Below are 50,936 nucleotides of genomic sequence, written 5' to 3' on the forward strand. Positions count from 1 at the left end.
CGGGCGGCGGCCTGGGCCTGGCGCTCGGCACGGGTGCCGGCGACCTCGCCCTTGTAGATCCAGACCTTCACGCCGATGCGGCCGAAGGTCGTGCGGGCCTCGTAGAAGCCGTAGTCGATGTCGGCGCGGAGGGTGTGCAGCGGCACGCGGCCCTCGCGGTAGAACTCGGTGCGCGACATCTCGGCGCCGTTGAGGCGGCCGGAGCACTGGATCCGGATGCCCTTGGCACCGGAGCGCATCGAGGTCTGCATCGCCTTGCGCATCGCGCGACGGAACTGCACGCGGCCCGACAGCTGCTCGGCCACGCCCTGGGCGACCAGCTGCGCGTCGATCTCGGGGTTCTTGACCTCGAGGATGTTCAGCTGGACCTGCTTGCCGGTGAGCTTCTCGAGCTCGCCGCGGATGCGGTCGGCCTCGGCGCCGCGGCGGCCGATGACGATGCCCGGACGCGCGGTGTGGATGTCCACGCGGACGCGGTCACGGGTGCGCTCGATCTCGACCTTGGCGATGCCGGCCCGCTCCATGCCCTTGGAGAGCAGCTTGCGGATGGCGACGTCCTCGCCGACGTACGACTTGTAGAGCTTGTCGGCGTACCAACGGCTCTTGTGGTCCGTCGAGATGCCCAGACGGAAACCGTTCGGGTTGATCTTCTGGCCCATCAGGCACTCTTCCTCTTCTTGGCGGTCGCCTTCTTCTCCACCGCGTCGGCCGGCTGGACGACGAGCGTGATGTGGCTGGTGCGCTTGTTGATGCGGGTCGCACGACCCTGCGCACGCGGACGCCAACGCTTCATGGTCGGGCCCTCGTCGACCTGGGCGACGGAGATGACCAGGTCGTTCGTGTCGAGGCCCTCAGTGGTCTCGGCGTTCGCGACTGCGCTCTCCAGCACCTTCAGGACGGTCTCGGAGGCGGCCTGCGGCGCGAACTGCAGCAGGGCCGAGGCCTCCTCGACGGGCAGACCGCGCACCATGTCGACGACACGGCGGGCCTTCATCGGGGTGATCCGCGTGTAGCGGGCGCTGGCGAACGCGCCCGGCTGGTCGCCGAGCAGCGACTCGCGGCGCGCGCTGACGCGCTGGCGGTCGGTGGTCATCGACGGCGCCCCTTCCGGTCTTCCTTGACGTGCCCGCGGTAGGTGCGGGTGGGAGCGAACTCCCCGAGCTTGTGGCCGACCATCGCGTCGGTCACGAAGACCGGCACGTGCTTGCGACCGTCGTGGACCGCGATCGTGTGACCGATCATGTCCGGGACGATCATCGAGCGGCGCGACCAGGTCTTGATGACGTTGTGGGAGCCCTTCTCGTTCTCCGCGTCCACCTTCTTCTGCAGGTGGCCGTCGACGAAGGGACCCTTCTTCAGACTGCGAGGCATCTCAGTTACTTCCTACCCTTGCCGGACTTGCGACGGCGGATGATCTGGGAGTCGGAGGCCTTGCGCTTGCGCGTACGGCCCTCGGGCTTGCCCCAGGGCGAGACCGGGTGGCGACCACCGGAGGTCTTGCCCTCACCACCACCGTGCGGGTGGTCGACCGGGTTCATGACGACACCACGGACGGTCGGGCGCTTGCCCTTCCACCGCATGCGGCCGGCCTTGCCCCAGTTGATGTTCGACTGCTCGGCGTTGCCGACCTCGCCGACGGTCGCGCGGCAGCGCACGTCGACGAACCGCATCTCGCCGGAGGGCATGCGCAGCGTGGCGCGCGAGCCCTCACGGGCGACGAGCTGGGCCGAGTTGCCGGCCGAGCGGGCGATCTTCGCGCCGCCGCCCGGACGCAGCTCCACGCAGTGGATGGTGGTACCGACCGGGATGTTGCGCAGCGGCAGGTTGTTGCCGGGCTTGATGTCGGCGTTCGGGCCGGACTCCACGCGGGTGCCCTGCGACAGGTCCTTCGGCGCGATGATGTAGCGCTTCTCGCCGTCGGCGTAGTGCAGCAGCGCGATGCGCGCGGTGCGGTTGGGGTCGTACTCGATGTGAGCGACCTTGGCCGGCACGCCGTCCTTGTCGTAGCGACGGAAGTCGATGATGCGGTAGGCCCGCTTGTGGCCACCACCCTGGTGCCGGGTGGTGATCCGGCCCTGGTTGTTGCGGCCGCCCTTCTTGGGCAGCGGACGCGTCAGCGACTTCTCCGGCGTGGTCCGGGTGATCTCGACGAAGTCAGCGACCGACGAGCCACGACGGCCCGGGGTGGTCGGCTTGTACTTGCGGATTGCCATGTGTCTTCAGTCCTCGTTCCAGCGCCCGGTCAGGAGACCGGACCTCCGAAGATGTCGATGCGGTGGCCCTCGGCCAGGCTGACGATCGCGCGCTTGGTGTCCTTGCGCTTGCCGAGGCCGTTGCGGGTCCGGCGCGTCTTGCCCGGGCGGTTGATCGTGTTGACCGACGTCACCTTGACGTTGAACACCTTCTCGACCGCGATCTTGATCTCGGTCTTGTTCGCGTCGGGGTGCACCAGGAAGGTGTACTTGTTCGCGTCGAGCAGGCCGTAGCTCTTCTCGGACACGACCGGCGCGAGCAGGATGTCGCGGTGGTCCTTGTGCAGGGTGCTCACTTGGCAGCCTCCTCGGTCTTGTTCACGAAGGCGTCGAACGCACCCTGGGTGAAGACCACGTCGTCGGCGGCCAGCACGTCGTACGTGTTGAGCTGGTCGACGGCCACGATGTGCACCTCGGGGGCGTTGCGCAGCGACAGCCAGGTGACGGAGTCGGTGCGCTCCAGCACGACGAGGAAGTTGCTGCGCTCCGAGAGCGTCGACAGCGCGGCCAGGGCGGCCTTGGTCGACGGGGCCTCGGCGCTGATCAGCGACTCGACGACATGGATGCGGTCGTTGCGGGCCCGGTCGGAGAGGGCGCCACGGAGCGCGGCGGCCTTCATCTTCTTGGGCGTGCGCTGGTCGTACTTGCGCGGCTGCGGGCCGTGGACGGTGCCACCGCCGGCGAACTGCGGCGCGCGGGTCGAGCCCTGGCGGGCGCGGCCGGTGCCCTTCTGCTTGTAGGGCTTGCGGCCACCGCCGCGGACCTCGCCGCGGGTCTTGGTGGCGTGGGTGCCCTGACGCGCGGCGGCCTGCTGGGCCACGACGACCTGGTGGATCAGCGGGACGTTGACCTCGACGTCGAAGATCTCGGCGGGAAGGTCGACCTTGGCCTTCTTCGGCGCAGCAGCCTTCTTGGTGGTAGCCATGCTCAGACCTCCTTGCCAGCAGTGATGGAGCTCTTGGCGGCCGAGCGGAGGACCACGAGACCACCCTTGGGGCCGGGAACGGCGCCCTTGAGGAGGATCAGGCCCTTCTCCACGTCGACGGCGTGGACGGTGACGTTCTGGGTGGTGACCGTGTCGGAACCCATCCGGCCGGCCATGCGCACACCCTTGAACACGCGGCCGGGGGTGGCGCAGGCGCCGATCGAGCCCGGCTTGCGGTGGTTGCGGTGGGCACCGTGCGAGGCCGAGACACCGGCGAAGCCGTGGCGCTTCATCGTGCCGGCGAATCCCTTGCCCTTGCTGGTGCCGGTCACGTCGATGTCGTCGCCCGCGGCGAAGGTGTCGACGGGCAGCTCCTGGCCGACCGTGAACTCAGCGGCGATGGCGGTGCGGATCTCGACCAGGTGGCGACGCGGGGTGGTGCCGGCCTTGGTGAACTGGCCGGCGAGCGGCTTGGTCACCTTGCGGCCGTCGATCTCGCCGTACCCGACCTGGATGGCGTTGTAGCCGTCGGTGTCGGGGGTGCGGACCAGGGTCACGACGTTGGCGCCGGCGTCGATGACGGTCACGGGGACGACGCGGTTGTTCTCGTCCCAGACCTGGGTCATGCCGAGCTTGGTGCCCAGCAGGCCCTTCACGTTGCGTTCGAAAGTGCTCATAGTCAGTAGAACCTCAGAGCTTGATCTCGATGTCGACGCCGGCAGGGAGGTCGAGGCGCATCAGCGAGTCGACGGTCTTCGGCGTGGGGTCGATGATGTCGATGAGGCGCTTGTGGGTGCGCATCTCGAAGTGCTCGCGGGAGTCCTTGTACTTGTGGGGCGAGCGGATGACGCAGTACACGTTCTTCTCGGTCGGCAGCGGCACCGGGCCGGCGACCTTGGCACCCGTGCGGGTGACCGTGTCCACGATCTTGCGCGCCGAGGTGTCGATCACCTCGTGGTCATAGGCCTTGAGCCTGATGCGGATCTTCTGTCCCGCCATAGGTCTCTCTGTCCTCACTCGTTCTGTACCGCGTGCGTTTTCCGGGGCGTCCTCGGGCTTGAGTCGGTCCCGCCCGTGCTTCCCACCGCTCCGGCTCCGACCCCCGCGGTCGGGCGTGTCGCGCTGTTGGGGCGCAACACGAGACCGGGATCTCGCCTTTGCTTGTTGGTGGCGCCCGACGGTCGTCGAGCAGATCGGGTCTCCAGGTTCGGTGCTGCCGCACGCGCAGACGACTGAGGCTGTCCAGGAGACGCGATTCAGAAGTCAAGATGTGCGGTGCACCCCGGCAACCCGCCGAAGCAACCGGACTATCTTGGCAGAGATCGGGCGCGACACCAAATCCACTCCGGCGGGATCCGCGCGGGTGGGCTAAAGTCGCTGCATGCCGGACGAGAACACGTTCTACTTCGCGTCCTCGGACGGTGCGTCGAGCGTACCCGTGATCGTCTGGGGGACGGGGAACATGGGGCGCGCGGCGATTCGCGCCGTCACCGCCCACCCGGACCTGGTGCTGGCCGGCGTCGTCGTCTCCTCCCCCGCCAAGGCCGGCCGCGACGCCGGCGAGCTCGCGGGCCTGGACCACGCGCTCGGCGTACCCGCCACCACGGACGTCGAGGCGGCGCTGGCCACGCTCGGTGGCGCGGGCGCCGTCGCGTACATGGCCTCGGGCGACGTCCGTCCGGACGCGGCGCTCGCCGACGTCGCCCGGTGCCTGCGGGCGGGCGCGACCGTGGTCACCCCGGCGCTGTACGCGCTCTACGACCCGCGCCACGCTCCCGCGGAGGTCACCGCTCCCCTGCTGGCGGCGACCGAGGAGGGGGCGAGCGCACTGTTCGCCAGCGGGGTCGACCCGGGCTGGGGCAACGACGTGCTGCCGGTGCTGGTGAGCGCGATGGCCGGCACCGTCGACGAGGTGCGCTGCCAGGAGATCTTCGACTACTCCACCTACGACCAGCCGGACTCGGTGCGCCTCCTCGTCGGCATGGGCCAGCCGATGGGCTACGAGCCGCCGATGGTGGCCGCCGGAGTGCCGACGATGGTGTGGGGCGGGCAGGTCCGGATGATCGCGCGGGCGCTCGGCGTCGAGCTCGACGAGATCCGGGAGACGCTCGAGCGACTCCCGCTGGACGCCGACGTGACCAACGCGATGGGGCTGTTCGAGGCGGGCAGCCAGGGTGCGCTGCGGTTCGAGGTGCAGGGCGTCGTCGACGGCGTCCCCAGGATCGTCGTCGAGCACGTCACCCGGATCGATCCCGGCTGTGCCCCGGACTGGCCGACGCCGCCCGACGGCGGAGCGGGCGCGCACCGGGTCGTGATCGAGGGACGCCCGCGCATCGAGGTCAGCCTCGAGGCCACCGACGAGGGCGGCAACCGCGCCGCCGGCGGCAACGCGACAGCCGCGAACCGCCTGGTCAACGCGATCCCCTGGTTGACCGCAGCACCGCCCGGTCTGTACGACGGGCTCGACGTACCGCTCGTCCCCGCGAGCGGGCGCATCCCGAGGAGGAGCACATCGTGATCATCGACCTGCCCGAGGACAAGGACCCCATCCTCTACGTGTGGGGCGAGATGGTGCCCGCGATCGGGATCCCGGCCTCGACGTACTCCACGAGCGTCTACGAGCACACCACGCTCGGGCTGCGGGAGTTCGAGGCCGCGCGGCTGCGGATCGCGCAGATCAACGGCTGCCTCTTCTGCCAGGACTGGCGCACCGAGCGCGACGGCGTGACGGTCGAGGACACCTTCGCCGACGCCGTGACGAGCTGGCGCACGACGCGGGACTTCGACGAGCGGACCCGGCTCGCCGCGGAGTACGCCGAGCGGTACGCCCTCGACCACCAGGGTCTCGACGCGGGGTTCTGGACGCGGATGAAGGCCTGCTACACCGACAAGGAGATCGTCGAGATCTCGATGTGCCTGGGCGCCTGGCTGGCCTTCGGCCGCCTCAACCACGTGCTCGGCCTCGACACGGCGTGCGTGCTGCCGAGTCATGCCGTCCCGCAGCAGGCACAGCACTGACAGGATGTGCCCATGTCGGGCACCCAGTCGTTCCCGCCGCCAGGGCACGACCCCGCCGGCCGACCACCGCCGCCACCCGGATGGCAGGCGCCGCCGCCCGGGTGGCCAGCACCGCCGCCGACCGGCGGGCCACCACCTCCGCCCGGCTGGGCGCCCGGGATGCTCGGCGCCGCGCACAAGCCCGGCGCGATGCCGCTGCGGCCGCTCGGGCTCGGTGACATCTACGACGCGGCGTTCCGGATCATCCGGTTCAACCCGAAGGCGACGGTCGGCTCGGCCGTGCTGGTCGCCGCGATCGCGATGGTGCTCCCGGTCCTCGGCACCGCGGTGCTCACCCTGGCCGTCGACTTCTCCGGCTCCACCTCCGAGGACACCGCCGACGCGATCGGCGGGGTGACCGCGCTCGCGGCGATCGGGCTCGGGTCCGTGCTGCAGTACGTCGGCCTGATCTTCGTGACCGGGATGATCGCCCACGTGACCGCGGCGGCGGCGATCGGGCGGCGGCTGAGCCTCGGCGAGGCGTGGGCCGCCACCCGCGGCAGCCGGTGGCGGCTGGTCGGGCTCACCACGATGATCGGGCTGATGTGGCTCGGCCTGCTGGGCGGCTACGTGCTCGCCTCGATCTTCGTGGTGCTGGCCTCGCCCTCCTGGGAGGTGCCCGCCGTGTGGTTCGTCGTGACCGTGCCGGTGGCCCTGGCCCTCGGGTGCTGGCTCTGGATCCGGCTCACCTACCTCGCCGTGCCGGCCCTGATGATCGAGCGGACCGGCATCTCCCGCGGGTTCGGCCGCGCGGTGTCGCTGACCCGCCGGCAGTTCTGGCGCACGTTCGGCATCGGGCTGCTGACCCTCGTCGTCACCTCGGTCGCGGCCCAGATCCTCACCGTGCCGTTCGCGATCCTCGGGCCCGTGCTCAGCCTCCTCACGGACGACGCCGGCATCGCGCTCCTCCTGATGGTCGTCGTCAACGCGCTCGGCACGGTCGTGTCGACCGCCTTCGTCGCTCCGTTCACGGCCGCCGTGACCTCGCTCCAGTACCTCGACCAGCGCATCCGCAAGGAGGCGTACGACGTCGAGCTGATGACCCAGGCGGGGATCACCGCCCCGTGACCCCGCTGTCGGCGTACGCCGTGGAGCCGCCGCTCGACCCCTCCGGGGACGAGGCGCGGTCGCTGCTCGGGCGGGAGCTCGTCCACCCGGAGTACCACGAGCGCAACGTCATCGAGCAGCTCCTGGACTGGCTCGACCGCCTCGTCGGCGGCACGATCGACGCCGCGGCCGACGCGCCACCGCTGTCGACGTTCCTCGCGATCGTGGCGTTCCTGCTGCTCGGGCTGGCGCTGGCGTGGCTGGTCTCGCGCGTCCGGCGAACGCCGCGCGTGGCCGGCGCCCCGGGCCCCGTGGTGGAGGACCGGCGGGCGACCGCCGCGGATCTGCGCGCCGCCGCCGAGCAGGCCCTGGCTGAGGGCCGGCCGGCCGTCGCGGTGGTCGAGGGCTTCCGCGCCCTGACCGTCCGCCAGGTCGAGCGCGGCTGGCTCGACGACCGGCCCGGGGCCACCGCCCGCGAGGTCGCCGACCTCCTCGGCAGCCTGCACCCCGACCTGAGGTCCCGGGTCGCCGGCAGCGCCGCCCTCTTCGACGCCGTGCTGTACGGCGGGCGCCCGGCCACCCGCGACCAGGCCGTCGACGTGCTCGCGCTCGACGACGCCCTGGCAGGAGCTCGCCGATGACGACCGCCGCCCCCGAGCGGGCCCCGGGGCGACTTCGCCGGCACCGCTCCACCCTGGTCGTGGTGCTCGGACTGCTCGCCGCGCTCGCCGTCGTGCTGCTGACCGCCACCGACGACCGCGGCCAGGGATACCTCGACCCGGACTCCCCCGACCTCGACGGGGCGCGCGCCGTCGCGCAGGTGCTCGCCGACCAGGGCGTGGACGTCGACGTCGTGCGCAGCGCCGACGACCTCGACCGCACCGAGGTCGGCCCCGGCACGACGGTCGTGGTCACCTCGACCACGCAGCTCGGGCGCAGCACCACCCGCCGGCTGCTCGACCACGCCGGCGACGCCCGCCTCGTGCTGGTCGAGGCCGCGCCCGGCCTGGCCGAGGTGCTCGACGTGCCGGTCCCGACCATGGTCGCGCCCGACGAGGCGGTCGCGGCCGACTGCGCCGACCCGACGTACGCCGACCTGTCGGTCGCGGTCGACCGGGCCGTCGGCTACCCGGGGGCGGGGTGCTTCCCGACCGACGAGGGGGCGCTGCTGGCCGAGCCGCGTCCGGGGCTGGTGCTCCTCGGCGCGGGCGAGGCGCTGACCAACGACCAGGTCCTGCGGGCCGACAACGCGGCGGTCGCGCTGCGACTGCTGGGTCAGTCGGAGCGGCTCGTCTGGTACGTGCCGACGCTGGACGACCTGCAGGCGGGCGACGGCGTGAGCCTGTCGTCGCTGCTGCCCGACTGGCTGCGGCCCGGCCTCGTGCTGGCCGGGGTGGCGACGCTCGCCCTGCTGCTGTGGCGGTCCCGCAGGCTCGGTCCCCTGGCGGTCGAGCCGCTGCCGGTGGCCGTGAAGGCGATCGAGACGACCCGGAGCCGTGGGCGGCTCTACCGCAGGGCCGGCGACCGGGCGCACGCGGCCGAGGTGCTGCGGGCCGCCGCACGTCGCCGCGTCGCCGACCGGCTCCGGCTCGGGTCGCGGCCCGATCCGGCCGCGCTCGTACGTGACCTGGCCCGCCACACCGGCCGGCCCGAGGCCGAGATCGACGCGCTCCTCGGGCCGCACGCTCCCCCGCCGACCACCGACCACGACCTGATCACGCTGGCCGAACACCTGGCCGAGCTCGAGAGAGAGGCACACCGTTGAGCGAGACGACCACCCCGTCGAGCGGCGACGAGGCGCGCGAGCGGCTCCACGCCGTACGCACCGAGGTCGCCAAGGCCGTCGTCGGACAGGACGCCGCCGTCTCGGGGCTCCTGGTGGCACTGCTGTGCGGTGGACACGTGCTGATGGAGGGCGTTCCGGGCGTCGCGAAGACGCTGCTGGTGCGCACGCTCTCCGGCGCGCTGTCGGTGGAGACGCGGCGCGTGCAGTTCACGCCGGACCTGATGCCCGGCGACATCACGGGCTCGATGGTGATCGACAGCCGCCAGGGCGAGCTGTCCTTCCGCGAGGGCCCGATCTTCACCAACCTGCTGCTCGCCGACGAGGTCAACCGCACTCCCCCGAAGACCCAGTCGGCGCTGCTCGAGGCGATGGAGGAGGGCCAGGTCTCGGTCGACGGCGTCTCGCGACCGCTGCCGAGGCCGTTCCTGGTCGCGGCGACGCAGAACCCCGTGGAGTACGAGGGCACCTACCCGCTCCCCGAGGCCCAGCTCGACCGGTTCCTGCTCAAGGTCGTGCTGCCGGTGCCCGACCGGGCGGCGGAGCTCGAGATCCTGCGCCGACACGCGAGCGGGTTCGACCCGCGCGACGTCGCCGCAGCCGGCGTACGACCGGTGGCCGGGCCCGGCGACATCGAGGCCGGACGGGCGGCGGTGGGCACCGTGCAGGTCAGCCCCGAGGTGGCGGGGTACGTCGTCGACATCGCCCGCGCGACCCGCGAGTCGCCGTCGCTCAGCCTCGGCGTCAGCCCGCGCGGCGCCACCGCGCTGCTGAAGTCGGCGCGCGCCTGGGCGTGGCTGAACGGCCGCGACTTCGTGACGCCCGACGACGTGAAGTCGCTCGCCCACGCGACGCTCGTGCACCGGCTCGGGCTGCGGCCCGAGGCCGAGCTCGAGGGCGTCGAGGTCGCCCAGGTGCTGGCGTCCGCGCTCGGCTCGGTGCCGGTCCCGAGGTAGCCATGGCGATCTCCGGACGGGTCCCGCTGCTGCTCCTGCTGGGAGTGGTGGCGGTGCTGCTGCGCCCGGAGGCGAGCACGACGTGGCTGTGGGTGCTCGCCGTCGGCCTGCTCGTCGCCGTCGACGTGCTGCTCGCGCCCGCACCGAGGTCGTTGTCCCTGGAGCGGCGACCGACCGGCTCGGTCCGGCTCGGTGACCCGACGTCGAGCGTCCTCGTCGCCACGAACTCCTCCCGCCGCCGGCTCGCAGGGGTCGTCCGCGACGCGTGGCAGCCGACGGCCGGGGCAAAGGGCAACCGCCACCGCGTCGTCCTCCCTCCCGGTGACCGGGTGCTGCTCGAGACCCCGCTGCTGCCCCGTCGCCGCGGCGACCTGCGCGCCGTCGGCGTCACCGTCCGGCTGCGTGGCCCGCTCGGGCTCGCGTCGCGCCAGGCCACCCGCCGGGTCGAGGGCGCGGTGCGCGCGCTGCCGCCCTTCGAGTCCCGCAAGCACCTGCCGAGCCGGTTGGCCCGGTTGCGTGACCTCGACGGACGGGCCGCCGTCCGGGTGCGCGGCCAGGGCACGGAGTTCGACTCCCTGCGCGAGTACGTCCGCGGCGACGACGTGCGCTCGATCGACTGGCGGGCCAGCGCCCGCAGCCGCAACGTCGTCGTACGCACCTGGCAGCCGGAGCGCGACCGCCGGGTGGTGCTGGTGCTCGACACGTCGCGTACGTCGGCCGGCCGGATCGGCGACGTACCCCGGCTCGACTCGGCGATGGACGCCGCGTTGCTGCTCGCCTCGCTGGCGTCGCGGGCCGGCGACCGGGTGGACTTCGTCGCCGGCGACCGGCGGGTGCGCAGCCGGCTCCGCTTCGCCGGCGCCCGCGACATCGCGGCCCGCCTCCAGGACGCGATGGCCGACCTCGAGCCGGTGATCGCGGAGGCCGACTGGGACGGGCTGGCGGGTGCGGTCACCCGGTTCGGACGGCAGCGGGCGCTCGTCGTGCTGCTGACTCCGCTCGAGCCCGCGGCGATCGAGGAGGGCCTGCTGCCGGCGCTGGCCACGCTGACCCGGCACCACCGCGTCGTGCTGGCATCGGTGCGCGACCCGGAGCTCGACCAGCTGGCGACCGCCCGCGACGGGCTCGACGAGGTCTACGACGCCGCGGCCGCTGAGCAGGTCGTCGGCCGGCGCCGGCACACCGCCGGGCTGCTCCGCGCGCTCGGTGTCGACGTGCTCGACGCCGACGACCTGCCGCCGGTGCTCGCCGACCACTACCTGTCGCTCAAGGCGCGGGGGTTGCTGTAGGGCGGGTGCCGGTCGGCGGCCCGGCGTCGGTTTCCCCGGCCCACCGGGGAAACCGGAACTTCTCGGCCGAAGTTTCGCCCCACAACATCAGGTTTCCCCGGCCCACCGGGGAAACCTGCGGCGACCCGATCGGCTACGCCTGGGTGGCGACCCGGTCCTCGAGCAATACGGCGTCGAGGTCGCCGGTCTGGCCGCGCAGGAACGCCTGGCGACCGAGCACGAAGACGTAGGCGAAGAACACCGCCTCGGCCAGGACGCCGATGCCGACGCGTGCCCACGTGGGGAGGCCGGACGGGGTCACGAACGCCTCGATGACGCCACTGACCAGCAGCACGGCGACGAGGCCGAGGGCGACGGTCCCTGCGGTGCGGCCCTCGCGCGCGAGCGACTGCGTGCGGGTGAGCTCGCCGGGCTCGACCCACGACCAGAAGAGCCGCAGCCCGACGCCGCCGGCGACGAAGACGGCCGTGAGCTCGAGCAGCCCGTGCGGGAGGATCAGGCCGAAGAAGTGGCCCCCGTGGTCGTGGCGGATCATGATCGACCCGATGATCGCCAGGTTGGCGATGTTCTGGAACAGCAGCCAGATCACCGGCAGCCCCAGCACCCCGAGCGCGATGCAGAGCGCGGCCACCCAGGCGTTGTTGACCCAGACCTGCGCGGCGAAGTGGCTCGCGGCGTACTCGCTGTAGTAGTCCTCGAAGTCGTGCGAGACCAGCTGCTCGACGTCCCGGGGTGACAGCAGCGTCTGCTCCACGTCGGGGTGGCCGAGCAGCCAGGCGATCATCACCCCGGTGACGACGACGTTGGCGACGAGCGTGCCGATCCACCACCAGCGCAGCCTGTACAGAGCCGCGGGGAAGCGGTCGACGAAGAACCGTCGTACGCCGGCCCAGGTGCTGGTGCGGGTGCCGGTCGCGCGGTTGCGGGCCCGGGACAGGAGCGACGAGAGGTAGGCGACCAGCGTCGCGTCCGGTGCGGACGTGCGCACCACCGACAGGTGCGTCGCCACCCGCTGGTAGAGCTCGACCAGCTCGTCGGCCTCGGGCCCCGAGTGCCGGCGACGCCGGGTCAGCTCCTCGAGGCGGCGCCACTCGGCGAGGTGCGCCGCGACGTACGCGTCGAGGTCCATGAGCGGAGCCTAGACTCACGGCCGATGGCCGCTCCCGAGTTCGCGACGCTCACGACCGACGACCTCGTCACCGGCGAGGCGGTCGCCCTCGACCTGCCCCCCGCGAGTCTCGGCGCCCGGATCGTGTCGGGCCTCATCGACGTCGTCGCCTCGTCGGTGTTGCTGGTCGCGCTCGTCCTCGGCCTGACCATCGCGGCGCTCCAGGCCGACGACGCGCTGCTGCAGGTGGCGATGCTCGCGTCGATCATCGTGTCCTGGATCGTCTTCCCGACGGCCATCGAGACGCTCACCCGCGGCAAGTCCCTCGGCAAGCTCGCGATGGGGCTCCGCGCGGTGCGCGACGACGCGGGCCCGATCTCCTTCCACCACGCGTTCGTCCGGGCGCTCGTCGGCGTGGTCGAGATCTACATGTTCTTCGGCAGCCCGGCGTTCTTCTCGGCGCTGCTCAGCCCGCGCGGGAAGCGGCTCGGCGACTACGCCGCAGGCACGTACGTCGTGCGCGACCGCGTCCGGCTGGCGCTCCCCCAGCCCGTGCCGATGCCGCCCCCGCTGGCCGGCTGGGCCGCCGGCGCCGACATGACCGCGCTGCCGACCGGGCTCGCGCTCGCGGTGCGGCAGTACCTCGGGCGGGCGCACCAGATCGACCCGCAGGCGAGCGCGGACCTCGGCCGGCGACTCGCGGCCGCGGTCAGCGAGCACGTGTCGCCGCCTCCACCGCCGGGCACCCCGCCGGAGGCACTGCTCGCCGCCGTCGTGGCCGAGCGCCGCGACCGCGACGCGCGTCGGCTGGCCCGCGAGGCGGAGCTGCGACGCCGGCTGGCGGGCCGGTGACCACCCTCCGAGCACCCGGCGACGTGCTGGTCCACCTGCGGCGGGCGCGCGACCACGCCGACCGCCACTACACCGAGCCGCTCGACCTCGACACGCTCGCGGGCATCGCCGGGCTGAGCAAGTTCCACTTCCAGCGGCTCTTCAAGGCCACCTACGGCCGCACGCCCGCGACGTACCTCACCGAACGCCGCGTCGAGCGCGCCCAGGACCTGCTGCGCGCCACGAACCTCACCGTCACCGAGGTGTGCCACGCAGTGGGCTTCTCGAGCCTCGGGTCGTTCAGCAGCCGGTTCCGCGCGCTGGTCGGCGAGACGCCGAGCGAGTTCCAGCGGAGGTACGCCGAGGCCGGGGCGCCACGCATCCCGGGTTGCTACATCTTCCAGTGGGGACTGGCCGAACGGTCCGCAAGCCAGGAGAAGCAGGACGACGCTGATCGCTCCTAGCGTGGTCGCATGATCACCAACATCGCCATCGCATCGGTCTTCGTCGACGACGTCGACGCCTCTCGCGACTTCTACGTCGACGTCCTCGGCTTCGAGCTCAAGGACGACATCACCCTCGGTGACGGCTACCGCTGGTGCACCGTCAACCACCCGAGCCAGCCGGAGCTCGCCGTCCACCTCACGACGCCGGGCCCGCCGTTCTCCGACGAGTTCGTCGCCGCCATGCAGCGCGAGCGCGCGAGCGGCGGTCTCCACGGCCTCGGCATGAACGTCGACGACTGCCAGAAGACCTACGAGGAGCTGAGCGCCAAGGGCGTGGAGTTCCTCCAGAAGCCCGAGGAGCGGCCGTACGGCGTCGAGGCGCTGTGTCGCGACAACTCCGGCAACTGGATCGTGCTCGTCGAGCCGCGCGAGTTCAGCGCGCAGGACTTCGCCTGACGGTCCGCGACGGTCACCATGGGTAGGTGACCGACCTGCGCGCCCTCTGGGACTTCGACGACCCGGCCGGCTCGGAGCAGCGGCTCCGAGCCGCCGCCGAGGTCGCCGAGGGCCGGGATCGCCTGGTGCTGTTGACCCAGGTGGTCCGCGCGCTCGGCCTCCAGGAGCGGTACGACGAGGGGCACGCGCTGCTCGACGACCTGGCCACCGGCGACGACGAGGTCGCGACGCGCGTCTCGCTCGAGCGCGGCCGGCTGCTCCGCTCGGCCGGTGAGCCTGAGCAGGCCGGACCGCACTTCGACGCCGCCGAGCAGACCGCCGCCCGGGCGGGGCTCGACGCGCTGCGCGTCGACGCGCTGCACATGCAGGCGCTGGTGGCCGACCCCGGCGACCGGCTGGCGATCAACGAGCGGGCGCTGGAGCTCGCCGCACGGTCCGACGACCAGCAGGCCCGCGACTGGGACGCCTCGATCCTCAACAACATCGGCATGGTCCACGCCGACGCCGGGGACTTCGGAGCGGCCCTGGCACCCTTCGAGCAGGCCCTGGCCGCCCGTGAGCGCATCGGCGGAGCCGGCGAGATCCGCGTCGCCCGCTGGATGGTCGCGTGGGCGCTGCGCAACCTCGGCCGCACCACCGAGGCGCTCGCGATGCAGCGCTCCCTGAAGGCCGAGCTCGACGCCGCCGGACAGGTCGACCCGTACGTCGACGAGGAGCTCCGCCTCCTGGAGGACTGAACCTCAGAACCCTGTGTTCGAGAGCAGGTCGGACGACCCGTTGGTGCCCGAGAGCACGCCCGAGGTGGCGGCACCGAGCAGGCCGTCGGTGACGCCGTACGTCGTACCGCCGATCGTGCCCGCGACGTGCGAGCCGTGCCCGTGGCAGTCCTCGGTCCCGTTGCCGTCGCCGTCGCCGTCGCCGACCGCGTCGTACCCGCTCGCGAGTCGTTCGGCGTAGTCGCCGTGCGCCGGTGTCGATGACGTAGGCCGTCACGCCCTGCCGACGACCACTGGTCTAGACCAAGGGGGATCACCCTTGATGTGGTCGAATTCCCCCGGATCGCCGCAAGTCCTCCCGAGATCGGGGCGCGACGCCGGACAGAGCGAGCGCGCGGAACTGGTTCAGACCACCTCACCAGCGGCTTTGCACGAAGGTTGAGATCCTGCGGCGCCGCTAGCGGTGCTGGGGCTATCCTCCGGCGATGGGAGCGTTCCCATTGAAATGTGACCCACGTTACTGAATCGTGACCGAGGTCCCTTGACGGGCACGCGCGTAAACGTTTGCATCGTTCCTCGACGGAGCGGGTTTCAAAGGCGCGCGGACCTATGCGGACCTGCTGACAACCCAGAGAGGAATCCACGAATGCGATCACGCAACACGCGCAGGGGGATGGCAGCTGCCGCCGCCCTCGTGACTGCGGGGCTCGTTCTCGCCGGCTGTGGCGGCGACGACGAAGACGGTGGCGGTACCGCCTCCGGCACGTCCCCGGGCGAGGGCAAGGCCGAGTGCGCAGATCTCACCGAGTTCGGTGACCTCAGCGGCAAGGAGGTCAGCCTCTACACCTCGATCGTCGCGCCCGAAGACCAGCCCTACATCGACTCGTTCAAGCTCTTCGAGGAGTGCACCGGCGCCACGGTGGCGTACGAGGGCTCCAAGGAGTTCGAGACCCAGCTCGTCGTCCGCGTCCAGAGCGGCAACCCGCCGGACATCGCGTTCATCCCGCAGCCCGGCCTGCTCAAGACCCTGGTCGAGGACACGGGCAAGGTCGTCGAGGCACCGCAGGGCGTGTCCGACAACGTCGACGAGTTCTACGGCGAGGACTGGAAGGCCTACGGCACCGTCGACGACGTGTTCTACGCGCCGCCGCTGACCGCCAACGTGAAGTCCTTCGTCTGGTACTCCCCGAAGATGTTCGAGGAGAACGGCTGGGAGATCCCGGAGACCTGGGACGACATGCTCGCCCTCTCCGACGACATCGCCGCCAGCGGCATCAAGCCCTGGTGCGCCGGCATCGGCTCGGGCGAGGCGACCGGCTGGCCGGCCACCGACTGGGTCGAGGACGTGCTCCTTCGCTCCGCCGGTCCGGACGTCTACGACCAGTGGGTCAGCCACGAGATCCCGTTCAACGACCCGGCCGTGGTCGAGGCCGTGGACGCCGTCGGCGGCATCCTGAAGAACGACGACTACGTCAACGGCGGCTTCGGTGACTTCAAGTCGATCGCGAGCACCGAGTTCACCGACGGCGGCCTGCCGATCGTCGACGGCAAGTGCGCCATGCACCGCCAGGCGAGCTTCTACGCCGCCAACTGGCCCGAGGGCACCGAGGTGGGCGAGGACGGCGACGTCTTCGCGTTCTACCTGCCCCCGATGGGCGACGAGTTCGGCAGCCCGGTCCTCGGCGGTGGCGAGTTCGTGACCGCGTTCTCCGACGCGATCGAGGTCGAGGCGCTCATGACCTACATCTCCGGCGGCGAGTGGGTCAACGAGAAGGGCAAGGCCACCCCGAACGGTGGCTTCGTCAGCGCCAACTCCAACCTGGACATCGCCAACGTGGCCAGCCCGATCGACAAGACGTCGGTCGAGATCCTCCAGGACCCCGACGCGGTCTTCCGCTTCGACGGCTCCGACCTGATGCCGGGTGCTGTCGGCGCCGGGTCGTTCTGGAAGGAGATGACCGCCTGGATCGGCGAGGACCAGAGCACGCAGGACACCCTCGACAACATCGAGAGTTCCTGGCCGTGATCAACCGCCCGCCGGCCGGTCTCCTGACCGGCCGGCGGGCCCTTGTCTGAACGGGAGTGCCCGGTATGTCCACTGGTGAGAAGTTCACCCAGATGCTGATCGCGGTCGCGCTGTTCTTCGCCGTGGTCGCCGTGATCCTGCTCGCGACCCAGCGCCTGCGCTCGCGCAAGGGCGAGCTGGCCCAGTCCGCCGCATTCGTGCTGCCGGCGGTCGCGCTGATCTGTGTCGGCCTCGTCTACCCGGCGATCGTCACGATCTACAACTCCTTCAGGGGCCCGAACCTGCAGGAGTCCGTCGGCTTCGACAACTACGTCACGATCTTCACCGACGACGACCAGATCCAGGTGCTCATCAACACCGTCCTGTGGGTCTTCCTCGTCCCGATCTTCGCGACCGGCATCGGGCTCATCTACGCCGTCCTCATCGACCGCGCCAGGTTCGAGAAGTTCGCCAAGGCACTGATCTTCCTGCCGATGGCCATCTCCCTGGTCGGCGCGTCGATCATCTGGCGGTTCGTCTACGACTACCGCGACTCCGCCAACGAGCAGATCGGCATCCTCAACGCGATGCTGAAGGCGCTCGGCTTCGAGACCTACCGCTTCCTCCAGGATCCGCCCTGGAACACCTTCTTCCTGATCATCATCATGATCTGGGTCCAGGCCGGCTTCGCGATGACGATCCTCTCGGCCTCGATCAAGGCGATCCCCGACGACATCGTCGAGGCCGCCCGCCTCGACGGCGTCAGCGGGTTCAAGATGTTCCGCTTCATCACGGTGCCGAGCATCCGGCCGTCGCTGATCGTCGTGCTCACCACGATCAGCATCACGACACTCAAGGCCTTCGACATCGTGCGGACCACGGTCGGCGGCAACTTCGACACCAGCGTGCTGGCCTACGAGTTCTACCGCCAGAGCTTCACCGCCTTCAACCAGGGGCTCGGGTCCGCGCTCGGCGTCATCATCTTCCTGCTGGTGATCCCGATCGTCGTCTACAACGTCCGTCAGATGCGCAAGCTGGAGGCACGATGACCACCGCAGTCACCGACGTCGAGGCCGTCGTCGCCCGCGAGACGGCCGCCGGCAGTGCGCACAAGGCGCTCACCTCACCGTGGGCGTCGCTCGCAGCGATCGTGATCGCGATCCTCTGGACGATCCCCACCATCGGCCTGTTCATCACGTCGTTCCGCCCCGAGCAGGACGTCACGTCCAGCGGGTGGTGGACCGTCTTCACCGACCCGTCGTTCACGCTCGACAACTACGACACCGTGCTGAACGACCCCGGCACCGACTTCGCGACGTACTTCATCAACTCGATCGTGATCACGATCCCGGCGGTGCTGATCCCGGTGTCCATCGCGACGATGGCGGCGTACGCCTTCGCGTGGATGCGGTTCCCGGGCCGCAGCATCCTGTTCGTCGCGGTCTTCGCGCTCCAGATCGTGCCGATCCAGGTGACGATGATCCCGCTGCTCTCCCTGTACGTCGACCTCGGCCTCGCCGGTTCCGACGCTCCGGGCGGCGGCTTCTACACGATCTGGCTGTCGCACTCGATGTTCGCGCTGCCGCTGGCGATCTACCTGCTGCACAACTTCATGAGCCAGATCCCGGGCGAGCTCATCGAGTCCGCACGGGTCGACGGCGCGGGCCACGTGCAGATCTTCAGCCGGATCATGCTGCCGCTCATGGCGCCCGCCATCGCGGCGTTCGGCATCTTCCAGTTCCTGTGGGTCTGGAACGACCTGCTGGTGGCGCTCGTGTTCAGCGGCGGCAGCCTGCAGACCTCACCGCTCACGGTGCGTCTCGCCGAGCTGTCCGGCACCCGCGGCCAGGACTGGTTCCTGCTCTCGGCCGGTGCGTTCGTCGCGCTGGTGGTGCCGCTGATCGTGTTCCTGTCGCTCCAGCGCTACTTCGTGCGGGGGCTGCTGGCCGGAAGCGTCAAGGGCTGACCGGCCAACAGCACCGCATCAGCCCGTCACGAGGAGGCGGAACCGATGTGCTCGGCCAGCCAGTGATAGGACGCCTTGGGCGTACGAGCGAGGGTCTCGGGATCGATGTGCACGACACCGAAGGTCTTCGTGTATCCCTCTGCCCACTCGAAGTTGTCGAGCAGCGTCCACACGATGTAGCCGCGCACGTCGGCCCCGGCCTTGCGGGCGGACTCGGTGGCGTCGATGTGGTCGCGGAGGTAGCCGAGGCGGTCCTGGTCGTCGACCATCGGCCGGCCGTCGGGTCCGGTCACGACCTTGTCGTCGGCGCAGGCCGCGCCGTTCTCGGTGACCAGGATCGGAAGGCCGGTGCGCTCGTGGGTCTGCACGAGGATCGCCTCGAGCCCGGACGCGTCGGTCTCCCAGCCGATGTCGGTCCGGGGCTCGCGGACCACGAACGAGACCGGCGTGACGCCCGGGTAGGCCTCGACCTCCGGGTGCACGGTCAGGCTCGGGTCGGCGAGCGTCGGCCGGAACGGCGTGTAGTAGTTGACGCCGATCCAGTCGGCCGAGCCGTGCACCAGCGCCAGATCGCCGTCGCGGACCAGCGTCGGGTCGGCGAGCTCCGGGGCGACGCGCAGCAGGCCCTCGTCGTACGCACCCTCGGCGAGCGGCCCGGTCCAGATCCGGTTGCGCACCGCGTCGAGCTCGTCGGCCGCCTGCGCGGCCTCCGGTGTCTCGGGCCAGAACGGCGCCAGGTTGTGCACGATGCCGAGGTCGGTGACGCCCGCCTCGTGGAGGCGGGCCGCCGCGAGGCCGTGGCCGAGGTTGAGGTGGTGGGCCGCCCGGTGGCCGGCGCCGCCCTCCTTGCGACCGGGCGCGTGGATGCCGGCGGAGTAGCCGAGGTACGCCGCGCACCACGGCTCGTTGTGCGTCGCCCAGACCTTCACCCGGTCGCCGAGCCGGTCGTGCACGACCATCGCGTAGTCGGCGAACGCCTCGGCGGTGCTCCGCTCGAGCCAGCCGCCGCGGTCCTCGAGGGCCTGCGGCAGGTCCCAGTGGTAGAGCGTCGCGGTCGGCTGCACGCCCCGCGCCAGCGCCGCGTCGACGAGTCGCTCGTAGTAGTCGAGGCCGCGCTGCTCGACGGCACCGGTCCCGGCCGGGATGATGCGCGGCCAGGCGATCGAGAAGCGGTACCAGCCGGCGTTCAGGCCGGCGACGAGGTCGAGGTCCTCCTCGAAGCGGTGGTAGGAGTTGCAGGCGGTCGATCCGTCCTTGCCGTCGCGGGTCGCGCCCGGACGCGCCGCGAACGTGTCCCACACCGAGGGCCCGCGACCGTCCTCGGTCGTGGCGCCCTCGATCTGGTACGCCGCGGTCGCAGCGCCGAAGGCCAGGGTGGATCCGTCAGGGAGGTACTGGGTCATGGGCAGCAGCCTAGACTCTTTACCGCGAAAGTGGGAGCGTTCCCACCGTGACCAGCATCAAGGACGTCGCCCGCGACGTGGAGATGTCCACGGCGACGGTCTCACGCGCGCTGCGCGGCCTCGCCGGCGTCTCCGACGAGACTCGCGAGAGGGTCATGGAGTCCGCCAAGCGGCTGGGCTACGTGCCCTCCCCCAGCGCCGCCGGCCTCGCCAGCGGGCAGACCCGGACCGTCGCCGTCGTCGTGCCCCGGGTCACCCAGTGGTTCTTCGCAGCCGTGGTCCAGGGCGCCGAGGAGGTGCTCCGCAAGAGCGGCTACGACCTGCTCCTCTACAACCTCGCCGGCGACGCCTCCGCCCGGCACCGCGTCTTCGACACCAGCCTGCTGATGAAGCGCGCCGACGCCGTGCTGGTGCTCAGCCTCAAGCCCAGCCCCGACGAGCGCGGTCGGCTGAGCCGCCTCGGGCTTCCGGTGACGATCGTCGGCGCCGACCTGCCCGGGTGGGCGACCGTGCGGATCGACGACGAAGAGGCCGCGGCCACCGCGACCCGGCACCTGCTCGACCTCGGCCACGAGCGCATCGGCTACATCGGCGGCGCCACCGAGGGCGTGCTCGACTTCACCGCCCCGTCCGCCCGGCTGACGGGCTTCCTCGGCACGCTCGAGAAGGCCGCCGTGCAGCGGTGCACCGACCTGGAGGAGGACGGTGCGTTCACGGTCGTCGGCGGACAGGAGGCCGGGCGCAGGCTGCTCTCTCGCCCCGACCGGCCCACGGCGATCTTCGCGGCGTCCGACGAGATGGCGATCGGGGCCCTCCGCGCCGCCCGCGAGCTCGGGATCCACGTGCCCGAGGACCTCTCGGTGGTCGGCATCGACGACCACGAGATGGCGAAGTACTTCGACCTCACGACCGTCGCCCAGCCCGTCTACGAGCAGGGCAGGGTCGCGGCCACGCAGGTGCTCGCGGCCCTCGCGGGCGGCGACTGGGCACCGGAGCAGGTGATCCTGCCGACCGAGCTCGTCGTACGTCGTACGACCGCGGCGGTGCCTCGCTAGCCGGACTGCGCGGGGGCGTCGACCCTCGCCGGCGCGGCGTCGAGGAGCTCCTCGAGGAGGTCCTGGTCGCCGGTGATGGTGACGAGGTCCGTGCACCGGTCCACGAACAGCGAGTAGATGCCCTGCGGGTCGCCCACGACGACCACGTCGGGATCCTCGATCGGCGTGTTGACGACCTCGCCGTCGACCAGCGAGGCGATCTCCGGGCCGGCGTGGAACTCGAAGCGGCCGCTCGGCGCACGCTCCGCCATCACGATGTCCAGCGCGTTGCCGAGCCAGCCCTCGAAGAGCTCGGCCTCGTCGGTGGGCGGTCCGAGGGATCGGGCGCCCCAGAGCGCCAGCTCGCGCATGGCCGGGCGCAGCGCACGGCCGTACTCGGTGAGCTCGTAGACCTTGGACGCCGCCGGCGGCGGGAGCACGCGGCGGCCGACGATGCCGTTGCCCTCGAGGTCGCGCAGCCGCGCGGCGAGGATGTTGGTCCCGATGCCCGGGAGCCGGTCGACGAGGTCCGTGTAGCGCTTCGGACCGTGCATCAGCTCGCGGAGCACGAGGAGGGTCCAGCGATCGCCCACGAGATCGAGCGCGTGCGCCATCGGACAGTACTGGTCATAGCGCTTGGCCACGTCGGAATCATAGCACTCGATTTCAGTCCGCAAGAATTCACTTGCGTTTTTAAAGTGACTGCCTCTACCGTCGATGGCATGACTTCAGAATTGCAAGCAACGCAGGCGGTCGACGACCGCCGCAGATGGCTGGCGCTCGCACTGCTGTGCGTCGTGCAGTTCATGGTCGTGCTCGACATCGCGATCGTGAACGTCGCGCTCCCCTCGATCCAGGTCGACCTCGGGTTCTCCCAGGAAGACCTGCAGTGGGTGATCAGCGCCTATGCCCTGGTGTTCGGCGGCTTCCTCCTGCTCGGCGGCCGCATCGCCGACATGTTCGGCCGGCGCCGGGTCTTCCTCGTCGGACTGGTGGTGTTCTCGGCCGCATCGCTCCTGGCGGGCCTCGCCTGGTCCGACTCCTCCCTCATCGGCGCCCGCGCGCTCCAGGGCCTCGGCGCCGCGATCATCACGCCCGCGGCGCTGTCGATCCTTTCGACGACCTTCGCCGAGGGCCGGGAGCGCAACATCGCGCTCGGAGCCTGGGGCGCCGTCGGCGGCTTCGGCGCCGTGGCCGGCGTGCTGCTCGGCGGGATCCTCACCGACGCCCTCAGCTGGGAGTGGATCTTCTTCGTCAACGTCCCGGTCGGCGTGATCGGCCTCGTGCTCGCACCCATCCTCCTCACGGAGAGCCGGGACGCGCACGTGAAGAGGTTCGACCTCCCGGGGGCGGTGCTCGTGACCGGTGGACTGTCGTCCGTCGTCTACGCGATCACCAAGGCCGGGGAGGACGGCTGGCTCGCCCCCCAGACGGTCGCCATCTTCGGTGGCGCACTGGTGCTGCTGGCCGGCTTCGTCCTCTGGGAGCTGCGCCACCCGGAGCCGCTGATGCGCTTCGGGCTGCTGCGGACCCGCACGGTGAGCGGCGCGAACGTCGCCGGCTTCATCATGGGCACCGCGATGTTCTCGATGTTCCTGATGCTGACCCTCTACATGCAGCAGGTGCTTGGCTACTCGGCGATGAAGACCGGCGTCGCGTACCTCTCCGTCGCCGGTACGGCGATCGTCTGGTCGGCCGTCGCCGGTCAGCTGGTCACCCGGGTCGGCGTGAAGCCGGTGCTGGTGGTCGGCATGGGCGCGCTGACGGCGGGTCTCGTGTACTTCACGCAGGTGTCGGTCGACGGCAGCTACGTCAGCGACCTGCTGCCGGGCTTCCTCGTGCTCGGCGTCGGCATCGGGTTCTCCTTCGTGCCGATCTCGATCGCGGCGCTGGCCGGCGTGCGGCCGGCCGAGGCCGGGCTGGCCTCGGGACTGATCAACACCTCGCAGCAGATCGGCGGGGCGCTGGGCATCGCCGCACTCTCGACGATCGCCACGTCCAGCACCGAGGACGCGATCGCGAGCGGGTCGGCCCTGCCGGTGGCCCTGGTCGACGGGTTCCAGACGGCGTTCCTGGTCGGAGCGGGCATCGCCGCCCTCGGCGTGGTCGCCGCACTGACCCTGATCCGTCGCGACGAGCTCGAGGTGGACGTCCCCGACGAGCTCGGGATGGAGCCCGCGCTCGACGCGGCCTGAGCTCCCGTTGGTACGACGCGTGGGTGTCGGCCCGAGTGGGCCGGCACCCGCGCTGCGTGCTACCGAGTCCGCACGTAGCGCAGGTCGGTGATCGCACGGCCGGCCGCCAGCCCCTTGCGCTCGAACTTCGTGACCGGCCGCTCCGCCCAGCGCTCGACGACGCCGCCCTCGAGCAGCGGCTCGGCGTCGAGCACCTCGACCATCTGCTCGGCGTAGTCTCCCCAGTCGGTCGCCAGTCGCCACTCGGCGCCGACCGCCAGCCGGGTGGCGGCGAGGGCGGCGAAGGCGGGGGTCACGAGCCGGCGCTTGTGGTGCCGCGTCTTGTGCCAGGGGTCGGGGAAGAACACCCACAGGCCGGCGAGGGTGTCGGGGCCGACGAGGTGCTCCATCGACCAGACGGCGTCGACGCTCAGCAGCCGCACGTTCGACAGCTCGGCCTCGCCGATGCGGCCGAGGGTGTCGGCCACGCCGGGGCGCCACACCTCGAACGCCAGCACGTCGTGGTCGGGCCGGGTCCGCGCGAGCTCGACGGTGGACTCGCCGATGCCTGAGCCAATCTCGACGATCAGCGGGGCCTCCCGGCCGAAGAGGCCGGCCAGCGAGAAGCCGGGCTCGTCCACCGTCTCGTCGGGCACCCACCAGCGCTCGGCGTACGCGTCCCAGGCCTCCCGCTGGCGCGGGGTGAACCGGTTGCCGCGGCGGGAGTAGGTCAGGACCTCGCGCATCCGGCGACCGTCCTCGGTCAGCTTGTGGTGCGGGCGCGCCGGTCGCACTGGCTCGTCGGGCATGAGCACTATCTTCACCTGCATGATCGATCGCGCCCGAATCGCGTCCCTGCGTGCCCAGGAGGAGGAGCGCTTCGCGGCTTCCCACCCTCGTTCGGCCGAGCTCGCCGAGGCCGCGCGCGGCCCGCTGCTCGCCGGAGTACCGATGCCCTGGATGACCCGGTGGCCGGGCCGGTTCCCGCTGTTCTTCGAGTCCGCGGCCGGCGCGCGGCTCGTCGACGTCGACGGGGTCGAGTACGTCGACCTGTGCCTCGGCGACACCGGGGCGATGACCGGGCACGCCCTCCCCCAGGTCACCGCGGCGCTGACCGAGCGGGCCAGCCGCGGCATCACCACGATGCTGCCGTCGGCGGACGCGATCTGGGTCGGCGAGGAGCTGGCGCGCCGCTTCGGGCTGCCGTCCTGGCAGCTGGCGATGTCGGCGACCGACGCCAACCGGTTCGTGCTCCGCTTCGCGCGGCACCTGGCCGGGCGGCCGCGGATCGCGGTGATGGACTGGTGCTACCACGGCACCGTCGACGAGACGCTCGCCGTGCTCGAGGGCGACGCCGTCGTGCCGCGGTCCGGTGCGCTTGGTCCGCAGGTCCCGGTCTCGGAGACCACGGCGGTCGTGCCGTTCAACGACCTCGACGCCCTCAACCGCCGGCTCGCGGCCGGCGACGTCGCGTGCCTGCTCATGGAGCCGGCGCTGACCAACATCGGGATCGTGCTGCCGGAGCCCGGCTACCTCGAGGGCGTTCGCGAGGTCACCCGCCGGCACGGCGTGCTGCTCGTCAACGACGAGACCCACACGCTGTGCGCCGGCCCCGGCGGCGCGACCGCGGCCTGGGGGCTCGACCCCGACCTCGTCGTGGTCGGCAAGCCGATCGGCGGAGGCATCCCCTGCGCGGCGTACGGCATGAGCGCCGAGGTCGCCGAGCGGCTCTCCGGCCCGATGCTCGGCCACGAGATCGACGTCGCCGGTGTCGGCGGCACGCTCACCGGCAACGCGCTCGCCCTGGCGGCGATCCGCGCGACGCTGTCGACCTGCCTGCGGGACGAGGACTTCGCGGTGGCGGTGCCGCTCGCCGAGCGGTTCGCCGAGGGCGTCGCCGGAGTGATCGCGGGCGCCGGGATGCCGTGGCACGTGCAGCGGCTCGGGTGCCGTGCGGAGTACTGGTTCTGCCCGCCGCCCCGCGACGGCGCGGCCGCCGCCGCGGCGGTGGACGAGGAGCTCGAGGGCCTGCTGCACCTGTGGTGCCTCAACCGAGGCGTGCTGCTGACGCCCTTCCACAACATGGCGCTGTTCTCGCCTGCGCACACGGAGGCGGACGTCGACCGGCACACGGAGGTGTTCGCCGAGGCGGTCGCCGCCCTCACATCAGGAACGTGAACAGCGGCGAGCCCGGCGGCACGCGCTCGATGGTGAGCGGGCTGGCCTCCATCCGGCCGAGGAGCCCCTCGAGGGCCGGCGCGCTCTCGAGCTCGATGCCGACCAGCGCCGGCCCGGTCTCGCGGTTGTTCTTCTTGACGTACTCGAACACCACGATGTCGTCGCCCTCGCCGAGCACGTCGGCGAGGAAGTGCCGCAGGGCGCCCGGCTCCTGGGGGAACGACACCAGGAAGTAGTGCCGCAGCCCCTGGTGGACCAGCGACCGCTCGACGATCTCGCCGTACCGGCTGACGTCGTTGTTGCCGCCGGAGACGATGCACGCGACCGCAGCGTCGGCCGGGAACGTTCCGGCGAGCTCGCGAACGGCGGTGCTGGCGAGCGCCCCGGCGGGCTCGGCGATGATGCCCTCCACCTGGTAGAGGTCCAGCATCTCGGTGCATACGGCGCCGGCGTCGACCGTGAGCATGTCGTCGACCAGGTCGCGTACGAGTGGGAACGTCACGTCGCCGACCCGGCCGACGGCCGCGCCGTCCACGAACGTGTCGACGTCGGCGAGGGCGACCGGAGCGCCGGCGGCGAGGGCCGCCGTCATGCTGGCCGCGCCGGACGGCTCGACACCGATGACGCGCACCTGGGGGTGCCGCTCGCGCAGCCAGACGGCGAGCCCCGCGACCAGTCCGCCACCGCCCACCGGCACGAGCACGGCGTGCAGCGGCGCCGGCGCCTGCTCGACGAGCTCGAGCGCGATCGTGCCCTGCCCGGCGATCGTCCGCGGGTCGTCGAACGGCGGGACGTAGACCGCGCCCGTGCGCTCCGAGTCGGCGTGCGCGGCCGCGCCGGCCGCGTCGTACGTGCTGCCCTCGACGACGAGCTCGACGAGCCCCTGCCCGAGCGCGAGGATCCGCTGCCGCTTCTGGCGGGGCGTGTTGCCGGGCACGTAGACGCGGCCCTTCACGCCGAGGCGGGCGCAGCTCCAGGCCAGGCCCTGCCCGTGGTTGCCGGCGCTGGCGCACACGACACCGCGAGCCCGCTCCGCGTCGGTGAGGCCGCCGATCAGGTGGAAGGCGCCGCGCACCTTGTAGGACCGGGTGATCTGCCGGTTCTCGCGCTTGAGCAGCACGGTCGCGCCGACGATGTCGCTGAGCCGCTCGCTGTGCTCGAGCTCGGTGCGACGGACTACCGGCCGCAGGATCTCGGCCGCGGCCTCGACCGCGGCGGCGTCGATGTGTGCGTGATCCACGTTTCCCGACCCTAGCCGGAGGAGCTTCACGCGGCCCGGCATGCAACGCGGCCACCCGAGGGCGGCCGCAAAACGCCGAGGGCCCCGAACCTTGCGGTTCGAGGCCCTCGGTGAGAGCTACTGGCTCAGGTCAGATCACTTGGTGATCTTGGTGACCCGGCCGGCGCCGACGGTGCGGCCGCCCTCGCGGATCGCGAAGCGCAGACCCTCGTCCATCGCGATGGGCTGGATGAGCTCGACCGACATCTCGGTGTTGTCACCCGGCATGACCATCTCGGTGCCCTCGGGCAGGGTCACGACACCGGTCACGTCCGTGGTCCGGAAGTAGAACTGCGGACGGTAGTTGTTGAAGAACGGCGTATGACGGCCGCCCTCCTCCTTCGAGAGGATGTAGACCGAGGCCTCGAAGTTGGTGTGCGGGGTCGTGGTGCCCGGCTTGATGACGACCATGCCGCGCTCGACGTCCTCGCGCTTGGTGCCGCGGAGGAGCAGACCGACGTTCTCACCGGCCTGGCCCTCGTCGAGCAGCTTGCGGAACATCTCGACACCGGTGACGGTGGTCTTCTGCGAGGTGTCGCGGATGCCGACGATCTCGACCTCCTCACCCACCTTGACGATGCCGCGCTCGATACGACCGGTGATGACGGTGCCACGACCGGTGATCGTGAAGACGTCCTCGACCGGCATCAGGAACGGCTTGTCGGTCTCGCGCTCCGGGGTCGGGATGTACTCGTCGACCGCGTTCATGAGCTCGAGGACGGACTCGCCCCACTTGGCGTCGCCGTTGAGGGCCGGGAAGGCCGCCACGCGCACGACCGGGATGTCGTCGCCCGGGAACTCGTACTCGGAGAGGAGCTCGCGCACCTCCATCTCGACGAGCTCGATGAGCTCCTCGTCGTCGACCATGTCGCACTTGTTGAGCGCGACGACCAGGGCGGGGACGCCGACCTGGCGGGCGAGCAGCACGTGCTCACGGGTCTGCGGCATCGGGCCGTCGGTCGCCGCGACCACGAGGATCGCGCCGTCCATCTGAGCGGCACCGGTGATCATGTTCTTGATGTAGTCCGCGTGACCCGGGCAGTCGACGTGCGCGTAGTGGCGCGCCTCGGTCTGGTACTCGACGTGCGCGATGGAGATGGTGATACCGCGCTGGCGCTCCTCGGGAGCCTTGTCGATCTCGTCGAACGGCGTGAACGGGTTCAGGTCCGGGTACTTGTCGTGCAGGACCTTGGTGATCGCGGCAGTCAGGGTCGTCTTGCCGTGGTCGATGTGACCGATCGTGCCGATGTTGACGTGCGGCTTGGTCCGCTCGAACTTCGCCTTAGCCACTGTGGGCTCCTCCTGGTTGGTGTGTTACTTGACTCGTACTTGCTGGTTGTACTGCCGAGGGTCCGACGCGATTACTCGCCGCGAACCTTCTTGATGATCTCGTCGGCGATGTTCGTGGGAACCTCGGCGTACGAGTCGAACTCCATCGAGTACGAAGCCTGGCCCGAGGTCTTGGACCGCAGGTCGCCAACGTACCCGAACATCTCGGACAGCGGCACGAGGGCGTTGATGACCATGTCACCGTGACGCTCCTCCTGCGCCTGGATCTGGCCGCGCCGGCTGTTGATGTCGCCGATGACCGTGCCGAGGAAGCCCTCGGGGGTGGTCACCTCCACGGCGAACATCGGCTCGAGCAGCACGGGCTTCGCCTGGCGGGCGGCCTCCTTGAAGGCCTGGTTGCCGGCGATCTTGAACGCGAGCTCGGACGAGTCGACGTCGTGGTAGGCGCCGTCCTCGAGCGTGAACTTCACGTCGACCATCGGGTAGCCGGCGAGGACACCGAACTCCATGGCCTCCTGGCCACCCTGGTCGACCGACGGGATGTACTCGCGCGGCACGCGGCCACCCGACACGTTGTTCACGAACTCGTAGCCCGCACCGGTGCCCGTCTCGGGGTCGATGTTGGGGCCGAGCGAGACGACGACCTTCGCGAACTGACCCGAACCACCGGTCTGCTTCTTGTGGGTGTAGCTGTGGTTCGAGACCTCCTTGCGGAGGGTCTCGCGGTAGGCGACCTGCGGCTTGCCGACGGTGGCCTCGACGCGGAACTCGCGCTTCATCCGGTCGACGAGGATCTCCAGGTGGAGCTCGCCCATGCCGGCGATGATCGTCTGGCCGGTCTCCTCGTCGGTCTTGACCGTGAAGGTCGGGTCCTCGTCGGAGAGGCGCTGGATCGCGATGCCCAGCTTCTCCTGGTCACCCTTGGTCTTGGGCTCGATCGCGACCTCGATCACCGGGGCCGGGAACGTCATCGACTCGAGGACGACCTGGTTCTGCGGGTCGCACAGCGTGTGACCGGTCTTGGTGTCCTTCAGGCCCATGACGGCGACGATCTGGCCGGCGCCGACCGACGCGATCTCCTCACGCTTGTTCGCGTGCATCTGGTAGACCTTGCCGATCCGCTCCTTCTTGCCGTTGACCGAGTTGACCACGGTCGAGCCGGCCTCGAGCTTGCCCGAGTAGACCCGGACGTAGATCAGCTTGCCGAGGTGCGGGTCGGAGGCGATCTTGTAGGCCAGGCCGGAGAACGGCTCGTCGTCGGCGGGCTTGCGGGAGATCTCGGTCTCCTCGTCGCCCGGCTTGTGACCGATGATCGCGTCGATGTCGAGCGGCGACGGCAGGTACTTCACGACCGCGTCGAGCAGGGGCTGGACGCCCTTGTTCTTGAACGCGGTGCCGCACAGCACCGGGTTGAGCTTGTCGGCCAGGGTCGCGCGACGGATCGCCGCCTCGAGCTCCTCGACGGAGAGGTCCTCGCCCTCGAGGTACTTCTCCATGACGGCGTCGTCGGCCTCGGCGAGGGTCTCGAGGAACTTCTCGCGGTACTCGGCGGCCTGCTCGGCCATCTCCGCGGGGATCTCCTCGACCTCGTAGTCCTCGCCCATCTTGGTCTCGCCGCGCCACGTGAGCGCGCGCATGCCGACCAGGTCGACGACACCGAGGAAGTCGGACTCGGCGCCGATCGGGAGCTGGAGGATCAGCGGGGTGGAGTTGAGGCGCTCGACCATCATGTCGACGCAGCGGAAGAAGTCCGCGCCGGTGCGGTCGAGCTTGTTGACGAAGCACATGCGCGGCACGGCGTACTTGTTCGCCTGGCGCCACACGGTCATGGTCTGCGGCTCGACGCCGGCGACACCGTCGAACACCGCGACGGCACCGTCGAGGACGCGCAGCGAGCGCTCGACCTCGGCCGTGAAGTCCACGTGGCCCGGGGTGTCGATGATGTTGATCTGGTGCTGCTTCCACCAGCAGGTCGTCGCGGCGGACGTGATGGTGATGCCGCGCTCCTGCTCCTGCTCCATCCAGTCCATCGTGGCCGCGCCCTCGTGGACCTCACCGATCTTGTAGGTGATGCCGGTGTAGAACAGGATGCGCTCGGTGGTGGTGGTCTTGCCGGCGTCGATGTGCGCCATGATGCCGATGTTGCGGACCTTGTTGAGGTCCGTGGTGATGTCGACAGCCACTGTCTGTGCGTTCCTTAGAAAGTAGGAATGTGGTGGGAGCGCGGGCGGCCCGCTGTCAGCAGTACCCGCCCGCGCCCTTGGTCACCAGCGGTAGTGCGCGAAGGCCTTGTTGGACTCGGCCATCTTGTGGGTGTCCTCGCGCTTCTTCACCGCGGCACCGAGGCCGTTGGAGGCGTCGAGGATCTCGTTCATCAGGCGCTCGTGCATGGTCTTCTCGCGACGGTCGGCGGCGTAGCCGACGAGCCAGCGCAGCGCGAGCGTGGTGCCACGCGTGCCCTTGACCTCGATCGGGACCTGGTAGGTCGCGCCACCGACGCGGCGGGACTTGACCTCGATCGTGGGCTTCACGTTGTCGAGCGCACGCTTGAGCGTGACGACCGGGTCGGTGCCGGTCTTCTCGCGGCAGCCCTCGAGCGCGGTGTAGACGATGCGCTGCGCGACCTGCTTCTTGCCGTCCTGCAGCACCTTGGACACGAGCTGGGTGACCAGCTGCGACCCGTAGACCGGGTCGACGTCGATCGGCCGCTTGGGAGCGGGACCCTTGCGCGGCATATCAGCTCTTCTCCTTCTTGGCGCCGTAGCGGCTGCGGGCCTGCTTGCGGTTCTTCACGCCCTGCGTGTCGAGCGTGCCGCGGATGATCTTGTAGCGGACGCCGGGAAGGTCCTTCACACGGCCGCCGCGGACGAGCACGATCGAGTGCTCCTGGAGGTTGTGGCCCACGCCCGGGATGTACGCCGTGACCTCGACGCCGCTGGACAGGCGCACACGGGCGACCTTGCGGAGGGCGGAGTTCGGCTTCTTCGGGGTGGTGGTGTAGACGCGGGTGCAGACGCCACGGCGCTGCGGAGACCCCTTCAGGGCAGGCGTCTTGTTCTTCGACACCTTGTCCTGGCGGCCCTTGCGGACCAGCTGCTGAATGGTGGGCACCGGGTGGTTCCCCTTCTGGTTCACTCTCACGCGCGGGCGCCTTGCCCGCGCGGATGGTTCTCGTGACCGGGTGGTGCAAGCTCAACCCGCCGCGCTCACCCCCGAGGTCGGGCGTGTCGCCCGCCTCCGCTCCTCAGCGAGAGCTTCCGGAGAGGGTCTCGTCGAGGGAGGCTTCCGCACCTGGGTCGGGAGCCTGTCCTCCCGACTGATTCCGGGCACGCGCAACGGCCTGGTTGTCCCAGACACGAGGAACAAGGCTACCCGCGCCCCCTACCCCGGTCAAAACGTCCGAGGCAGCCCGGCCGGAGCGCAGCGAGGGCTGGGCGTCAGCCGAGGCGGTTGAGGAGGCTCGGCGCCGGTCCGCGCGCCAGCGCGGGATGGCGCGAGCCGTCTCGAAACCAAGGGCGCCGCCCTGGATGCGGGCATAGACGGCCAGCGCGACCGCGACTCCGGCCACGGTGACGACGCCGCCGACGATGAGTGTCCACCGGGCGCCGAGGTGCTGGCCGATGAGCCCGATCACCGGCGCGCCGAGGGGTGTGCCGCCCATGACGATCGTGAAGTAGAAGGCCATCACCCGGCCCCGCATCAGGGGGTCCGACTCGGTCTGCATGGTCGCGTTGGCCGAGTTGAGCATGGTCAGCGTGGCGAACCCGATGACCGGGGCGAAGAGCGCGAACGCGACGTACGTCGGGAGCAGGCCGGCCACCACCTCGGCGATGCCGAAGGCGACCGCCGCGATCACCACGAGCCGCAGCCGGATCCGGACCCGCCGGGCGTTGAGCAGCGCCGCGGTCAGCGAGCCGACCGCCATGGCCGAGCCGAGCAGGCCGAACTCGCTCGCGCCCTTGTCGAAGACCTCGGTCGCCATCAGGGCGGAGGTGATCTGGAAGTTCATGCCGAAGGTGCCGGCGAAGAAGACCACGATGAGGATCAGGATCATCTTCGGCTGGCTGCGCACGTAGGCGACGCCCTCACGGAGCATCCCGGGCTGGCGCGGCCGGGTCTCGGGGGACTGCAGCAGCGCGACGTTCATCCGCTCGAGCTGCGCGATCACGGCCAGGTAGGAGACGCCGTTGACCAGGATCACCCAGCCGGTCGCCTCGGGCCCGCCGCCGAGCGCGCCGATCATCACGCCGGCGATCGCCGGGCCGAGGATGCGGGCGGCGTTGAAGCTCGCGGAGTTGAGGCCGACGGCGTTTGTCAGGTCGTCGGGGCCGACCATCTCGGCCACGAACGACTGGCGGGCCGGGGCGTCGAAGGCAGCGCCGACGCCGAACATGAACGCGAGCACGTAGACGTGCCAGGTCTCGGCGACGCCGAGCACGGCGATCACCCCGAGCAGCACGGAGGTGACGGCCATCATCGCCTGCGTCAGCTGCATCAGGCGGCGCTTCGGGAACCGGTCGGCGACCACGCCGGCGTACGGCGTGAGCAGCAGGATCGGCAGGAACTGCAGCCCGGTCGTGATGCCGAGCTCGGTGCCGCTGTTGCCGGGCAGGTGGAGCACCAGCCAGTCCTGGGCGACGCGCTGCATCCAGGTACCGACGTTCGACACCACGCTCCCGGCGAGGTACATCCGGTAGTTGGCGCTGCGGAGGGCGCGGAACGTCGGGCTCATGTAGTGGTGATCAGTCCTTCTGGGCCAGCTGCTCGAGGATGGGGGCGGCCTGGCGGAGGATCGCGCGCTCGGCGGGGCTCAGCTCCCGGAGGCGCTGGGCGAGCCACGCGTCGCGACGGTCGCGGTCGGCGGCGACCCGGCCGCGCCCCTGGTCGGAGAGCTCGACGACGATCTGGCGCCGGTCGGTCTCGTGGGGGCGCTTGACGACGTCGCCGCTCTCCTCGAGGCAGTTGACGGTGCGGGTCATCGAGGGCGGCTGCACCTTCTCGGCGGCGGCCAGCTCACCGACGGTCAGCGCGCCCCGGCGGGCGAGCACGCCGAGCACGCCCATCTGGTTGATGCTCAGCTCGTTGTCGGGGTGCCGCTCGCCGGCGAGCCGACGACGCAGTCGCATGACCGACAGCCGTAGCTCGCTGGCGAGCCCGGCGTCCGTGCGGGCGACCTTCTCCACGGTAGGCATATCGTTAGCATAAGTCATTACCTGTGCTAACTATTCCACCGAGAAACGGGTCGCCCGCGTCGCCCGGGTCCGGAGACCCTCCCGAGGCGGACGACCCGTCAGGTCAGGTCAGCAGGTCGGTGATCGGGTCGATGAAGAAGTAGACGACGAACAGCGCCGCGACCAGCCACATGAGCGGGTGGATGGCGGCGAACTTGCCGCGCACCAGCTTGATGAACACGTAGACGATGAAGCCGGCGCCGATGCCGACGGTGATCGAGTACGTGAACGGCATCAGCACGATCGTGAGGAACGCCGGGATGGCGATCTCCAGGTCGTCCCAGTCGATCCCCCGCACCTGCTGCATCATCAGGAAGCCGACCAGGACCAGCGCCGGGACGGCGGCCTCGGACGGGATGATCGCGACGAGCGGCGCTGCGAAGATCGCGAGCAGGAACAGCACGCCGGTGACCACCGACGCGAGGCCGGTGCGGGCGCCCTCGCCGACGCCGGAGGCCGACTCGATGTACGACGTGTTCGACGAGACGCCCGCGGCGCCACCGGCCGCGGCGGCGATCGAGTCGACGACCAGGATCCGCTGCGTGTTCGGCGGGGTGCCGTCCTCCTGGAGCAGGCCGGCCTCCGCACCGATCGCGGTCATCGTGCCCATGGTGTCGAAGAAGTCCGCCAGCATCAGCGTGAAGATCAGCAGGAGCGAGGTGACGACGCCGGCGTTCTCGAACGAGCCGAGCAGGCTGAACTCGCCGAGAGTGCCGAAGTCGGGGGTGTCGAAGAGGTCGTCGGGCCACGCGGGCGTGGTCAGGGCCCAGGTCTGGGCGCTGATCTGCTCGACGATGATCGCGAGGATCGTGGTCGCGATGATCGAGATCAGGATCGCGCCGCGCACCTTGAGCACCCAGAGCGCGATCACGAGCAGCAGGCCGATCCCGAAGATCAGCACCGGCCAGCCGGAGAGCTGCCCGGTCTCGCCGAGCTGGACCGGGACCGTGGTGTTCGCGGCGTCCGGGATGCGGCGTACGAAGCCCGCGTCCACGAAGCCGATCAGCGCGATGAAGAGGCCGATCCCGACCGAGATCGCGACCTTCAGCTGGGCGGGTACGGCGTGGAAGACCGCCTCACGGAATCCGGTGAGCACCAGCACGAGGATCAGCAGGCCCTCGATGACCACCAGGCCCATCGCGTCGGCCCAGGTCATCTGGCTGGCGATCGAGAACGCGACGAAGGCGTTCAGGCCGAGGCCGGTGGCGATGGCGAGGGGGTAGTTCGCGACGACGCCCATGAGGATCGTCATCACCCCCGCGACCAGCGCGGTTCCGGCGGCGATCATCGCCAGGTTGGCTCCGGGCTCGGTGCCGCCGCCGAGGACGTTGCCGTCCTGGTCGGTCGCGAAGCCGAGGATGAGCGGGTTGAGCACGATGATGTAGGCCATCGTGAAGAACGTGACGATGCCGCCACGCACCTCGCGTCCGACGGTCGAGCCTCGTGCGGAGATCTTGAAGAAGCGATCGATGCCGCTCGAGGCGGCCGTGGTCTGGTTGCTCACGGCTGGCAAGCATCGCAGACGTCAGGGCCGTCGACTAGCGTGTCTCGCGTGGAGCTCGAGGACGACCAGCCGATGCAGCACGAGATCGGCAGCCGCACCTACTTCATCGCGAACGTCGAGCCCATGGACGTCGACGGCGTGCGGACGGTCGAGGTCGGCTCGGCGCTCTGGCTGATCGCCTTCGTCGCCCTGCTGCCGTTCTACGGCCGGCTCGAGGAGTCCGGTCGGCTGTGGTGGCTGTGGACGTGCATGGCCGGCCTCGGCCTCGGCCTGATCGGCGTGGAGGTCTGCCGCCGGCGGCGCCGGTCGCGCGACGAGCGCGCGGCCGCGATCGCCGAGGTCGAGGACGTCTAGAACAGCTCGATCTCGTCCGGGGTCATCGTGTCGATGACGGGCTGCGGGAGCGGCTTGGGCTCGTGCTTCTTCGCGAGGCGCACCTCGGAGTGGGCGCCGCAGCCGTGGTCGAACGACACGATCCGGCCGTCGTCGTTGGCGTCGCCGTTGGCGCACACGCCGAAGCTCTCCGACAGCGGGCCGGCGATCCGCACGAGGAAGCCGCACGTCGTGCAGCTGTCCGGGGCCGACCGGGCCAGCGGGGAGTCGGGGCCGCCGTCGCCGTCGTACCAGCGCTGCGCCGCCAGCCCGCGGCCCTCCGGGGAGAGGGTGCGGACGCGGCCGAGGCCGAGGTCCTGGGCGACCTGGCGGACCTGTGCCTTGTCGTCGGCGTCGAGCGGGTCGTCGCCGTAGGAGTACGTCGGGACCAGCCGCGGGTCGTAGTCCTCGACGGGGAGCAGGTCGCCGGGCGAGAGGTCGCCGGGCTTGATCCGCTCGCGGTAGGGCACCCACGACGGCGCGACGATCGCGGCCTCGCCGGGCACCAGCACGATCTCGTCGACCGTGACGCCCTTCTGCCGGCTGGCGCGGGCGACGGTGACCGCCCACTGCCAGCCGACGTACCCGGCGCGCTCGCAGGCGAAGAAGTGGGTGACCACCCGCTCCCCCTCGACGGCGTGTCCGAGGTGCTCGCCGACGTCGACGGAGCCGACCTCCTCGAGGAGGGCGGCCCGGGCAGCGTCGACCGCCGCCACCGTGGCGGAGTCGGGCTTGGGGCGAGCGATCGTCATCACGAGACGAAATCATGGCCCATCGGAGATTCGATGTCAGGTCCGGGCTGGCACAAGCAGGCAGGATGGGGGCATGGACGCCCGGCACCCGGACTCGTCGACCGACGAGCAGCGCTGGCGGGACCCCCACCCAGACCAGGCTCCGGACGGGCCCGCCTCGCGGGTCGCCCGCGGGCTCGGGGCGACGGCTCGGGGCGCCGGCCGGGCGGGTCGGGCGACGATGCGCACGGCGAAGCGCGCCGCGGATGCGCAGGGGGCGGGCGAGTCGGGACTGTCTCGACTCATCCAGATGCACTTCTTCAACACCGCGGGCGACGCGGCGGTCGCGATCGCGCTAGCGGGCACGCTCTTCTTCACGGTGCCGTCGGGTGAGGCGCGCGGGCAGGTGGCGCTCTTCCTCGGCCTGACCATGCTGCCGTTCGCGATCGTGGCGCCGCTGATCGGGCCGTTCCTCGACCGGTTCGCGCACGGCCGGCGCTGGGCGATCGGCGCGACGATGGCGATCCGCGCGTTCCTGTGCTGGGTGCTGGCGGGTGCCGTCGTGACCGAGTCCGTGTGGCTCTTCCCGGCCGCCCTCGGGGTGCTCGTCGCGTCCAAGGCGTACGGCGTGACGCGGGCCGCCGCCGTACCCCGACTCCTTCCGCAGGAGTTCACGCTCGTCAAGGCCAACGGCCGGGTCTCGATGTCCGGCATCGTCGGCGTCGCGGTCTCGGCGCCGATCGCCGGCCTGGCGTCGCTGGCCGGGCCCGAGTGGGTGCTGCGCTACGCCTTCCTGCTGTTCGTGGCGGCCACGATCGGTGCGATCCGCCTGCCCACCCGCGTGGACTCGAGCGAGGGCGAGGGCGACCTGCTGCTGCGCGGCGACGGCGGCAAGGCCCGCACCGGCAGCGTCCGGATCCCGCCGGCGGTCGCCTACGCCCTCCGCGCGAACTGCGGGCCGCGCTGGATGTCGGGCTTCCTGATCATGTTCATGGCGTTCCAGCTGCGGCAGAACCCCATCGACGGCTGGAGCACCGAGGTCCTCACCGCGCTCGTGGTGGGCGGCGCCGCGGCCGGCAACTTCCTGGGAGTCGTCGCCGCCTCGGTGCTCAAGCGGATCAACCCGGCGATCACGGTGTCCGCCGTGCTCGTCGCCGACCTGGCGGTCGTCGTCTTCGGCTTCCTCCTGTACGGCGTGGTCGCGCTCGCGCTGCTCGGCCTGGTGGCCGGGCTCGGCCAGGCGCTCGCGAAGTTCTCCCTCGACGCGACCATCCAGCGCGACGTCCCCCACCGGGTGCAGGCCAGCGCGTTCGCCCGCAGCGACACGACCCTCCAGCTGGCGTGGGTGATCGGCGGCTTCATCGGCATCGCGATGCCGATCGACCCGTCGCGGCTCGGGCTCGGCGTGGCGATCGCGGTGCTCGCCGCGTGGAGCGTCTTCGTCTTCACCAGCCGGCCGAAGGCCGCACCGCAGGTGCGGACGGGGAACTAGCTCTCGAGCTCGTCGGCCAGGCCGCGGAGGAGCTTGGCGACCGGCTTGGCCGTGCGCGCGTCGGGGTGTCGGCCGTGGCGGTAGGCCTCGCCGACACCGTCGAGCAGCCGGATCAGGTCCTCGACGATCGTGGCCATATCCTCAGGCTTCTTGCGCTTGGCGTCGCGCTGACCACGGGCGACCGACGGCTGGCGGTCGAGAACCCGGACCTGGAGCGCCTGGTCACCGCGGCGGCCCTGGGCGATGCCGAACTCGACGCGGGTGCCGGCCTTGAGCGCCGTCGTGCCCTCCGGCAGCGCCTCGGCGCGCACGTAGACGTCCGGTCCGTCCTCCTGGGAGAGGAAGCCGAAACCCTTCTCGGCGTCGTACCACTTCACCTTGCCAGTGGGCACGGCTCTGACCTCTTCTTGCTCTCGGTGCTCTGATCCCGGCCGCCGCCGGACGGCACAGCCTATAGGGCCTCGTTCATCGAACCCGAACGGAATCCGCGGGGGTCCACGACGGCCTCCGGGAAGCCGGTGGTGCGAACGCCGTCGAGCAGCCGCGCCTCGAGCTCCGCGTCGAGCGGCAGCAGTGCTGCGTCGACCTCGACGGAGGCGCGGTCGCCCAGGTCGCGGACCCGGAGGTTGACCAGCCCGGCGGCCGCCAGGACGGCGCGGGCGGCGACCTCGGCGCGCTCCACGCGGCCCAGCCGGTGGGGCGTGACCTCCACGCCGTACGCGATCCGGGAGGAGAGGCAGGCGGCCGCCGGCTTGTCCCAGGTCGGCAGGTCCCAACGTCGCGACGCGGCGCGCACCTGCGCCTTGGTGAGCCCGGCGTCGCGCAGCGGCGCGATCGCGCCGCGCTCGGCGGCCGCTCGGATGCCGGGGCGGAAGCCGGCGACGGCGTCGTCGGCGTTGGTGCCGGTCGCGACGTGGTCGAGGCCGCGCTCGGCGGCGATCGGGGTGAGCACGTCGAGCAGCTCGGCCTTGCAGAAGTAGCAGCGGTCGCCGCCGTTGGCGCGGTAGCCCTCGCGTTCGATCTCGTGGGTCTCCGGGGTGAGGACCTCGACGCCGAGCGACGCGGCGAACTCGCGGGCCGGGTCGCGCTCGGCCATCGGCAGCGAGTGGGAGTAGCCGGTCGCGGCCGCGACGTTGTCGGCGCCGAGCGCCCGGACGGCCGCCGCCAGCAGGAAGGCGCTGTCCGCTCCCCCGCTGTAGGCCACGAGCACGGATCCGCGGCGCCGCAGGTCGGCCTCGAGCGCGGCGAGGCGCAGGTCGAGCAGGTGCTCGTCGAGCCAGGCCGGGAAGTCGGCGAGGCTGTCGAGGACCACGTGCGTGCCCGCCGCGAGCAACTCCTCGCGGGTGCTGCCGCCGGTCAGCACCGAGACGCTCAGGGCCCCCGCGGCCAGCGCGCCCTCGACGTCGTGCACGTGGTCGCCGACGTAGACGGTCGCGCCCTCGCGCTGCAGCACGTCGGCCTTGCCGACGCCCCACACCCAGCCCTCGAGGTGGTCGACGTCGAAGGCCAGGTGGTCGAGGTGCAGCCGCGCGTTGGGGGTGAACTTGCCGGTGACGACCACGACGCGCCCCGCGTGCCGGCGTACGGCGGCGATCGCCTCGTGCGCGCCGCCGAGCGCGGGCGTGCCGACGATGGCGTGGTCGGGGTAGAGCTCCCGGAACCGGTCGCCGGCGGCGGGGATCGCCTCGGCGTCGAGGTACGGCGCGAAGAGCATCTCGAGCGGCGGCCCGAGCTTCTTCGTCATCTCCGCGACCGGGAACTCGACGCCGAGCTCCCCGCCCAGCGCCGTCAGCACGTCGCGGAAGCCGGGTGCCGTGTCGATCAGTGTCATGTCGAGGTCGAACCCCACGACGAGCTGATCTGGCATGGGCTCAGCCTAGGTGAGGGGTCCGAAGGGCGATGGTGGGCCTGTCGCTGCCATCGAGCTGACCGGATCGTCGCGCAGCAGGGTGCAGCGGAGCACGTAGCCCCCGCCCTCCTCCCACGCCCGGGTGCGGTCGACGGTGCGCCAGCTCTCCCGAGTCAGGTCCCGGACGCGCTCCGGCCTCCCGTCTGGCTTGGTGTGGAGCGGGTGCCCGTGCTCGACCACGATCTGCGGGGTCTCGTCGAGCCGAATCTCATCGATCGTCCAGGTGTAGATCAGGGGTGGCATCCCGGGCAGGGATGCGAGCTCGTCCCTGTAGGCGGAGTAGTCGATGCCGAGCCCGATCTCGCCGGACACCCAGCCGTCGTCCACCGGCTGGTCGAGCCGCTCGTACGGCGACACGCTGTACGCGCAGACACCGACGTCGAGCACGTACGTCGTCGCCTGGCGACGGGTGGGCACTCGCTGCATCGAGCCCGTGACGTCGTACCACGCTTGCCGGCCGGTGTAGCGGCAGCTCGGGGCCCCAGGCGCGGGCTGCAGGCGCTGGCCGCGGCGCCACCAGAACTCCAGTGCGAACTGACGACGCTCTCCGGTGACGAAGTCGGTGTAGTTCCCGTCCTCGAGCACCCAGTTGCCGAGCACGATCCACCACTGAGAGCCCACCGGGGCATCGTGCCCGCGAACGGGCCGGCCCGGCCGGGAGCTTCGCCCGGTCATCCCAATCCGAGCCGCTTCGCGGACTCCTCGCGCATCTGGACCTTCCGGATCTTGCCGGTGACGGTCATCGGGAACTCGTCGACGATCATCACGTAGCGCGGGATCTTGTAGTGGGCGAGCCTGCCGGTGGCGTGGGCGCGCACCGCGTCGGCGTCGAGCGGGTCCGCGCCGGCCCGCATCTTGATCCAGGCGCAGAGCTCCTCGCCGTACCTCTCGTCGGGGACGCCGATCACCTGGACGTCCTCGATGTCGGGGTGGGTGTAGAGGAACTCCTCGATCTCGCGCGGGTAGATGTTCTCCCCACCCCGGATGACCATGTCCTTGATGCGGCCCACGATGTTGCAGTAGCCGTCGTCGCGCATCACGGCCAGGTCACCGGTGTGCATCCAGCCGTCGGCGTCGATGGCCTCGCGGGTCTTCTCCTCGTCGTCCCAGTAGCCGAGCATCACCGAGTAGCCGCGGGTGCAGAACTCGCCGGGCTCGCCGCGCTCGAGGGTCTTGCCGCTGACCGGGTCGACGACCTTGATCTCGACGTGGGGGTGCACGCGGCCGATGGTGGCGGTACGGCGTTCGAGGTCGTCGTCGACGCGGGTCTGGCAGGACACGGGGCTGGTCTCGGTCATGCCGTAGGCGATCGCCACCTCCGCCATCTGCATGTCGTTGACGCAACGCTTCATGACCTCGACCGGGCAGATCGACCCGGCCATGATGCCGGTCCGCAGTGACGAGAGGTCGTGGTCGGCGAAGGTCGGGTGGTTCTGCATGGCGATGAACATCGTCGGCACGCCGTACACGCCGGTGCAGCGCTCCTCGGCGATCGCGAGCAGGGTCAGCCCGGGGTCGAAGCCGGGCGCCGGGATCACCATCGTGGCGCCGTGGGTGATGCAGCCGAGGTTGCCCATCACCATGCCGAAGCAGTGGTAGAAGGGCACCGGGATGCAGAGCCGGTCCTGCTCGGTGAAGTTGATCAGCTCGGTCGTGAAGTAGCCGTTGTTCAGGATGTTGCGGTGGCTGAGCGTGGCGCCCTTGGGGTAGCCGGTCGTGCCCGACGTGTACTGGATGTTGATCGGGTCGTCGGGCGTCAGCGACCACGTCATCGCCTCGGCCAGCGTGACACCCGGGTCGGAGACGTTGTGGTCGGTCCACTCCGGCGACCCGAGGTAGAGCACCTGCTCGACCGGGGTGTCGGCGACGACCTCGTCGACCATCGCGCGGTAGTCGCTGGTCTTGAACGACGGCGCGGAGATCAGCAGCTTCGTGCCGGACTGGTTGAGCGCGTACCCCAGCTCGTGGGTGCGGTACGCCGGGTTGATGTTGACCAGGACGGCGCCGATCTTCGCCGTGGCGAACTGCGTGATCGTCCACTCCGCGCAGTTGGGCGACCAGATCGCGACCCGGTCGCCCTTGCCGATCCCGGCGCGGATCAACCCCACCGCGAGGGCGTCGACGTCGCGGTCGAGCTCGGCCCAGGTCCAGCGTCGCCCGCTCGCGACCTCGACCAGCGCCTCGCGGTCGGGATGGGCGGCGACGGTGCGCTCGAAGCTCGCGCCGATCGTCTCGTCGAGCAGCGGCGGGTGGGTGTCTCCGGCGGCGTACGACTCCATGGTCGGGAAACTACGCCGACCGAGGTTGGTCCGTCGTTGTGTGCCTCAGCGCTTCTCGGCCAGCCCGACGAGGGCCTGGAGCGCCTTCGGGGTGTCGCCGGTGACCATGGCGCCGACGTCGTGGGCGCCCTCACCCTCGACGGTGGTGCGCACCAGCACCTCGGTGGTGCCGTTGAGGGCGCTGACCTGGTGGTCGACGCGGATCACCAGGTCTCCGACGGTCAGGCGGTCGAGGTACCGGCGGCGCGGCTCGACGATCTCGAGCATGAACGGCGCCTCGATCCCACCGGCGAGGCAGATCGTGCCGGCCGCCCCCTCGGCGAAATGACCTTCGAGGGCCACGCGTTCGACCGCGGGATCCCAACAGTGCCAGCTACCCACGTCGCTCCAGAGTGCCCAGACCTCGGCCGGGCTCGCGGTCGTCGTGACGGAGTGCTCGTACTCGAAGGACATGAGATGAATGTAGAGCGTTTCCGCGCTCCCGGGGAGGGGCCCGCGGCGGGTTCAGGACTCGCGGACGACACTCATCTCGCGGTCGCCGAACCGGACCCGGTCGCCGTCGACGAGCGTCGCCGCCTTGCCCGACGGGAGCCCGCGCGGCACGCCCTGGCGGATCAGGATCGAGCCGTTGGTCGAGCCGCGGTCCATGACGACGAGGGCGCCGTCGGCCGCGACCTGGAGCTGGGCGTGGGTCTTGGACAGGGACATGTCGTCCGACGGCAGCGGCACCACGTGGCGCACCCGCTCCCCCTCGCGCTGCTCCGGGCGGCGACCCACCAGGACCAGCCCCTCGACGACGAACGACTCGCCGGTGTCGAAGCCGATCCGCCAGCGCACGACCGGCCCGGTCGCCGGGCGAGCGGCGTGTGCGCCGCCCGCCGGAGCGGCTGCAGGCTCGGGTCGGGCGTCCGGCCGGGGCTCGGGCACGAGCGGGTAGCCGAGCTGCTGCCGGGCGGGCGCCGTCGACAGCGTCCCGGTCGTCTGTTCGACGGCGGCGTGCCGCGGGGCGGGCGGACCGGCCGGGGGCGGGCTCGCGGGCCGCGGCACGGCCGGCGTGGCGACCGTCGGCGGGGCCGGGACCAGGCGCAGCGCGGTCAGGTTGACGACGTGGCGCGGTCCGGTCTCGGGCTCGGGCTCCTCCTCGGGCACCGGGCGGACGTCGACGACGACCGACCCGACGAGGTGGTCGTGCCAGCCGCGGCGCCGGCCGGTGGGGTCCATCGCGGCCGTCCAGGCGAGCGTGGCGACGCCGAGGCCGAGGGTGGGAAGCGCCGCGACGCCCAGCACCAGCTGGCGCAGCAGCGCGGCGGGTACGCCGATCGGCGTACCGCTGCCCTCGCCGACGACCCGGATCGCGGCGACCGCGTTGCCCGGCGTGGCGCCGGTGCGGCCGAGTACGACGGCGAACGCGCCGCCGACGAACAGCACGACGCCGAGGATCGCCGCGACCGCGACCCAGACGCGGTCGGGCCCGAGCAGCTGCACGATGACGACGGCGGCCGCCGCGTCGATGCCCCAGGCGATGGCCCGGTCGATCGCGAACGCGTAGAAGCGCCGGTCGAGGTCGGCGGCGGGCGCGGCGGGGGCGAGCACCTCGTTCACGGTGCCTCGACCTGGATCGTGACCCCGTCGCCGAGGTCGACGAGCGCCCCCGGGACGAGCTGGACGGTGACCCCGGCGCGCAGGTCCTCCGGCGGCAGGCCGGGCTGGACGACGACGGTGCCGTTGGTCGAGCCGAGGTCGGTGACCACGGCCGCGCCGTGGTCGGCCCCCGAACCGGGCTTGATCTCGAGGTGGGTGGAGGAGACCTCGTGGTGCGGGCTGTGCACGGTGATCAGTCGCGGCGCGTCGTCGGTCGTCGACCGGGCGGGCTCGGGCGCGCGGCCGACCAGTATCGTGCGGTCGACCGGGACCGTCTCGCCGTCGGGGAACACCAGCAGCGCCACCGGATGGGCCGTCACCGGCGGGGCCGGCGGCTGGCCGGGGATGCCCGGCTCGGGCCGGCGCAGCCCGACGGGCTCGGTGACCGGGAAGCGAGTGAGACCGTCGTGGTCGGCCTCCGGCTCCTCGGGGTCGGCCTCCGGCTCCTCCTCCACCGTGACATGGGCGGCGGGCGGGTGCTCGGCGCAGGCGAGGCGCACCAGGCCGGTGTCGACCAGCCCGTCGACCGCATCGGCCTCGCCATCGACCTCGATGCGGATCCGGGTCACCCCGGAGACCTTGCGCTCGACCCAGGTCGTCGCGGCATCGCCCTCGACGTGGAGCACGTCGTCGCCGACCGCGAGGTGGGCGCGGGCGGCGCCGCGGATCACGACCCGGGTCACGTCCTCGTCGTCGGTGCTGACCAGCACGAACCCGGTGAGGTCCCGCAGCCCGCCCGAGATCAGCGCGTCGAGGGTCTCGTCGAAGCCCGCGCCGTCGTCGACGAGCTCCCACAGCGCGGCGACGCGGCCGCGCTCGGACGGCGGCAGCACGACCGTCGCGCGGGGGCCGAAGACGCCGAACCAGTCGCCGCGGCGGTAGGACCAGGCCATCCCACCGGCGTCGTTCAACTCAGGACCCCCTGCGACCGGCCCGGTAGCGTGGGAGGGATGTCCAGGACGGCCCACCGCACCCTCGCCGACCAGCTCCGCAGCTGGCCGGACGAGCGGCTCTCCCGTCTCCTCCACGAACGCCCCGATCTCGCCACTCCCGCCCCTCATGACTCCGGCCAGCTCGCGTCGCGTGCGGCCACCCGGTCCTCTGTCCTGCGCGCGCTCGACCAGCTGAACCGGCTCGAGCTCTGTGTCCTAGATGCCCTCGTCGTCGTGGGCCAAACCAGCGCCGACGCGCCTGTGGACGTGGTGGCAGCGGAGCCCGACGACGTCCGCGCGGCGACCGCCCGGCTGCTCGACCTCGCGCTGGCCTGGGAGAGCCCGCAGGGCCTGCGGACGCTGACCACCGTGGCCGAGGCGCTCGGCGCCGGGTCGCCGGGGGTGAGCCCCGGGGTGAGCGGAGTGCGGCCGGTCTCGGCGGAGCCGCTCCCGGCCGACGAGGTGGCGCGACGGCTGGAGGAGCTGTCGCCGCAGGCCCGGACCCTGCTCGAGCACGTCCTCGACTCGGGCGGCACCGCGACGACCGGCACCGCCCGCCACACGGTGCTGCCGGAGGAGGCCGCGAACCCGGCCGAGGAGCTGCTGGCCCATCGGCTCCTCGTCCCCCGCAGCGGTGGCTCCGTGGTGCTCCCCGGCGAGGTCGGGCTCGCGCTGCGCGGCGGCCGCACCACGACGTACGACGTCGGCTCGCCGCCGGGGCTCGCGACGTCCGACCGCGAGCAGTCCATGGTCGACCGGGCCGCGGCGGGTGCGGCGTTCGACGCGGTCCGTCGCGTGGAGCTCGTGCTCGACCAGTGGGGCTCGCACCCGCCGGCCGCACTGCGCAGCGGCGGCCTGGGCGTCCGCGACCTGCGCGCGCTGGCGGCCGACCTGCACGTCGAGCCGCCCGTCGCCGCCCTGCTCGTCGAGGTGGCCCAGGCGGCCGGCCTCCTGGCCACGGCGGCGGGGCCCGACGGCGACCCGCGCTGGATCCCGACCGACGCCTTCGACACGTGGACGGCGAAGCCCACCGCCGAGCGCTGGCACGCGCTGGTCGTCGCGTGGCTGGGCAGCCCGCGGCTACCGGGGCTCGTCGGCTCCCGCGACCCGGCCGGCAAGGTCTGGAACGCGCTCGCCCCCGAGCTCGCCGGCGTCCACCAGGTCGAGACCCGCGAGCTGACGCTCGGGGAGCTCGCCGACCTGCCGCCGGGCACGGTGCTCGCATCGGGGACCGGCGTCCCGTCGCTGGTGCAGCGCGTCGAGTGGCTGCGCCCGCGCCGCCCCCGCACCCGGGCGGACCAGGTGGTGTGGGCGGTCGACGAGGCGACGGCGCTGGGCCTCGCGGCGCTCGGCGGGCTCGCGTCGTACGCCCGCACGCTGCTCGCCGAGGACTCGGCGGGTGCCACTTCGGCCCTGGGCAGGCTGCTGCCCGAGCCGGTCGACCACGTGCTGCTGCAGGCCGACCTGACGGCCGTGGCGCCCGGCCCCCTGGAGTCGCAGCTGGCCCGCAAGCTGCAGCTGGTCGCCGACGTGGAGTCGCGTGGCGGGGCGACGGTCTACCGCTTCACGCCGGGGTCGGTACGCCGCGCCCTCGACACGGGCTGGTCCGCCGTCGAGCTGCACGAGTTCGTCGGCTCCGTGTCGCGGACCCCGGTGCCCCAGCCGCTGACCTACCTCGTCGACGACACGGCGCGCACGTTCGGCACGGTGCGGGTCGGGCACGCGGAGGCGTTCCTGCGCGCGGACGACGAGGCCGCCCTCACCGAGCTGCTGCACCACCCGAGGGCGGCCACGCTCGGGCTGCGCCGGCTGGCGCCGACGGTGCTGGTCAGCAGCACGCCGATCGACGTGCTGCTCCCGCGGCTGCGCGAGCTCGGCGTCGCCCCGGTGGTCGAGTCGCCCGACGGCACCGTGCACATCGCGCGGCCCGACGTGCTGCGGGCCCGGACGCCCCGCGAGCACCGCGGCCGGGCGCAGCGCGCCGCCCGGGAGACCGCGCACGCCAGCCAGGTCGTCAGCGCGATCCGAGCGGGCGACCGCACCGAGTCGACCCGCCCGACCGCCGCGCCAGACCGGCTCTCGCCCAGCGGGTCGATGGCGGCGTTGCGCGAGGCGATCGAGGCGCGCTCGTCGGTCGTGATCGGGTACGTCGACAACCAGGGCGCGAGCACCGACCGGCTCGTCGACCCGGTCGCGCTCGACGGCGGCACGCTCACGGCGTACGACCACCGCAGCGACGACACGCGCACGTTCGCCGTACACCGAATCACCACGGTTCGGACTGTGCCCGCTACGTAAGATTGAAACGTGGACTTCATCCGGTACGCCGAAGCGGCGGCCTCGCTGCTCAACGCCGACCTCTCGGAGGTGGACGGACTGGTGGCATACCTGCACGACCGCCCGTGGCTGCAGGAGGTCGCCACCGACCGCGACTGCATGGTGCTGCGCAAGCTGCAGCGCGAGCTGCGGCCGGTGTTCGACGCCGGCGAGGCCGGTGACGTGAGCGCCGTCGTCGGCGGACTCAACGCGCTGCTCGCGCGCCACCCGATCACCCCGCAGATCTCCGACCACGACGCGCAGCACCTCCACCTCCACGTCGCCACCGGCTCCGGCAGCGTCTCGGAGCAGGTCATCGGCGAGTCCCTGCTCGGCCTCGCGACCCTCGTCTGCGACCTCGGCGCCGACCGCCTCGGCGTCTGCGCCTCGACGCCGTGCAGCAACGCGTTCGTCGACGCCTCGCCGAACCGCTCGCGGCGCTACTGCTCCGAGCGCTGCTCCTCGCGGGCGAACGTCGCGGCGTACCGCGCCCGGCGCCGAGCGGTCGTGCAGGCGTAGGGCCGCGACGTAGCGTCGTTCCATGCGAGGACGGATCACGCACGACCCCAACCCGGAGCGCGCAGCGCGCGGGGACTTCTGGGGCATCGCGCTCGACAGCCCCGACCCGCGGCGGCTGGCCCGGTTCTACGTCGCGCTGCTCGACTGGGAGATCGGGTCGGAGTCCGACGACTGGGTGACGGTGCGGCCACCGGACGGCGTGGCCTACCTGGCGTTCCACGTCAACGACCAGCACGTGCGGCCGGTCTGGCCGTCGACGCCCGGCGAGCAACAGCAGCAGCTGCACCTCGACTTCGAGGTGCAGGACCTGGAGGCCGCGGTCGCCCACGCGACCGAGCTCGGGGCGGCGCCGGCGGAGTTCCAGCCGCAGGACGACGTACGCGTGATGCTCGACCCGGACGGCCATCCCTTCTGCCTCTATCTAGGATCGACGGAGTGAACGACGGTCCTCTCATCGTCCAGTCGGACAAGACCCTCCTGCTCGAGGTCGACCACGAGCGCGCCGACGACTGCCGCAAGGCGATCGCGCCGTTCGCGGAGCTCGAGCGCTCCCCCGAGCACATCCACACCTACCGGCTGACGCCGCTCGGCCTCTGGAACGCCCGCGCCGCCGGGCACGACGCCGAGCAGGTCGTCGACACGCTCCTCGAGTACAGCCGGTACGCCGTGCCGCACGCGCTGCTCGTCGACGTCGCCGAGACGATGGCCCGGTACGGGCGGCTGCGGCTCGAGAAGCACCCCATCCACGGCCTGGTGCTGGTCTCCAACGACCGGCCGGTGCTCGAGGAGGTGCTGCGCGCCAAGAAGGTCGCCGGGATGATCGGCGAGCGCATCGACGACGACACCGTGGTCGTCCACGGCTCCGAGCGCGGCAACCTCAAGCAGGCCCTGCTCAAGCTCGGCTGGCCGGCCGAGGACTTCGCGGGGTACGTCGACGGCGAGGCGCACCCGATCTTCCTCGACGAGTCCGAGTGGCACCTCCGCGCCTACCAGCGCGAGGCGACGGACTCCTTCTGGCACGGCGGCTCGGGCGTCGTCGTGCTCCCCTGCGGCGCCGGCAAGACGCTGGTCGGCGCGGCCGCGATGGCCGAGGCGAAGGCGACCACGCTGATCCTGGTCACCAACACCGTCTCGGCGCGGCAGTGGAAGGACGAGCTGGTCCGACGTACCACCCTCACGGAGGACGAGATCGGCGAGTACTCCGGCGCCGTCAAGGAGATCCGGCCGGTCACCATCGCGACGTACCAGGTGCTGACGACGAAGCGGAAGGGCGTCTACCCGCACCTCGAGCTGCTCGACGCCCGCGACTGGGGACTGATCGTGTACGACGAGGTGCACCTGCTGCCCGCGCCGATCTTCCGGATGACCGCCAACCTGCAGGCGCGTCGTCGCCTCGGCCTGACGGCGACGCTGGTGCGCGAGGACGGGCGCGAGGGCGACGTGTTCTCGCTGATCGGGCCGAAGCGGTACGACGCGCCGTGGAAGGACATCGAGGCGCAGGGCTGGATCGCGCCGGCCGACTGCGTCGAGGTGCGCGTGACCCTGCCGTCGTCCGAGCGGCTCGCCTACGCGACCGCCGAGCCCGAGGAGCGCTACCGGCTCGCGTCCTGCACCCACCACAAGATCGACGTGGTCCGCCAGATCGTCGACTCCCACCCGGAGCGGCCGACACTCGTGATCGGGCAGTACATCGACCAGCTCGACGAGATCGCCGCCGCCCTCGACGCCCCGGTGATCAAGGGCGAGACGACCGTCAAGGAGCGACAGCGGCTCTTCGACGCGTTCCGGTCGGGCGAGGTCGGCCTGCTCGTGGTCTCCAAGGTCGCGAACTTCTCGATCGACCTGCCGTCGGCCGAGGTCGCGATCCAGGTCTCCGGCTCGTTCGGCTCCCGCCAGGAGGAGGCCCAGCGCCTCGGCCGGCTGCTGCGGCCGAAGTCGGAGGGCAAGACCGCGCACTTCTACACGATCGTCTCCCGCGACACCGTCGACGCCGACTTCGCCGCCAACCGGCAGCGGTTCCTCGCCGAGCAGGGGTACGCCTACCGGATCGTGGATGCGGAGGACGTGGGGGCCTGATCCGTCGGGATCCTGGCGGACCCGGCTCATCTGCTGTGTCCGCGGGTCGTGCCGTCTGCGGCTGCCCGAGTGTCGCGGGTGGTCTCGTGGTGACGACCGACGGGCTGGGGACGGGCAGCGGTGGGGCGGGTGGGGAGGGTCGGCGGCCGGGCTGCGGGCCCGAGGGCGGAGCAGCGGTGGGATAGGCACCGTTTCTGTGCCTGAAAGGGTGCCTGTCCCACCGCCACCCGCGAGCCGGCCGGAGACCGCAACCCCGAGCCACCCCGCAGGCCACGGACAACGACCCACGGATGAGTCAGAAGAGCCGGGGGAACCGGGGGAAACCCGAACTGTTGGCGCCGAAGCTTCGGCCGAGAGCCGCAGGTTTCGACCGGGGATGTCAGCCGACCTCGAGGATGTCGTTCTCGAACCAGGCCGCGTCGGCGTCCCCGCCGACCGGCAGGCACCGCACCACGACGCCGGTCTCGACGTCGAGCGCGACGTCGTAGTGGTCGGGGTACTTCTCCTTCACCGGCGTCCACCCGGCGCGGCCGCCGAGCTCGAGGGTGTCCGAGACCTCGGACCAGATCAGCGCACAGCAGCTGCAGCGCGGCTCGTAGCCCTCCAGCGCTCGTACCTCGGCGCGCCACACCGGCCGGTCGGCGACGACGTCCTCCCGCAGGTCGGTGAGGGCGACACCGTCGGCGAGCTCGACCGGGTCGAGCATCGCGACCCAGCTGTAGTTGCCGTACATCGGGTCGTCGTAGTCGACCTCGAAGTGCGCCGCGGGCCGCTCCGCGACCAGGCCGTCGGGACGGTACGCCGGGGTCGCCTCGTGCGGCAGCACCGGCTGCGGCAGGGGCGGCGGCGTGGGGTCGGGGTCGGAGACGGCGGCGACCCGGAGGCTGGTGGTGTACGGCAGCCCCGACGCCCGCTCCTCGCGGCCGTCCGGACTCCTGACGAGCAGCTCACCCGGCCGGCGTACCCACGCCTCGCAGGGGCCCGGGAACTCCGACCGGTGCCGGAAGTGCAGCGACATCCAGCGCCAGGGTGAGCTGCGCGCCAGGGCGTGGAAGGCGTCGACGGTCGGGGTCACCGCCGCAGGGTAGGCCCGCCTCCGGTGACACAGCACCCCGATTTGCCATACCGTGCAATGATGCTTACATGATTACAGCGGAGATGCAGGAGCGCGTGACGGGCTGGTTCGCCGGCCGGCTCCCGGCGGACTGGCAGCCCGCCGACGTCACCATCGACCGCGAGGAGATCACGGTCGTGCTGACCATCGACGACGTCGCGCTGGAGAACCCCAGCGAGACCGCCCTGGCCGAGGCGCGTGCGGGTCGCGCGTCGGCGTTCCGAGAGGACACCCGCGAGCGGCGGATGGAGATCGCGCGCGAGGCGCAGCACCGCTTCGAGCGCACGGTCTCGTGGGGGCTGGCCGTCGGCGAGCACCGCGAGCTGTGGACCCACGTCGCCGCCCCCGTGATGACGCGGCTGCGCCAGCCGCAGCGGCTCGTGCTCGAGACCCTCGTCGACGCCGGCGTCGCCCGGTCGCGGGCCGATGCCCTCGCATGGTGCGTGCGCCTCGTGGCGCAGCACGAGGACGACTGGCTCACCGAGCTGCGGGACGCGATGAGCGCGGTCGCCGACGTGCGCGCGAAGGGCCCGGCGGCCTGAACCTCACTGGTGGACGTTGGGGGCAGACAGGAGTAGGTCTCTTGTCTGCACCCCGGGCCTATCGGGGCACTGCCGAGCTGAGC

The 50,936-nt window shown here is 71.5% G+C and carries 53 protein-coding genes (1 of these 53 only partly in view); 24 read left to right on the plus strand and 29 right to left on the minus strand.

Going from position 1 to position 50,936, the window contains the following annotated elements:
* The 8 genes in view from rpsC to rpsJ are tightly spaced (at most 29 nt apart) and all read right to left on the minus strand, a layout consistent with a single transcriptional unit that may run on beyond the window.
* Positions 1–659, minus strand: partial view of a 30S ribosomal protein S3 gene (rpsC, locus tag ACFQQI_RS10705; RefSeq protein ID WP_378562131.1) — the 5' portion only. It extends 169 nt beyond the left edge of the window; 659 of the gene's 828 nt are visible here — the first part of the coding sequence; its start codon is at positions 657–659; the stop codon falls past the left edge of the window.
* A complete protein-coding gene (rplV, locus tag ACFQQI_RS10710) occupies positions 659–1,093 on the minus strand; it encodes a 50S ribosomal protein L22 (RefSeq protein ID WP_378562134.1) in 435 nt (144 codons plus the stop codon). The genes rpsC and rplV overlap by 1 nt, the downstream gene beginning before the upstream one ends.
* Complete coding sequence (gene rpsS, locus ACFQQI_RS10715; protein WP_243058885.1) at positions 1,090–1,371, minus strand: 30S ribosomal protein S19; 282 nt, start codon at positions 1,369–1,371, stop codon at positions 1,090–1,092. Before rpsS ends, rplV begins: the two co-directional genes overlap by 4 nt.
* Positions 1,372–1,376: 5 nt before the next feature.
* Positions 1,377–2,213, minus strand: a complete 837-nt coding sequence (gene rplB, locus ACFQQI_RS10720; RefSeq protein WP_378562138.1) for a 50S ribosomal protein L2 — start codon at positions 2,211–2,213, stop codon at positions 1,377–1,379.
* A gap of 29 nt (positions 2,214–2,242) precedes the next feature.
* Complete coding sequence (rplW, locus tag ACFQQI_RS10725) at positions 2,243–2,548, minus strand: 50S ribosomal protein L23 (RefSeq protein ID WP_275745851.1); 306 nt, start codon at positions 2,546–2,548, stop codon at positions 2,243–2,245.
* Positions 2,545–3,177: a 50S ribosomal protein L4 gene (rplD, locus tag ACFQQI_RS10730; protein WP_378562142.1), complete on the minus strand. Its 633-nt coding sequence runs from the start codon at positions 3,175–3,177 to the stop codon at positions 2,545–2,547. Before rplD ends, rplW begins: the two co-directional genes overlap by 4 nt.
* A gap of 2 nt (positions 3,178–3,179) precedes the next feature.
* Positions 3,180–3,854: a 50S ribosomal protein L3 gene (gene rplC, locus ACFQQI_RS10735; protein WP_378562145.1), complete on the minus strand. Its 675-nt coding sequence runs from the start codon at positions 3,852–3,854 to the stop codon at positions 3,180–3,182.
* Positions 3,855–3,867: 13 nt separating this feature from the next.
* A complete protein-coding gene (gene rpsJ / locus ACFQQI_RS10740; protein ID WP_008360994.1) occupies positions 3,868–4,176 on the minus strand; it encodes a 30S ribosomal protein S10 in 309 nt (102 codons plus the stop codon).
* Positions 4,177–4,558: 382 nt separating this feature from the next.
* Here rpsJ and ACFQQI_RS10745 point away from each other — a divergent pair, with 382 nt between their 5' ends.
* From ACFQQI_RS10745 to ACFQQI_RS10775, 7 genes are read left to right on the plus strand one after another with little or no spacing between them, the layout of a single operon-like run.
* Positions 4,559–5,695: a dihydrodipicolinate reductase gene (locus tag ACFQQI_RS10745; protein ID WP_378562148.1), complete on the plus strand. Its 1,137-nt coding sequence runs from the start codon at positions 4,559–4,561 to the stop codon at positions 5,693–5,695.
* Positions 5,692–6,195: a carboxymuconolactone decarboxylase family protein gene (locus ACFQQI_RS10750; protein ID WP_378562151.1), complete on the plus strand. Its 504-nt coding sequence runs from the start codon at positions 5,692–5,694 to the stop codon at positions 6,193–6,195. The genes ACFQQI_RS10745 and ACFQQI_RS10750 overlap by 4 nt, the downstream gene beginning before the upstream one ends.
* A 12-nt stretch (positions 6,196–6,207) precedes the next feature.
* A complete protein-coding gene (locus ACFQQI_RS10755) occupies positions 6,208–7,302 on the plus strand; it encodes a hypothetical protein (protein ID WP_378562154.1) in 1,095 nt (364 codons plus the stop codon).
* Positions 7,299–7,922: a DUF4129 domain-containing protein gene (locus ACFQQI_RS10760; protein ID WP_378562157.1), complete on the plus strand. Its 624-nt coding sequence runs from the start codon at positions 7,299–7,301 to the stop codon at positions 7,920–7,922. The genes ACFQQI_RS10755 and ACFQQI_RS10760 overlap by 4 nt, the downstream gene beginning before the upstream one ends.
* Positions 7,919–9,046: a DUF4350 domain-containing protein gene (locus ACFQQI_RS10765; RefSeq protein ID WP_378562160.1), complete on the plus strand. Its 1,128-nt coding sequence runs from the start codon at positions 7,919–7,921 to the stop codon at positions 9,044–9,046. Before ACFQQI_RS10760 ends, ACFQQI_RS10765 begins: the two co-directional genes overlap by 4 nt.
* Positions 9,043–10,020: an AAA family ATPase gene (locus ACFQQI_RS10770; protein WP_378562163.1), complete on the plus strand. Its 978-nt coding sequence runs from the start codon at positions 9,043–9,045 to the stop codon at positions 10,018–10,020. Before ACFQQI_RS10765 ends, ACFQQI_RS10770 begins: the two co-directional genes overlap by 4 nt.
* A gap of 2 nt (positions 10,021–10,022) precedes the next feature.
* Positions 10,023–11,309: a DUF58 domain-containing protein gene (locus ACFQQI_RS10775; protein ID WP_378562166.1), complete on the plus strand. Its 1,287-nt coding sequence runs from the start codon at positions 10,023–10,025 to the stop codon at positions 11,307–11,309.
* Between the two features lie 133 nt (positions 11,310–11,442).
* Here ACFQQI_RS10775 and ACFQQI_RS10780 read toward each other — a convergent pair whose 3' ends face one another.
* Positions 11,443–12,438: a stage II sporulation protein M gene (locus ACFQQI_RS10780; RefSeq protein WP_378562169.1), complete on the minus strand. Its 996-nt coding sequence runs from the start codon at positions 12,436–12,438 to the stop codon at positions 11,443–11,445.
* 24 nt (positions 12,439–12,462) lie between these two features.
* On the opposite strand from ACFQQI_RS10780, the gene ACFQQI_RS10785 reads away from it, so the two are divergent.
* The 7 genes from ACFQQI_RS10785 (at position 12,463) to ACFQQI_RS10815 (ending at position 18,837) form a co-directional block, all read left to right on the plus strand.
* Positions 12,463–13,269, plus strand: coding sequence for an RDD family protein (locus ACFQQI_RS10785; RefSeq protein WP_378562172.1), 807 nt, complete (start codon positions 12,463–12,465; stop codon positions 13,267–13,269).
* Positions 13,266–13,712 carry a helix-turn-helix domain-containing protein gene (locus tag ACFQQI_RS10790; RefSeq protein WP_378562175.1) on the plus strand — a complete coding sequence of 149 codons (447 nt, stop codon included), beginning with the start codon at positions 13,266–13,268 and terminating at the stop codon, positions 13,710–13,712. The genes ACFQQI_RS10785 and ACFQQI_RS10790 overlap by 4 nt, the downstream gene beginning before the upstream one ends.
* 9 nt (positions 13,713–13,721) lie before the next feature.
* Entirely contained in the window at positions 13,722–14,150 is a 429-nt protein-coding gene (locus tag ACFQQI_RS10795; RefSeq protein ID WP_378562178.1) for a VOC family protein, read from the plus strand.
* Between the two features lie 26 nt (positions 14,151–14,176).
* A complete protein-coding gene (locus tag ACFQQI_RS10800) occupies positions 14,177–14,887 on the plus strand; it encodes a tetratricopeptide repeat protein (protein ID WP_378562181.1) in 711 nt (236 codons plus the stop codon).
* A 652-nt stretch (positions 14,888–15,539) separates the two neighbouring features.
* Complete coding sequence (locus ACFQQI_RS10805; RefSeq protein ID WP_378562184.1) at positions 15,540–16,892, plus strand: ABC transporter substrate-binding protein; 1,353 nt, start codon at positions 15,540–15,542, stop codon at positions 16,890–16,892.
* A 65-nt stretch (positions 16,893–16,957) separates the two neighbouring features.
* The gene (locus tag ACFQQI_RS10810) at positions 16,958–17,920 is read left to right on the plus strand and encodes a carbohydrate ABC transporter permease (RefSeq protein ID WP_378562187.1); all 963 of its coding nucleotides are present in this window, start codon (positions 16,958–16,960) and stop codon (positions 17,918–17,920) included.
* Positions 17,917–18,837 carry a carbohydrate ABC transporter permease gene (locus ACFQQI_RS10815; protein ID WP_378562190.1) on the plus strand — a complete coding sequence of 307 codons (921 nt, stop codon included), beginning with the start codon at positions 17,917–17,919 and terminating at the stop codon, positions 18,835–18,837. The genes ACFQQI_RS10810 and ACFQQI_RS10815 overlap by 4 nt, the downstream gene beginning before the upstream one ends.
* A gap of 26 nt (positions 18,838–18,863) precedes the next feature.
* Here ACFQQI_RS10815 and ACFQQI_RS10820 read toward each other — a convergent pair whose 3' ends face one another.
* Entirely contained in the window at positions 18,864–20,240 is a 1,377-nt protein-coding gene (locus tag ACFQQI_RS10820; protein WP_378562193.1) for a GH1 family beta-glucosidase, read from the minus strand.
* Positions 20,241–20,287: 47 nt separating this feature from the next.
* Here ACFQQI_RS10820 and ACFQQI_RS10825 point away from each other — a divergent pair, with 47 nt between their 5' ends.
* Complete coding sequence (locus ACFQQI_RS10825) at positions 20,288–21,295, plus strand: LacI family DNA-binding transcriptional regulator (protein ID WP_378562196.1); 1,008 nt, start codon at positions 20,288–20,290, stop codon at positions 21,293–21,295.
* Here ACFQQI_RS10825 and ACFQQI_RS10830 read toward each other — a convergent pair.
* Positions 21,292–21,918 (minus strand): winged helix-turn-helix transcriptional regulator, encoded by a 627-nt coding sequence (locus ACFQQI_RS10830; RefSeq protein WP_378562199.1) that lies wholly within the window; start codon positions 21,916–21,918, stop codon positions 21,292–21,294. The genes ACFQQI_RS10825 and ACFQQI_RS10830 overlap by 4 nt on opposite strands.
* Positions 21,919–21,996: 78 nt before the next feature.
* Here ACFQQI_RS10830 and ACFQQI_RS10835 point away from each other — a divergent pair, with 78 nt between their 5' ends.
* Positions 21,997–23,469: an MFS transporter gene (locus tag ACFQQI_RS10835; protein ID WP_378562202.1), complete on the plus strand. Its 1,473-nt coding sequence runs from the start codon at positions 21,997–21,999 to the stop codon at positions 23,467–23,469.
* Between the two features lie 59 nt (positions 23,470–23,528).
* Here the strand turns inward: ACFQQI_RS10835 and trmB are convergent, their stop codons facing one another.
* Positions 23,529–24,257, minus strand: a complete 729-nt coding sequence (trmB, locus tag ACFQQI_RS10840; protein WP_378562205.1) for a tRNA (guanosine(46)-N7)-methyltransferase TrmB — start codon at positions 24,255–24,257, stop codon at positions 23,529–23,531.
* A 19-nt stretch (positions 24,258–24,276) separates the two neighbouring features.
* Between trmB and ACFQQI_RS10845 the strand changes: the two genes are divergently transcribed.
* Entirely contained in the window at positions 24,277–25,626 is a 1,350-nt protein-coding gene (locus ACFQQI_RS10845) for an aspartate aminotransferase family protein (RefSeq protein WP_378562208.1), read from the plus strand.
* Here ACFQQI_RS10845 and ilvA read toward each other — a convergent pair.
* From ilvA to ACFQQI_RS10885, 8 genes are all read right to left on the minus strand, one after another.
* Positions 25,610–26,866, minus strand: coding sequence for a threonine ammonia-lyase IlvA (ilvA, locus tag ACFQQI_RS10850; RefSeq protein ID WP_378562211.1), 1,257 nt, complete (start codon positions 26,864–26,866; stop codon positions 25,610–25,612). The genes ACFQQI_RS10845 and ilvA overlap by 17 nt on opposite strands.
* Before the next feature lie 135 nt (positions 26,867–27,001).
* Complete coding sequence (gene tuf / locus ACFQQI_RS10855) at positions 27,002–28,195, minus strand: elongation factor Tu (protein WP_378562214.1); 1,194 nt, start codon at positions 28,193–28,195, stop codon at positions 27,002–27,004.
* A gap of 71 nt (positions 28,196–28,266) precedes the next feature.
* Complete coding sequence (gene fusA / locus ACFQQI_RS10860; RefSeq protein ID WP_378562218.1) at positions 28,267–30,378, minus strand: elongation factor G; 2,112 nt, start codon at positions 30,376–30,378, stop codon at positions 28,267–28,269.
* Between the two features lie 81 nt (positions 30,379–30,459).
* Entirely contained in the window at positions 30,460–30,930 is a 471-nt protein-coding gene (rpsG, locus tag ACFQQI_RS10865; RefSeq protein ID WP_183591896.1) for a 30S ribosomal protein S7, read from the minus strand.
* A 1-nt stretch (position 30,931) separates the two neighbouring features.
* The gene (gene rpsL / locus ACFQQI_RS10870; protein ID WP_011757353.1) at positions 30,932–31,306 is read right to left on the minus strand and encodes a 30S ribosomal protein S12; all 375 of its coding nucleotides are present in this window, start codon (positions 31,304–31,306) and stop codon (positions 30,932–30,934) included.
* A gap of 133 nt (positions 31,307–31,439) precedes the next feature.
* Positions 31,440–32,927 (minus strand): MFS transporter, encoded by a 1,488-nt coding sequence (locus ACFQQI_RS10875; protein ID WP_378562225.1) that lies wholly within the window; start codon positions 32,925–32,927, stop codon positions 31,440–31,442.
* Between the two features lie 10 nt (positions 32,928–32,937).
* Positions 32,938–33,387 carry a MarR family winged helix-turn-helix transcriptional regulator gene (locus tag ACFQQI_RS10880; protein WP_378562230.1) on the minus strand — a complete coding sequence of 150 codons (450 nt, stop codon included), beginning with the start codon at positions 33,385–33,387 and terminating at the stop codon, positions 32,938–32,940.
* Positions 33,388–33,490: 103 nt separating this feature from the next.
* Positions 33,491–34,930 carry an NCS2 family permease gene (locus ACFQQI_RS10885; RefSeq protein ID WP_378562233.1) on the minus strand — a complete coding sequence of 480 codons (1,440 nt, stop codon included), beginning with the start codon at positions 34,928–34,930 and terminating at the stop codon, positions 33,491–33,493.
* A 48-nt stretch (positions 34,931–34,978) separates the two neighbouring features.
* On the opposite strand from ACFQQI_RS10885, the gene ACFQQI_RS10890 reads away from it, so the two are divergent.
* A complete protein-coding gene (locus ACFQQI_RS10890) occupies positions 34,979–35,284 on the plus strand; it encodes a DUF2530 domain-containing protein (protein WP_378562236.1) in 306 nt (101 codons plus the stop codon).
* On the opposite strand, the gene ACFQQI_RS10895 is transcribed toward ACFQQI_RS10890, so the two are convergent.
* A complete protein-coding gene (locus ACFQQI_RS10895; protein WP_378562239.1) occupies positions 35,281–36,054 on the minus strand; it encodes a DUF3027 domain-containing protein in 774 nt (257 codons plus the stop codon). The genes ACFQQI_RS10890 and ACFQQI_RS10895 overlap by 4 nt on opposite strands.
* A gap of 73 nt (positions 36,055–36,127) precedes the next feature.
* Between ACFQQI_RS10895 and ACFQQI_RS10900 the strand changes: the two genes are divergently transcribed.
* Positions 36,128–37,525 carry an MFS transporter gene (locus ACFQQI_RS10900; RefSeq protein WP_378562242.1) on the plus strand — a complete coding sequence of 466 codons (1,398 nt, stop codon included), beginning with the start codon at positions 36,128–36,130 and terminating at the stop codon, positions 37,523–37,525.
* Here ACFQQI_RS10900 and ACFQQI_RS10905 read toward each other — a convergent pair.
* The 7 genes from ACFQQI_RS10905 to ACFQQI_RS10935 are packed head-to-tail and all read right to left on the minus strand — an operon-like array spanning position 37,522 to position 44,265.
* Positions 37,522–37,917, minus strand: a complete 396-nt coding sequence (locus ACFQQI_RS10905; RefSeq protein WP_378562246.1) for a cold-shock protein — start codon at positions 37,915–37,917, stop codon at positions 37,522–37,524. The two genes, ACFQQI_RS10900 and ACFQQI_RS10905, sit on opposite strands and share 4 nt — an antisense overlap.
* Positions 37,918–37,976: 59 nt before the next feature.
* Positions 37,977–39,392: a haloacid dehalogenase-like hydrolase gene (locus ACFQQI_RS10910; protein ID WP_378562249.1), complete on the minus strand. Its 1,416-nt coding sequence runs from the start codon at positions 39,390–39,392 to the stop codon at positions 37,977–37,979.
* A 9-nt stretch (positions 39,393–39,401) separates the two neighbouring features.
* Positions 39,402–40,055: a hypothetical protein gene (locus tag ACFQQI_RS10915; protein WP_378562252.1), complete on the minus strand. Its 654-nt coding sequence runs from the start codon at positions 40,053–40,055 to the stop codon at positions 39,402–39,404.
* Positions 40,056–40,105: 50 nt separating this feature from the next.
* Positions 40,106–41,713 carry an AMP-binding protein gene (locus ACFQQI_RS10920; protein ID WP_378562255.1) on the minus strand — a complete coding sequence of 536 codons (1,608 nt, stop codon included), beginning with the start codon at positions 41,711–41,713 and terminating at the stop codon, positions 40,106–40,108.
* A 45-nt stretch (positions 41,714–41,758) separates the two neighbouring features.
* Complete coding sequence (locus ACFQQI_RS10925; RefSeq protein WP_378562258.1) at positions 41,759–42,166, minus strand: SRPBCC family protein; 408 nt, start codon at positions 42,164–42,166, stop codon at positions 41,759–41,761.
* 51 nt (positions 42,167–42,217) lie between these two features.
* Positions 42,218–43,315, minus strand: a complete 1,098-nt coding sequence (locus ACFQQI_RS10930) for an RDD family protein (protein WP_378562261.1) — start codon at positions 43,313–43,315, stop codon at positions 42,218–42,220.
* A complete protein-coding gene (locus ACFQQI_RS10935; RefSeq protein ID WP_378562264.1) occupies positions 43,312–44,265 on the minus strand; it encodes an FHA domain-containing protein in 954 nt (317 codons plus the stop codon). The genes ACFQQI_RS10930 and ACFQQI_RS10935 overlap by 4 nt, the downstream gene beginning before the upstream one ends.
* A 39-nt stretch (positions 44,266–44,304) precedes the next feature.
* Here ACFQQI_RS10935 and ACFQQI_RS10940 point away from each other — a divergent pair, with 39 nt between their 5' ends.
* The 4 genes from ACFQQI_RS10940 to ACFQQI_RS10955 are packed head-to-tail and all read left to right on the plus strand — an operon-like array spanning position 44,305 to position 49,197.
* Positions 44,305–46,584 carry a helicase-associated domain-containing protein gene (locus ACFQQI_RS10940; protein WP_378562267.1) on the plus strand — a complete coding sequence of 760 codons (2,280 nt, stop codon included), beginning with the start codon at positions 44,305–44,307 and terminating at the stop codon, positions 46,582–46,584.
* 9 nt (positions 46,585–46,593) lie between these two features.
* Entirely contained in the window at positions 46,594–47,121 is a 528-nt protein-coding gene (locus tag ACFQQI_RS10945; RefSeq protein ID WP_378562270.1) for a CGNR zinc finger domain-containing protein, read from the plus strand.
* Positions 47,122–47,143: 22 nt separating this feature from the next.
* Positions 47,144–47,560 carry a VOC family protein gene (locus tag ACFQQI_RS10950; RefSeq protein ID WP_378562273.1) on the plus strand — a complete coding sequence of 139 codons (417 nt, stop codon included), beginning with the start codon at positions 47,144–47,146 and terminating at the stop codon, positions 47,558–47,560.
* Positions 47,557–49,197 (plus strand): DNA repair helicase XPB, encoded by a 1,641-nt coding sequence (locus ACFQQI_RS10955; protein ID WP_378562276.1) that lies wholly within the window; start codon positions 47,557–47,559, stop codon positions 49,195–49,197. The genes ACFQQI_RS10950 and ACFQQI_RS10955 overlap by 4 nt, the downstream gene beginning before the upstream one ends.
* Before the next feature lie 379 nt (positions 49,198–49,576).
* Here ACFQQI_RS10955 and ACFQQI_RS10960 read toward each other — a convergent pair whose 3' ends face one another.
* A complete protein-coding gene (locus tag ACFQQI_RS10960; protein ID WP_378562280.1) occupies positions 49,577–50,272 on the minus strand; it encodes a hypothetical protein in 696 nt (231 codons plus the stop codon).
* Between the two features lie 68 nt (positions 50,273–50,340).
* Here ACFQQI_RS10960 and ACFQQI_RS10965 point away from each other — a divergent pair, with 68 nt between their 5' ends.
* On the plus strand, positions 50,341–50,853 hold the full coding sequence (locus ACFQQI_RS10965; RefSeq protein ID WP_378562283.1) for a hypothetical protein: 513 nt from the start codon (positions 50,341–50,343) through the stop codon (positions 50,851–50,853).
* Positions 50,854–50,936: the final 83 nt, after the last annotated feature.

Origin of the sequence: Nocardioides sp. GCM10030259 (genome assembly GCF_042666375.1) — a bacterium.
Taxonomy (GTDB): domain Bacteria; phylum Actinomycetota; class Actinomycetes; order Propionibacteriales; family Nocardioidaceae; genus Nocardioides.

Coding starts and splice junctions, on each gene's coding strand:
- rplV (WP_378562134.1), bottom strand. CDS start 1,093: ATGACCACCGACCGCCAGCGCGTCAGCGCGCGCCGCGAGTCGCTGCTC.
- rpsS (WP_243058885.1), bottom strand. CDS start 1,371: ATGCCTCGCAGTCTGAAGAAGGGTCCCTTCGTCGACGGCCACCTGCAG.
- rplB (WP_378562138.1), bottom strand. CDS start 2,213: ATGGCAATCCGCAAGTACAAGCCGACCACCCCGGGCCGTCGTGGCTCG.
- rplD (WP_378562142.1), bottom strand. CDS start 3,177: ATGGCTACCACCAAGAAGGCTGCTGCGCCGAAGAAGGCCAAGGTCGAC.
- rplC (WP_378562145.1), bottom strand. CDS start 3,854: ATGAGCACTTTCGAACGCAACGTGAAGGGCCTGCTGGGCACCAAGCTC.
- rpsJ (WP_008360994.1), bottom strand. CDS start 4,176: ATGGCGGGACAGAAGATCCGCATCAGGCTCAAGGCCTATGACCACGAG.
- ACFQQI_RS10745 (WP_378562148.1), top strand. CDS start 4,559: ATGCCGGACGAGAACACGTTCTACTTCGCGTCCTCGGACGGTGCGTCG.
- ACFQQI_RS10755 (WP_378562154.1), top strand. CDS start 6,208: ATGTCGGGCACCCAGTCGTTCCCGCCGCCAGGGCACGACCCCGCCGGC.
- ACFQQI_RS10765 (WP_378562160.1), top strand. CDS start 7,919: ATGACGACCGCCGCCCCCGAGCGGGCCCCGGGGCGACTTCGCCGGCAC.
- ACFQQI_RS10775 (WP_378562166.1), top strand. CDS start 10,023: ATGGCGATCTCCGGACGGGTCCCGCTGCTGCTCCTGCTGGGAGTGGTG.
- ACFQQI_RS10780 (WP_378562169.1), bottom strand. CDS start 12,438: ATGGACCTCGACGCGTACGTCGCGGCGCACCTCGCCGAGTGGCGCCGC.
- ACFQQI_RS10785 (WP_378562172.1), top strand. CDS start 12,463: ATGGCCGCTCCCGAGTTCGCGACGCTCACGACCGACGACCTCGTCACC.
- ACFQQI_RS10795 (WP_378562178.1), top strand. CDS start 13,722: ATGATCACCAACATCGCCATCGCATCGGTCTTCGTCGACGACGTCGAC.
- ACFQQI_RS10805 (WP_378562184.1), top strand. CDS start 15,540: ATGGCAGCTGCCGCCGCCCTCGTGACTGCGGGGCTCGTTCTCGCCGGC.
- ACFQQI_RS10810 (WP_378562187.1), top strand. CDS start 16,958: ATGTCCACTGGTGAGAAGTTCACCCAGATGCTGATCGCGGTCGCGCTG.
- ACFQQI_RS10815 (WP_378562190.1), top strand. CDS start 17,917: ATGACCACCGCAGTCACCGACGTCGAGGCCGTCGTCGCCCGCGAGACG.
- ACFQQI_RS10820 (WP_378562193.1), bottom strand. CDS start 20,240: ATGACCCAGTACCTCCCTGACGGATCCACCCTGGCCTTCGGCGCTGCG.
- ACFQQI_RS10835 (WP_378562202.1), top strand. CDS start 21,997: ATGACTTCAGAATTGCAAGCAACGCAGGCGGTCGACGACCGCCGCAGA.
- trmB (WP_378562205.1), bottom strand. CDS start 24,257: ATGCCCGACGAGCCAGTGCGACCGGCGCGCCCGCACCACAAGCTGACC.
- ACFQQI_RS10845 (WP_378562208.1), top strand. CDS start 24,277: ATGATCGATCGCGCCCGAATCGCGTCCCTGCGTGCCCAGGAGGAGGAG.
- rpsG (WP_183591896.1), bottom strand. CDS start 30,930: ATGCCGCGCAAGGGTCCCGCTCCCAAGCGGCCGATCGACGTCGACCCG.
- ACFQQI_RS10875 (WP_378562225.1), bottom strand. CDS start 32,927: ATGAGCCCGACGTTCCGCGCCCTCCGCAGCGCCAACTACCGGATGTAC.
- ACFQQI_RS10880 (WP_378562230.1), bottom strand. CDS start 33,387: ATGCCTACCGTGGAGAAGGTCGCCCGCACGGACGCCGGGCTCGCCAGC.
- ACFQQI_RS10895 (WP_378562239.1), bottom strand. CDS start 36,054: ATGACGATCGCTCGCCCCAAGCCCGACTCCGCCACGGTGGCGGCGGTC.
- ACFQQI_RS10900 (WP_378562242.1), top strand. CDS start 36,128: ATGGACGCCCGGCACCCGGACTCGTCGACCGACGAGCAGCGCTGGCGG.
- ACFQQI_RS10910 (WP_378562249.1), bottom strand. CDS start 39,392: ATGCCAGATCAGCTCGTCGTGGGGTTCGACCTCGACATGACACTGATC.
- ACFQQI_RS10920 (WP_378562255.1), bottom strand. CDS start 41,713: ATGGAGTCGTACGCCGCCGGAGACACCCACCCGCCGCTGCTCGACGAG.
- ACFQQI_RS10925 (WP_378562258.1), bottom strand. CDS start 42,166: ATGTCCTTCGAGTACGAGCACTCCGTCACGACGACCGCGAGCCCGGCC.
- ACFQQI_RS10940 (WP_378562267.1), top strand. CDS start 44,305: ATGTCCAGGACGGCCCACCGCACCCTCGCCGACCAGCTCCGCAGCTGG.
- ACFQQI_RS10950 (WP_378562273.1), top strand. CDS start 47,144: ATGCGAGGACGGATCACGCACGACCCCAACCCGGAGCGCGCAGCGCGC.
- ACFQQI_RS10965 (WP_378562283.1), top strand. CDS start 50,341: ATGATTACAGCGGAGATGCAGGAGCGCGTGACGGGCTGGTTCGCCGGC.